Raw genomic sequence first — 40,543 nt, forward strand, 5'->3', positions numbered from 1 at the left:
TGCGGCGAGCCACGGCGATGACGTCGCGACGGAACTCCTCGGGGAACGCTTTGGGCATGGTGACCTTTCCTTCCGGTGAGGACCTAATCCTCACACATCAGGAGTCAACCGAACCTGGGGCAGTCCCAGGAGATGGAAATCGCGCTCGAACAACTGAGCGCCAAGAACGATGAGGCGGTACGCCTTCGCGATGAGGTAGACGAGGAGCACGGCCGGTATCGAGCGCTATTCGAAGATGCTCCCACGTGCTTTCTCGTGACCGATTCCATCGGAGTTATTCGCGAGGCGAATCACCGGGCCGCATTGCTCTTGGGGGCGAAGACGGAGTCGTTGATCGGGGAGACCGTCCTATCCTTTGTTCAACAGGACGATCGCGAGGGGTTGCGGGTTCGCCTTTACGAGATCGCGAAGGAGCAGGTGACGCGGTATTGGGAGGCGACGCTTGGACCGCGTGACGACCACGGTGTGCCTTGTGCCTTCGAAGTAGCCCCGTTCCGTGATCCGCGTAGCCCCGGCCCGGGTCTGCGGTGGGTGATCACCGACATCAGCGCCCAGCAGCAAGCGCGCACGGCGATGCAAAACGCGCTGGACAGGGAGCGGAACGCCGCCCACCGTTTGAAGGAACTCGATGAGTTCAAGAACGCGATGCTCGTGGCGGTGTCTCACGAGCTTCGGACGCCGCTGGCGGCCATCCTCGGCTTCGCGCAGGTACTTGAGCGTTATCGCGATCTGGACTCCGACCAGGCGAGTGAGCTGCTTCACCGGCTGGTCGTCAACGCGCAGAACCTCGACCGGCTGCTGGGGGACCTGCTCGATCTGGAGCGATTGAGGCGGGGAATCATGAAGCCGAGATTCGCCCGGATCGCCCTGAGCATGGTCGTCCGCGATGCCGTTGCGGCAATGGACGTCGCCGGTCGCAGCGTCCAGATCGAGGCGCCGAGCGTGTGGATCGATGCCGACGAGGCGAGGGTGCGGCGCGTCGTCGAGAACCTCGTAGCCAATGCGTTCAAGTACGCGCCCGGCAGCCCGGTATGGATCCGCGTGGTGCCTGAGCAGGGTGGAGCGATCATCTCGGTCGACGATACGGGTCCCGGGGTCGCCGACGATCTGAAGAAGACCATCTTCCTTCCGTTCGAACGCGGCAAGGTGCCCTCTACCGCGCCCGGAACCGGCATCGGGCTCAGCCTCGTGCGCCGTTTCGCGGCGATGCACGGAGGGCGCGCGTGGGTGCAGGATCGCCCGGGAGGGGGGGCGTCGTTCCGCGTGTTCCTGCCCGCGCGCGCGAGTGACCCGGTCGTGGAGACGGCAACCGACGACACCTCCGACGCATGAACGTCTGCGTGCTTGCGATTCGAAGCCGCTCGCGTGGCGCAGGCCGGGGTACGTCTTTAGACTAGGCCGTTCCCACTTCCGACCGAGGAATGCCTGCATGTTCGATGCGTTGAGTGATCGGATCGAGGGCGTATTCAAGCGCCTTCGCGGCCGCGGACTTTTGACCGAGGAACACGTCGATGAGGCCTTGCGTGAAGTGCGCATGGCGCTGCTCGAGGCCGACGTTCACACCGCTGTGGTGCGCGAGTTTCTGGCGCGGGTGCGCGAGCGCGCGGTCGGGGACGAGGTGCGCAAGGCGCTCACCCCAGGACAGCAGGTCGTCAAGATCGTCCACGACGAACTGGTCGCGATCCTGGGCGCGAAGAACGTTCCGCTGAAGATGTCGCCGAAGTCGCCGACGGTGATCATGCTCGCGGGGTTGCAGGGGTCGGGCAAGACGACGGCCGCCGGCAAGCTCGCGCGGATGCTGAAATCCAAGGGCAAACGCCCGCTGCTGGTCGCCTGTGACCTGCGGCGCCCCGCGGCAATCGAACAGCTCAAACTGCTCGGCGACCAAGTCGACGTGCCCGTCTTCGTGCGAACGGGCATTTCGGCACCGGACGTTGCGGCCGCCGGCGTGGAGGAGGCCGTGCGTTTGTCGCGCGACGTGGTCATCGTCGACACCGCGGGACGCCTTGCCGTCGACGAAGAGATGATGGCCGAGGCTGTGCAGATTCGGGACCGCATCCGGCCCTTCGAGACGCTGTTTGTCGTCGACGCCATGACCGGTCAAGACGCGGTCAACACCGCGACCGCGTTCCTCGATCGAGTCGACTACACCGGCATCATCCTGTCCAAGCTCGACGGAGACGCGCGCGGTGGAGCCGCGCTGTCGATCGCGCACGTGTCGGGACGACCGGTGAAGTTCGCCTCGATCGGCGAGCGTCTGGACGCGTTCGAGCCGTTCCACCCCGACCGCATGGCCGGCCGGATCCTCGGGATGGGCGACGTGATGACGCTCATCGAGAAGGCCGAGGAGGCATACGAAGCCGAGGAGACTGCCGTCCTCGAGGAAAAGATGCGCAAGGCCACCTTCGGCCTGGACGACTTCCTGGAACAGATGCGCCAGTTGCGCAAGATGGGCCCGCTCTCGTCGTTGCTTGGGATGATGCCGGGGATGCGCGGGGCCTTGAAGGATGTGAATATCGACGAAGGCGACATGGCCCGGGTAGAGGCGATCATCCACTCGATGACTTTGGGAGAACGGCGCGATCCCTCGGTCATCAACAACTCGCGGCGCCAGAGGATCGCGCGCGGGTGCGGGCGCACCGTTGCCGACGTAAACGGGCTTTTGCGCCAGTTCGACCAGGCCAAGGTCATGATGCGCGCGATGGCCGGCGGCGGGGGACTGCCTTCGATGCCGCACTCGCTGACGCGCGCGGCCGGCGGCGGCTCCGGCGGCGGCAAGCCCAAGGAGCGCGCCCACCGTCCCAAGCAGCACGGCAAGAACAAGAAGCGCAAGCGCAAGTAGCGCGGGTTTACGCCTGCGTTGTCGCGCCGCAGAGAGCCTGCAGGCCCATTCACGTGGACCTGGTCCAGTTGCTCACGCGTTCCGCAGGTAAGGCCCTGGAGTCGCAGTGCAACCGTTGTCTCTGGCCCATTACCGTGGTAATGTGCCGGCATGACGCTCGCGCATTCCAAGGTGACGGCACAGGGGCAGATCTCGGTGCCGGCGTCCGTTCGAAGGAAGCTCGGGATCGGACCAGGGGCGGTTCTCGAGTGGGAAGACCGGGGCGGACAAGTCGTCGTGCGGCGCGCCGGCCGGTTCACGTCCGAGGACGTTCATCGTGCGCTGTTCCTTGGTCGCCCGCCCACGCGGAGAACCGCTGAGGAGATCAGGCAGGGAATTCGCCGCCACGTCAAGGAACGGCATGCGCGCGGTTGACACCAACGTCCTTGTGCGGCTCCTCGCGCGCGACGACCCGACCCAGGTTTCCGCCGCAGAGCATTTCGTGGCGAAGGGGGCGTGGGTTTCCCACCTTGTGCTCGCCGAAACCGTATGGGTACTGGACAGCGTTTACGGACGGGGTCCGGAGAAGATATGCGCCGCGGTGGACATGCTCCTCAATCACAAGGACCTGACGATCCAGGATGCGGACGTCGTCGCGGCGGCCTTGGAGCGGTTTCGCAAGAAGCCGCGCGTCGAGTTCTCCGATTGCCTTGTTCTCGAAACCGCGCGGAAGGCTGGGCACTTGCCGCTTGGGACCTTCGACCGCGAACTCGCGGGGTGCGACGGGGCTCAGAATCTGACAGGGGTCGGTCCGGCCCGCACGCGCGCGCGGCCGGGCCGGAAGGGCTGAAGTGCGTGCCCCTCTGTCTTCGCGCAGGTAGCGCGGTGCGCGGTTCTCCTGTAACCTTGGCCGCCGTGGTACGCATACGACTTCTCAGAGCGGGCAAGCGCAAGCAGCCCCAATACCGTGTTGTGGTGACCGATCAGCGGTCGCCGCGCGACGGGCGTTTTATCGAGATCCTGGGGCGGTATAACCCGTTGCCAAACCCTTCGGAGATCGTCATCGATGAGCCTCGCGCGCTGCACTGGTTGCAGCAGGGCGCGCAGCCTTCGGAGAGCGCGACCGCGCTCCTCAAGCGCACCGGCATATGGCAGAAACACAAGCAGGCGAAGACCGCGAAGTAGTCGGAGGCGATCTCGTCTCCGAGACTCTCGCGTATCTTGCCCGAGCCATCGTCGAGCACGTCGATCAGGTGTCGGTTGAGCAGGGTGAATCCGACCGTGGGCTGGTTTATCGTCTAAGGGTTCACCCCGACGACATGGGCCGCGTGATCGGCCGAAACGGCAGGGTCGCCCGCGCTATTCGACAGGTGGCTCGAGTTGCCGCTGCGCGAGTCGATACGACCGCGGTCATCGAGATCGGCGACTAGTACCGCCATGGAGCCCGAGCGGCTCGTGGTCGGCCGCGTGGTAAAGCCGCATGGGATCCTTGGGGAAGTGTCGATCGAGGTGCTCTCCGATGCCCCCGAGCGCTTCGCTCCGCGTTCTCAGATGCTCGCCGGCGGGCGTGAGGTAGTCGTCGTCGCCTCACGGCCGCACCAAGGCAGGCTGCTTGTTCGATTCGAGGGCGTCGCCGACCGCAACGGGGCCGAAGTGCTGCGTGGCTTGCTTTTGACGATTCCGGCCTCGGAAGCGGCACCTTTGGACGAATGGTCCTTTTACCCGCACGATCTACACGGATGCGCCGTGGTCGCCGAGGATGGATCGAAGATCGGGACCATGTTGCGCGTGGAGGAGAGCCCGGCGAATGATTTATGGGTGGTCGACGCCGGAGGCCGTGAGGTTCTGGTACCGGCGGTGCGCGCGATCGTGATAGCGGTAGATGTTGAGGCGCGGCGCATCACCGTGCGACTTCCGGAGGGGCTGTTGTAGATGCGCCTGGACATCATCACGATCTTCCCGGAGTACTTCGCCGGACCACTTCAGGCAGCGCTGCTCGGCAAGGCGCGCGCGCGCGGCATCTTGGACATTGCGGTGCACGATCTGCGCGACTACGCCCACGACCGTCACCGGACGGTTGACGACGACCCCTTTGGGGGCGGACCGGGAATGGTCATGAAGCCCGAACCTTGGTTCGAGGCGGTGGAGTCGATCCCAGGGTGGGAGGGCGCGCGCCGTATCCTTTTGACCCCGGCGGGGCGCCGGTTGGATCAGCGCGCGGCCGAAGGTTTGAGCAATGCGTCTCACGTCATTTTGATGTGCGGCCGGTACGAAGGCGTGGATGAGCGAGTTGCCCAGGGGTTGGCGACCGACGAGATCTCCATCGGCGATTACGTGCTGGCCGGAGGTGAGGCCGCATCGATGGTCGTCATCGAGGCGGTCACGCGGCTGGTTCCCGGCGTGATCGGGGAACCAGCGTCGCTGGAGCAGGAGTCCTTCACCACGGGCCTTCTGGATTATCCCCATTACACCCGGCCGGCCGAGTTTCGCGGACAGACGGTCCCGCCGGTGCTTTTGTCGGGGAATCACGCCGAAATCGAGCGCTGGCGCGCGGCTGAAGCACTTCGCAGGACGCGCGAGCGGCGACCCGATTTGCCGGGTCTTTCCACTCAGGTTGCCGGGGCCGAGTCACCTGATAACATTACCGCCCGACCCACACCATCCTCGATTCCTGGAGTGCCCGATGAACAAGGTTGATATCGTCGAGCGTCCGCGCCTGCGGAACGACATCCCGCCGTTCCGTCCCGGCGACCAGGTGAAGGTCCACGTGAAGGTCCGTGAGGGCACGCGTGAGCGCGTCCAGATCTTCGAGGGTGTCGTGTTGGCCCGCCGCGGAGGCGGGCTCCGGGAGTCCTTCACCGTGCGGAAGATTTCCTTCGGTGTCGGGGTTGAGCGAACGTTCCCGCTCCACGCGCCGGCTCTCGCCAAGATCGAAGTCGTTCGTTACGGAAAGGTCCGCCGGGCCAAGCTTTACTACTTGCGCGAACTGCAGGGCCGCAAGGCGAAGATCGCTGAGCGTCGTACCCGGATCCCCGGTGCGGTCGCTGTGGCTGAAGTGGCTCCGGAGCCGGTTGCCGAGGTCCTCGAGGTCGAGCAGGCCGAGGTCGAGCAGGCCGAGGTGCTCGAGGTCGAGCAGGCCGAGACTCCCGCCGCCGACGAGCAGTAGCAGCGCCGGCCGGCGCAATGGTCCCGACGCGATTCTCTACTGAAGGGCTCCAAGCCGACTGGCCGACGCAGCCCGCAGGGCCCCCGCCGCCGAGCGCGAGTCGCACTGCCATCTTTCGCGAGTTGCCGTTCTTGGTCTTTGTTGCGTTCGGGGTCGCGTTACTGATCAAGACATTCTTGATTCAGGCTTTCTTCATTCCCTCGGCATCGATGGAGCCGACGCTGCATGGCTGTCCCGGCTGCGCCGGCGACCGTGTTCTGGTGAACAAGCTTGCGTATCGGTTCCGCGAGCCGCAACGCGGCGAAGTGATCGTGTTTATCGCCAAGCACGATTCCGAACCAAAGTCGAGTCTGCGTAAGGTCTACAACCTGTTCTTCGAGGGTCTCGGAGTCACTCGCCCCGCCGAGACCGATTTCGTCAAGCGCATCATCGGCCTTCCCGGTGATCGCATCCAGGTGACGGCCGACGGCGTATACATAAAGCCGCCCAACGCTCCAACGTTCCGCCTTCGCGAGCCGTACATCTTTGACCGGGCCGAGCAGGGTCCGGCACAGGCGAGATACGTGGTGCCTGAAGGGCTGTACTTCGTGATGGGGGATAACCGAGGCAATTCTTCCGACAGCCGAAGTTCGCTCGGTCCGATCAAGCGTGAGGACATCATCGGGAGGGCGTTCGTCAAGGTGTGGCCGGTCCCGCGAATGGGTCTAATCCAACCGCCGTGCTACCCGCAGAAGGACCCCAAGGTCTCCTGTTCCGAAGTGAAGACGACGTCACCGCGCACCGCGGCGGTTCCGCTGGGGGCGGCCATCATCCTGGCGGTACTGCCGGCGGTGTTTCGCCGTAAATCCGGCATCCCGTCCCGCTGAGGCGCTTCGCGCGCGGTACAGTCTCGCCCATGGACGACGCCGAATCACCGATCGGGAACTCGACGAACCCATCCGAGATCTCCGCGGGGGGTTCTTCGGACGCATCGACGCCACCTGCTGCTCCTCGACGTAGTTTCCTGCGCGAGTTGCCGGTCCTGGTGATCATCGCCTTCGTTCTCGCGGTCCTGATTAAGACTTTCCTCGCTCAGGCCTTCTTCATCCCTTCGGAGTCGATGGTCCCGACGCTCGAAGTTGGTGACCGGATTCTGGTGAACAAGCTCGCCTTCCGCTTGCGCGAGCCGCAGCGGGGGGAAATCATCGTGTTCGCCGAACAATATGACGCGGCTCCGCGGTCGTTTCTGTCGCGCGTCAGAAGTGTGCTCTTCGAGGGGCTGGGAGTAACCCGGCCGGCGGAAACGGACTTCATCAAGCGAGTCATCGGACTTCCGGGAGAGACGGTGCGACTTTCGAAGGGAGTCGTGACGATCACCGACACCGCCGGCAAAGAGATCACACTGGACGAGTCCTATGTCACCGGTGAGCCCGATCTGGAGCCGTTCGGGCCGTACACGGTGCCGCCGGGTACGTACTTCGTGATGGGGGATAACCGGCCGAACTCGGCCGACAGTCGGACTCGTCTGGGACCCATCGACCGTGCCGACATCGTCGGGAAGGCGTTCGTGCGAATCTGGCCGGTCTCGCGGTTTACGCTCTTCCACCGGCCGGTCTACGAGGCGTCGCAGCCGGCGAGACCGTGATCGCGTCCGGCGCCCCGCGGGCGACCGTCGGTCCCGACGGGCGCCTCGAGCAGCGCCTTCGCGATGCCGGCTTCCGGCTGATTGCCGGCGTGGACGAGACAGGACGAGGCGCGCTTGCCGGACCGCTGGTCACGTGCGCCGTGATTCTGCCCGAGGATGCCCGGTTGCCGGGGCTGCGAGATTCCAAGCTGCTGTCGCCGGGCGCGCGCGAGACGTTGGACGTCGAGATACGCCGGCAAGCCGTCGCCTTGTCGGTCGTTCGGGTCCCGCCCGCCTCGATCGATCGGCGCGGCCTGCATCGCTCCAACTTGCGCGCGCTGCGGGACGCGGCCGTGCGCTTGCAGCCGGCCCCGGATTACCTACTCGTGGACGGATACCCGATCGCGCGCGCTCCCTTTCCGTCTCTGTCGATCAAGAAGGGTGATCGCGTTTCGGTCGCAGTCGCGGCGGCCTCGGTCGTCGCCAAGGTCGCGCGCGACCGCATCATGGCCGCGCTGGCCGCGCGCTACCCGGAGTACGGGTTCGATTCGAACAAGGGGTACGGTACCCCCGACCACTTGGAAGCGATCCGGCGGGTTGGCCCTTCACCGCAGCACCGGCTGAGCTTTGCCGGCGTAGGGCAGCAGTCGCTGTTTGGGCCGCAGGACGCGATGGGAGAGCCATGAGTGTCGACGACCTTGAGCAGTACGAAGCCGAGATTGAACTGGCGATGTACCGGGAGTACCGCGACGTCTTGCCGATGTTCTCCTACGTCGTCGAAACCGATAAGCGTTTCTACCTCGCCAACGGGGTGGAAGTGCACCGGCACGAGAGCGTCGGAGACACGCACTACGAGTTGGTGCTCACCGATGCTTGGGTGTGGGACATCTATCGGCCGAACCGCTTCGTGGCTAACGTCCGAATCCTGACGTTCTCGGACGTCAACATCGAGGAGTTGAAGCGTCCCGCCGTACCCGACACCCCGGAGGGGTTAACCGGCTCCTAAGCCGCGCGCCGGAGTGTTTCGAACGCGAGGTTCCGCCCGGTTTTCTTCGGACGGATTGCGAACCTCGCGGCGGTCGCGATGATCGTGCCCTCGAAGCGGGCGTGCCGGCGCGGTAGCGTCGGCCCACGATGGATCGAAACGAACTTGGCCGCATGGGAGAGTCGCTCGCCGCGCGATATCTGCAGTCGCACGGCTGGAGCGTGGTCGAACGCAATGTGCGCTACCGCGAAGGTGAACTCGACCTCGTTGCCGAGCGCGCCGGCGTGCTGGCATTCGTGGAGGTGAAGACCCGGAGGTCGCGCGCGTTCGGAACCCCGGCGGAGGCCGTAACGCGCCTTAAGGCAGCACGTATTCGCCGCCTTGCGTCGCGCTACCTGACCGAGCACCGGCCGCGCGCGCGAGACATCCGCTTCGACGTGGTCGACGTGCTGCGGGTCGGAGAGAACTACCGCGTCACGCATCTTGAGGACGCGTTTTGATCGCGCGCGCCGAGTCGGTTGCTCTCGTGGGGATGGACGGCCATCGCATCGACGTTGAGGTGTCACTGGCCCCGGGCCTTCCTGTGTTTACGATCGTCGGTCTCCCGGACCCTTCGATCCAGGAGGCGCGGGAGCGCGTGCGCGCGGCGGTTCAGTCGTCGGGAGAGGACTGGCCGCTCAAGCGTGTGACCGTGAACCTGTCGCCGGCGCACTTGCGCAAGGCCGGCAGCGGTTTCGATCTCGCGATGGCGCTCGGGCTGCTGGCGGCGGCGGGACGGATCGCGCATGAGCGATTGCGCGAGGTCTGCGTGCTGGGTGAGTTGTCGCTGGACGGATCGGTGCGCCGAATTCGCGGCGTGCTGCCGGCGTCGATCGTGGCGTCGCGCGCGGGGGCGCGCGCCGTCATGGTCCCGGTTGCGAACGCGCGCGAGGCCGCTCTCGTGCGAGGTCTGGACGTCTTTGCGGTTGAGCATCTGCAGCAGGCTGTGAGGTTTCTTCGCGGGGAGTGCGAACTCGACGGGGTGCCGCCGGCACCGCCGGGGTCGGGCTCCGCGCTGGATGAACCCGATCTAACCGACGTGCGAGGAAACTCGACGGCGAAGCGGGTTATTGAAATCACCGCTGCCGGCGGGCACAACGTGCTCATGATCGGCGCCCCGGGCGGCGGCAAGACAATGCTCGCTCGTCGTCTTGCCGGGATCCTGCCGCCGATGACCGAGCGCGAGGCGTTTGAAGTTACTCGGATCCACTCGATCGCCGGTTTGCTGTCCGACGACGGCGGCTTGGTCGACCGGCGTCCGTTCCGTGCTCCGCATCACTCGGGGTCAACGACGGGACTGGTCGGCGGCGGCAGCGGAATGCCGCATCCAGGGGAAGCGTCTCTTGCGCATCGCGGGGTCTTGTTCCTGGACGAGTTCGGGGAGTTCCGCCGTGAGGTCTTGCAGGCGCTGCGCCAACCGATGGAGGACGGCGGGATCACGATCGTTCGATCTCGTTGGGCGGTGACGTACCCGGCACGGTTCCAGCTTGTCGCGGCATCGAACCCGTGCGCGTGCGGGCACTTCGGCGACTCGCTCCGCCCGTGCGTGTGCGCGCCGGGAAGGGTGATGGCGTACCAGGAACGCTTAACCGGCCCGATCGTGGACCGGATCGACCTTCAAGTCGAGATTCCGCGCCTGGCGCGCGGCCAGTTGTTCGCGGCGCCCGAGGGGGACTCGTCGGCGACTGTGGCGCAGCGGGTGGCAGGCGCGCGCGAAGTGCAGCGCGCGCGTTTTGGGGAAAGCGGTGCCGCGTCCAACGCTGAAGTGCGCGCGGCCGACATCGAGCGACTGTGCCTGCCGACCGCGGCTGCGCGCGCGGTTCTGGAGCGCGCGATCGAGGGCCTGGCGCTCAGCGCGCGCGGCGCGCACCGCGTGATGCGGGTCGCGCGCACGATCGCCGACCTTGGCGGCGAGGAGCAAACTGGTAGTGACTGCGTTGAGGAAGCGCTTGGCTACCGGGTGCTGGACGCTAGGGAATGAGCGTGGACGGGCGTGCCGACGTTCGGGTCGCGCGACGGCGGGATGCGGAGTTTCTCGACTGTCTGCGCGAGATCGAACCGGTACCGGAAACCCTGTGGGTGCTCGGCAGGGATCTGCGCGCTCTCGGCCCGTGTGTAGCCATTGTAGGCGCGCGCAGCCCTACGCCGTATGGGCTTGAGGTGGCGCGCGGTCTGGCCTCCGACTTGGCGTCGGCCGGCGTTTGTGTCGTAAGTGGAATGGCTCGCGGGATCGACGCTGCCGCTCATGAGGGTGCGCTTGCGGCCCGTGGAGCGACGGTGGCCGTTTTGGGAAGCGGCGTCGACGTTCCCTATCCGGCAATGAACCGCCCGCTGTACGAGCGCATTGCGCGGAACGGCACGATCGTCTCCGAGTTCGCTCCGGGAACCAGGGCGCGCAAGTTCCACTTCCCCAGGCGCAACCGCATCATCGCGGCACTGGCCTCGGCGGTCGTCGTAGTTCAGGCCGCCCGGCGTAGCGGCGCGCTTGGAACCGCGGGGCTCGCTCTGGATGCCGGAAGAGAGGTACTTGCCGTGCCCGGGGATGTGCGTTCGGAGTTGTCGGTCGGGCCGCATGCCTTGTTGCGCGACGGGGCGAAATTGTGCGCGTGCGCCGGAGACGTGCTGGACGGCCTGCACCTGGAGTTGATCCGACCGGCGGGCCAGGATCCGAAACGGTCGTGCCCGCAGGAGGCCGCCGTTGTGCGCGCGCTCGCGGCCGGACCGGCGCGCGCCGACCAGATCGCGGCGCGCGCGGAACTCGATCACCCCGCGGCGATGAGAGCGATTGCGCGGTTGGAGATCGCCGGGATCGTTGCACGCGGCCCGGGAGGCGTATACCGACGCCGAGAGATCGGCGGTGCTTGACCCGTCACCCCCCAGCCCCGATAGTGGGCCGTCCGGGACGTTGGGAAGGGTGGCATGGCGACTCCCGAGCAACGCCGCACCATCGCATCGCAGAGCGCCGAGCTTCTCGACGCGTTTCTGGCGCATATGGACGCAGGTCTCGGGCGGTCGCCGAACACCGTCGCGGCCTACCGGCGAGACCTGAGTCAGTTCTTCGAGTTTTGCGCCCGGCTGGGCGTTTCCTCCTTGGATGCCTCGACCACAGATATCCGACGTTTCCTTGCTCAGCGCGGCACGCTGGGGGATGCACGAAGCACGGTCGCCCGCAAGGCGTCTGCGGTGCGGTCGTTCTACCGGTTTCTTGTTCTGCGCTCAAAGGACCGAGAGGACAACCCCGCGCTGCTCGTCGCGTCCCCAAAGCGGCCGCGACGGCTTCCGCGTGTTGTGAAGGCTTCGCAGGTGAGTGCGCTGCTCGAGCTGCCGCCCGGCGACGACCCGTACGGATGCCGGGACCGTGCCATCCTCGAGCTGTTGTATGGTTCGGGCATGCGGGTAGGTGAACTCGTCGGACTCAACGTGGACAGCGTCGACTTCGGGCGCCGACAGGTTTGCGTTCTCGGCAAAGGGCGCAAAGAGCGGATGGTCCCGCTCGGCGAACCAGCCGCGGACGCTGTGCACGTGTACCTCGACGAGGCGCGTGGGCAGCTCGTGCGGGAACAATCGCCGAATGACGCTTTGTTCTACAACCGGCGCGGCAAAAGGATGGGACAGCGAGACGTCCGGGCGATGGTGACTAAGTACGTGTCGGAAGCCATTCCCGGAGGCAAGGTGTCGCCGCACACATTTCGCCATGCGTTCGCGACGCACTTGCTCGATGGTGGCGCGGATCTGCGCAGTGTCCAAGAGTTGCTCGGTCACGTCGACCTCAAGACGACCCAGATTTATACTCATGTTTCCAGAGAGCGGTTGAGAAAGGTCTATGACGACGCCCACCCCCGAGCCTGACCCGGCAAAGCGCGCCCACGGCGGGGCCTCCCAGCAAAAGCGGCAATCCGACGCTGCGTCCAGGGGGTCGGCTGCGGCCATAACCGCCGTGGCTGAGTTGTGGAGCGAATTCAAGACGACCGGGAGCCGGGAGTCTCGCGATCGTCTTATCCTGAACTACGCCCCGCTGGTGAAGTACGTGGCCGGACGTGTTTCGGTTGGGCTCCCGCAGAACATCGAGCAAGCGGACCTTGTCTCCTACGGGATCTTCGGGTTGATCGATGCCATCGAGAAGTTTGATCCTTCCCGCGACATCAAATTCGAGACTTACGCCATTAGTCGTATTCGCGGTGCGATCATCGACGAGTTGCGAGCGATCGACTGGATTCCGCGTTCGGTGCGGTCCAAGGCCCGCGAGGTCGATCGCGCCACGACGAAACTCGAGAACAAGTTGCACCGACCGCCGACCGACGGCGAGTTGAGCGAGGAACTCGGAATCGGTCTCGACGAGCTGCAGGGCATGCTGAATCAGATCAACCTGGTGTCGGTTGTTGCTCTGGAGGAGTTGATGTCTCCGGGGGGAGACAAGGGCGAGAAGATGTCGCTCGTCGACACGCTCGAAGACGCTGAGGCTCCGGATCCCGTGGCGCTGTTCGAAAGCGCCGAGACGCGGCAGATTCTCGCGAAGTCGGTCAATGTCTTGCCGGAGCGTGAACGGCTGGTCATCACGCTTTATTACTACGAGGGTTTGACGCTGGCGGAGATCGGCGCGGTCCTGGGCGTCACTGAGTCGCGCGTGTGCCAGATGCATACGAAGGCCGTCATGGATCTGCGCAACAAGATGAAGGCGGCCACGCAGTAAGCGACGGTCGCCCCGAGCGAATCCGCCCGTTCCTCCCGTTCGTGCGCTCGCAGCCGTTTGGCGTAGCCTGCCGCGCATGCGGGCCAAGGCAGTCATTGCGGCACTAATCCCGGCGCTGATCGCCGCCGCTCCCGCGCGCGCAGTCGTGGTCGACTTCGTCCGCCCGGTGGTGGGTCCGGTCGCGCGCCACTTCGAGCCTCCGCCGACTCCGTACGCGGCCGGGCACCGCGGGATCGATCTGGAGGTCCCGGCCGGCACTACCGTGGTCGCCGCCGCGGCCGGGACGGTGGCGTTCGCCGGGCAGGTCGGCGGTACCTACGCGGTCTCGATCGACCACGCCGATGGCTTACGCACTACCTACTCGTACCTGTCCGCGGTGCTGGTGCGCGCGGGGGATCCGGTGGCGCAAGGGGCTCCCGTGGCGGTTTCGGGAGTCGGACACGGGGGCGAGGCGCCGCCGGTGCTGCACTTCGGCCTGCGGCGCGGTAGCGAGTACCTGGATCCGGAGCCGATCCTCGTGGAGTCCATGCGGCGAAACCGCTGGCGGGTGATCCGGCTCGCGCCGCCTGCCTGACCAGGGCATTTCCACTTCGTTGTTGGGGTCGTCTCCGGGCTGATAGCATGCGTGGGCCCTGAGAGCCGCTCGGAGAGATTCGCGTCTCCGCCGAGGGGGGATCAGGAAAATTCGCATGTCTGCGGATCGGCGCGGTTCGGTTCTCGTATTGAAAGATGCGGGGCACGGCGTCCGAGTTGAGGCAGACAGAGGGCAAAACCGAGGAGGACGGATGGCTCCGGTCGTCAGCATGAAGCAACTCCTGGAGGCTGGAGTGCACTTCGGCCACCAGACGCGTCGTTGGAACCCCAAGATGAAGCGATTCATCTTCGGCGAGCGCAACGGCATTTACATCATCGACCTTGAGAAGACGGTCGCCGGCATCGAGCGCGCGTTTGCGTTCTTGCGCAACACTGCCGCGTCGGGCGGAACGGTTCTGTTCGTCGGGACCAAGAAGCAGGCGCAGGAACCGGTTGAGCAGGAAGCTAAGCGCGTCGGCATGCCGTACGTGAACAACCGCTGGCTTGGCGGCATGCTCACGAACTTCTCCACGATGTCCAAGCGGCTGGCGAGACTTCGCGAACTGGAGGCCATGGAGGCCACCGGTACGTTCGACCTGCTGCCGAAGAAGGAAGTGCTGAAGCTTCGCAAGGAGAAGGAGACCCTCGAGAAGAACCTCGGCGGAATCCGTGACATGACGAAGCTGCCGGCGGCGATCTGGGTTGTCGACACCAAGAAGGAACACATCGCGGTGCGCGAGGCGCGCAAGGTCGGGATTCCGGTTGTGGCGATCCTGGACACGAACTGCGATCCCGACGAAGTGGACTACGGGATTCCGGGCAACGACGACGCCATCCGCGCCGGTGCGCTCCTGACCCGTATCGTCGCCGACGCGATCGCGGCGGGGTCCGGAGGTCGTCGGACTGCTCCGAAAGAAGGAGAGCCCGCCGAGGCGACGTCGGGGGAGGCCGAGCCTCTCGCGGAGTGGGAAGTCAAGCTCCTCGCCGAAGAGGAAGAGGAGCGCCGTCGTCGCGAGACCGAGGAGGAAGAGCGCAAGAGCATGCGCTAGTCCTGCCGACACGAACGAGGAGATTCAGTGCAGATCAAGTCTGAGGACGTCAAGAAGCTCCGCGACGCTACCGGCGCGGGGATGATGGATTGCAAGAAGGCGCTCACTGAGGCAGAAGGCGACTTCGAGAAGGCGAGAGACCTGCTTCGGGAACGCGGCGTCGCAAGCGCGAAGAAGATGTCCGAACGCGTCGCCGACGAAGGGATTGTCGAGGCGTACTTGCATACGCCCGACCCGGGCGTTCCGGCAAAGGTCGGCGTGTTGATTGAGCTGAATTGCGCGACCGACTTCGTGGCGAAGACCGACGGGTTCAGGCAGGTGGCCCGCGAAATCGCCTTGCACGTTGCCGCCGCGCGCCCGTCGGTGGTCTCGCGCGAGGATCTCCCGGTCGAAGCCGTGGAGCGTGAGCGCGATTTCGTGGCCAAGCAGGCCGAACAAGAAGGCAAGCCGGCTGCGGTGATCGAGAAGATCGTCGAGGGTCGAATGAAGTCCTTCTACGCCGAGCACTGTTTGCTCGATCAGCCGTACGTGCGCGACGATTCCAAGACGATCGCTCAGTTGCTCGACGAGGCGGCGGCGCAGATGAAGGAGCCGGTGCGTGTCCGGCGCTTCGCGCGCTTCCGCGTAGGAGCGGACTAACGCGTGGAATCGGGGCAGCGGTACCGGAGGGTCTTGCTCAAACTGTCGGGCGAGATGCTCGCCGACCCTGCGCGCGGCTACAACATCGACGGCGACGTCGTTCATGGGCTTGCGGCCGAGTTGAAGTCCGCCCGTGATCTGGGGGTGCAGATCGCCGTCGTGGTCGGCGGCGGCAACATCTTCCGAGGCACGTCGCCGCAGGCCCAGGGGATGGACCGGGCGCGCGCCGACTACATGGGGATGCTCGGCACCATGGTGAACTGCTTGGCCCTCGCGGATGCCCTGGAGAAGGCCGATGTGCCAACGCGTGTGCAGTCGGCGATCACTATGACGCAGGTCGCCGAGCCGTACATGCCACGCCGCGCGGTCCGCCACCTAGAGAAGGGCAGGATCGTGATCTTCGGCGCCGGGATGGGGGTGCCGTACTTCTCGACCGATACGACTGCCGCGCAGCGCGCTCTGGAGACCGGGTGTGAGGCGATCTTCAAGGCGACGAAGGTCGACGGGGTGTACGACTCTGATCCGAAGAAGAACGCCGAAGCGCGTCGCTATGACGAACTCACCTACATCCAGGTTCTGAACGACGGGCTGGGCGTGATGGACTCGACGGCGATCTCGCTGTGTATGGACAACAGGCTCCCGATCATGGTGTTCGACATGCAGGTGCACGGCAACATTCGCCGCGCGCTCTCGGGGGAGCCCATCGGTACGCTGGTGCATGAGTGACGAGCGGGAGTGAACGATGATCGAACAGGCGCTGAAGTCCGCTGATGAAAAGATGCACAAGGCCATCGATGTCGCTCGCGATGAGTTCGTCGGTGTTCGCACCGGCCGCGCCTCACCGGCCCTGGTTCAGCGGATCTCGGTCGACTACTACGGGACGTCTACGCCCTTGCAGCAGCTCGCCGGGATCTCTGTCCCGGACCCTCGCAGCTTGCTCATTTCTCCGTACGACCCGTCCGCCATCTCCGCCATCGAGAAGGCGATCTTGGCGAGCGATCTTGGGATCACCCCTTCGAACGACGGGCGTGCGATTCGCCTCGGGTTTCCCTCGCTCACTGAAGAGCGACGCAAGGAGCTGATCCGCCTAGTGCGCGATCGCGCCGAGCACGGCCGTGTGGCCATTCGGAACGTGCGTCGGCACGCGAAGGAGGAGATCGAGCGGGACAACAAGTCCGGCGACGTTTCCGACGACGACATGCATCGCGCCGAGAAGGAGCTTCAGAAGCTGACCGACAAGTTCGTCGCCGAGATCGACGAGATGCTTGGGCGCAAAGAAGCCGAGCTGCTGGAGGTCTAGGATCTCCGCGGCGCCGGATCCGAGCAGTCCCGAACCCGACGACGCAGGCGGCCCCGCCGCCGCGCCGCAGGGCGGCGGGCGAAACCTGACCCTGGCCATCCTCACGGGCCTGGGACTCGTGGGTCTGATCCTCCTCACTCTGTTCACTTCCAAGGTCGCTTTCTTCCTCCTTGTTGTTGCCGCCGTGCTGATGGCGCAGTGGGAGCTGTACCGGGCTCTTGGGTCGCGCGGGTTGCGCGCGGCTGAGCTGTTCGGAGTCGCCGCCGGGTTCCTTGTGCTTCTGGGCGCGCTCGTCGGGGGTCCGGGTGCGGTCGCGTTTGCACTCACGATGTGCGTGATTGCGGTGATGTTGTGGTACCTGGCCGATCCCGAACGGTCGCAAGCGACGCCTGGGATGGCAGTGACGCTGTTCGGCCTTGTCTACGTTCCGTTCTCGGGCGCGCACGTTATTCTGATGCGAAACCTGGAGCACGGGCCCGCTCTAACGATTGCCTACATTGGGCTGGTGGCGCTGTACGACATCGGAGCATTCACGTCCGGCAGCCTGTTCGGCCGTCGTCCAATGGCGCCGTCGATCAGCCCCAAGAAGACGTGGGAAGGGCTTGCGGGAGCCACGCTTTTCGTTGCGCTGATTGCCGCCGTCGCCGGACCGCACATCGGACCCTTCCGACTGGGAACCGCACTGGCCATGGCCGCCGTCGCCGCCGTCGGAGCGCCGCTTGGCGACTTGGCCGAGTCGCTGATGAAGCGGGATCTCGAGATCAAGGACATGGGCAGCATCCTCCCCGGTCACGGAGGGTTCCTGGATCGGATCGATGCGCTGCTGTTCGTCGCACCGCCTGCCTACTGGCTGGCGCGGATGATCGTCGCGTAGTCCGGTTTGGAGCGGTTGAGGTCGCGCGCGGCGCGCGGCGGTCTGGCACGATGAGGGGCGCATGAAGCACATCTCAATTCTGGGCTCAACGGGCAGCATCGGGCGGCAAACCCTTGATGTTGTGCGAAAGTACCCTGATCGATTTCGCGTGCGTGCCCTTGTCGCCGGCACCAACCGCGAACTTCTCGCTGAACAGGTAGATGAGTTTGCGCCCGAAATTGCAGTCCTCGCGTGCGGCACGCCTGGAAACGGTTTCACAACCGGTCGGGACGCGGTGATCCGTGCGGCCACCCTCCCGGAGGCGGAAGTCGTGGTCAACGCGCTTGTAGGCTCGTGTGGGCTTCTTCCGACACTGGCTGCGCTAGACGCAGGAAAAACGGTCGCGCTTGCCAACAAGGAGACTTTGATTGCCGGAGGGGATCTCGTGATGCGCAAGGTGCGCGAGCATCCCGAGCGTCTGCTTCCGGTCGACAGTGAGCACTCGGCGCTGTTTCAGTGTCTGGCCGGGCACCGACTAGCCGACGTGCGCCGGGTGATCATCACGGCTTCGGGTGGTCCGTTCCGGGGGCGATCGGCCGAAGACCTGGAACAAGTGACCATCGAGGAAGCGTTGCGTCATCCAACGTGGAGTATGGGACGCAAGATCACGATCGACTCCGCAACGCTGATGAACAAGGGCTTGGAAGCGATCGAAGCTCACCATCTGTTCGGCATCGGTATTGATGCCGTGGATACCGTGGTGCATCCAAGGTCGATCGTGCACGGCATCGTCGAGTTCTCCGACGGGAGCTGCTTGCTGCAGGCGTCGAGTGCAGACATGCGGCTGCCGATTCAGGTCGCGCTGTCGTGGCCGGAGCGATTGCCCGGCGGTGCCGAGCCGCTGGACTGGCAGCGCATCGGATCGCTGGAGTTCGAGCCGATCGATCACGAAGCATTCCCCAGCGTCGGACTGGCGTTTGCGGCCGCGCGCCGCGGGGGGACGTACCCGTGTGTGCTCAACGCCGCCAACGAGGAGGCAGTGAACGGTTTCTTGCGTGGCCGGATCCGCTTCCACCAGATTCCCGCGGTGGTGGAGGACGCGCTGGCCGCGCACGAAGGGATCCCCGAGATCACGCTTGAGAGCGTCCTTGAGGCAGAGGAGTGGGCGCGCGCACACGCGCGGCGCCGGATGGAGGCGATTGGGTGAGCGCAGTCGGAGTGATCATTTTCATCGGTGCGATCCTGGCATCGATAGGGTTGCACGAGTTCGGACATTTCATTGCCGCGAAGAGGTTCCGGATCAAAGTCGAGCAGTTCTTCATCGGATTCGGACCGCGCGTGTGGTCGGTGCGCCGCGGGGAGACCGAGTACGGGATCAAGGCGCTGCCGCTCGGCGGATACGTTCGCATCGCCGGCATGAACCCGTTTGAGGAGATCGCCCCGGAGGATCGGGACCGCGTTTTCAAGGCGCGCAAGCCCTGGCAGCGCGCGATCGTGCTTGGTGCGGGTTCGTTCACCCATTTCGTGCTCGCCGCAGCCATCATCACTGTGATCTTGTCGATGATCGGCGTTCCCGATTTCGATCGGCCGACGACGACGGTGGAGTCGGTTACGGCCACCGTCAATGGGGATCGATCCCCGGCGGCGCAGGCCGGCATCGTCCGCGGAGACACGATTGTGTCGGTCGCCGGCGCGCGCGTGCGGTCGTGGCAGCATGCCGTCGACCTGATCAAGGCCCGACCCGGCGAGATCACCGAGATCGTGTTCCTCCACGAAGGGCAGACGCGGCGTGCCGAGGTTCGCATCGCGGATCACAAGCCGGACGGCACCAAGGTGGGGTTCCTCGGAGTCGGCCCGCGGTTCGACGTTCTCAAGCGGTCCGTCTTCGGGGCAGCGGGGGAGTCGTTCGTCCAGATCGGCCGCGGTGCCTGGGCAAGTCTGCTGGCCATCAAGGACCTCTTCTCGCCGCATTCGCTGGGGCGGCTGTTCAAGGTGGTCACCGGTACCGAACAGCGGCTTCCCACCGACCCGGCCACGGTCGTGGGTATCGGTCAGCAGGCCGGAGGTCTGGCGCGCACCGGTGATTTCGCCGGTCTCTTCTATCTGATTGCCGGGTTCAACGTCTTCATCGGGGTGGCCAATCTGCTGCCGTTGCCGCCGTTGGACGGCGGGCATCTCGCAGTGCTTGCGTACGAGAAGATCCGCGGGCGCGACGTGGACATGCGACGCCTGCTTCCTGTGACGGCGGCGGTCATCAGTATTTTCGGCAGCCTGTTTCTGCTGTTGCTCTACCTGGACATCGTCAAGCCGCTGCCGGGGATCCCGGGATGACGGACATCGTCCGACGAACGACCCGACAGATCCAGGTCGGTGACGTTGCGATCGGAAGCGGTGCGCCGGTCAGCGTGCAGTCGATGTGCACGACGAAGACGGCCGACACGGATGCGACGTTGCAGCAGATCGCAGCGCTCGCGGCGGCGGGTTGCGACATCGTCCGGGTTGCGGTGCCGGACGCCGACGACGTTGCGGCGCTGCCGGCCATAGCGCGCGCCTCGACGATTCCGGTGATCGCCGATATCCATTTCCAGTGGAAGTACGCGATAGCGGCACTTGAGGCCGGGTGTCACGGGATTCGCATCAACCCCGGGAACATTCGCAAGCACGACAAGGTGGCGCTGATCGGTCGCGAGGCGGCGGCGCGCGGAGTCCCTATCCGTATCGGCGTCAACGCCGGTTCAATCGAGCCGGTGATCCTGGAGCGCCACGGAGGTCCGACGCCCGGCGCCATGGTCGAAAGCGCGCTTGCCGAAGCCGGGTTGCTCGAGGATGTCGGCTTCTGCGACATCAAGATCAGCGTGAAGCACAACGACCCCCTGGTGACCATCCAGGCCTATCGAGCGCTCGCGTCGGCGTGCGACTACCCGCTGCACCTCGGCGTCACGGAGGCGGGAACACCGACGAAGGGCGTTGTGAAGTCGGCGGTCGGTATCGGAACGCTGCTGGCCGAGGGGATCGGCGACACGATCCGGGTGTCGCTGACCGCAGACCCGGTTGAAGAAGTAAAGACCGGCATTGCCATCCTCGAGACGTTGCACTTGCGCGACCGCGGGTTTGACCTGGTTTCATGCCCGAGTTGTGGGCGAGCCGAGGTGGACGTCTTCGCACTTGCGACGGCGGTCGAGCAAAGGCTTGCGGGGATCGACGTACCGATACGCGTGGCGGTGATGGGATGCATCGTCAACGGTCCCGGTGAGGCTCGCGAGGCCGATGTCGGTGTCGCCGCCGGCAAGGGCAAGGGACAGATCTTCGTCGGCGGAGAAGTGGTTCGCACGGTCCCGGAGGAGGCGATCGTCGACGAGGTCGCAGTCGAGGTCGAGCGGCTGGCCGAGGGACTCCGCGCCGCGGGCGCGCGCGGAGTGCCGACGGTCGCCCGCATCGCCCGGCAATCCTCTCCTGGATCTCGTCTTTAGCGGACGCCTTGTTTTGCCCTGCGTTGCGCTTGCGGGGTACGGTCGCCCGTCGCGGGTCACATCGTGGTCGGCTCCGTTCTCGTGCGGCGTCGAATGGTTGGACGAATGTGCCGTCGAGTTCGTGAAGGGGGAGCGGTGAGCCGGTACGACGTTCGAGACAAGACGGTTGCGATCACCGGGGCGGGAAGGGGTCTCGGCGCCGCGCTTGCGCGCGTACTGCACGCGCGCGGCGCGAACCTCGCGCTCCTGGGGCGCGCGCCGGAGCCACCGGCGGCCGTTGCCGACATGATCGGGTCGCGCGCCGCGTGGTGGGAGGCCGACGTCACCGATTCGGGGTCCGTTGCGTCCTCCGTTGCCGCCGCGGCCGAGCATTTTGGCGGTATCGACGTGGTGGTTGCGAACGCCGGGATCAACAATTTCACTGCAGTCGCCGGGCGGGACGCAGATGCCTTCGAGCGCGTGATCGACGTGAATTTGCTGGGTTCCTGGCGCACGGTTCACGCGGCGGTGCCCTATGTTGCCGAGCGGCGTGGATACGTCCTGCTCATCTCGTCGCTGGCCGCTTGCATCCATGCTCCGCTTCAAGGCCACTACGCCGCGAGCAAGGCGGCGATCGCCGCGCTCGCAGACTCGTTGCGTATCGAGATGAAACCTGCCGGCGCGCGCGTCGGGGTCGCGTATCTGACCTTTGTGCGCACCGACATGATGACGCGGGACACGCTCGGCGATCCGGCGGGTCGGCTCGTTTGGGCGGGCAACAAGGGGCCCTTCGGGATGGTGACCCCCGAGGAGACGGTGGCCGCACTAGTGCGCGGGATCGAGCGGCGGTCGCGCAAGATCGTCGTGCCGCGCAGGATGCTGCCGGTTGTTCTGGCCTCAGGCGCGTTTCAGCCTGTGATCGAGCCGTTCTTCCGGCCTCGCCGGATTGCCGAGGCTATCCGGGCATCCGACTCGCGCCGCTGACGGGTCAGTCGCTGCGGCGCACCAAGATGCGCGCCGAGTCGCCGGTGTCCTGGGTCGAAAGGATTTCGTGCCCGAGCATTCGGCAGATCGCCGGGAGATCGGTGCGCGCGCTTGGATCGCGCACGACGACCTCGATCGTTTGTCCTGGTTCGAGGTCGGCGATTCGCTCTTTGAATTCGGAGGCGATGCCGTCCCCGCAGCCCCGGGTTCCAAAGTCGACGATTGAAGAGGGAAGATCGCTCATGCCGCCACTGTACGGCAGTCCCGCGCGCGCAGGCTACCGGTAGACTTGCACCCCATGGCGCTACCGAAGCAATCAGAGGATTTCCCGGCCTGGTACCAGGACGTCGTGAAGCAGGCCGGGATGGCCGAGCCGTCCCTGGCGCGCGGCACCATGGTCATCAAGCCGTACGGTTTCGCGATCTGGGAGCGGATCCAGCGCGCGGTCGACGATCGGATCAAGGCGACGGGGCACGAAAACCTGTATTTCCCGATGCTCATTCCGGCCGGCCTTCTTGAGAAGGAGGCGCGGCACGTCGAGGGTTTTGCCCCGGAAGTGGCTGTCGTCACGCATGCCGGCGGCGAGGCTCTCGAGGAGCCGCTCATCGTGCGGCCGACATCCGAGACGATCATCTGGGCGACGTACGCGAAGTGGGTTCAGAGCTACCGAGACTTGCCGCTGCTGTACAACCAGTGGTGCAACGTCGTGCGCTGGGAATTGCGGCCGCGTGTGTTTCTGCGCACGACCGAGTTCTTGTGGCAGGAGGGGCACACTGCGCACGAGACGGCGGCGGAGGCCGTCGCCGAGCAGCGCAGGATCCTCGACGAGGTCTATGTGGACGTCGCCGAGAACGTGCTGGCGATTCCGGTGCGACCCGGGCGCAAGACCGCCGCCGAGCGATTCGCCGGCGCCGAAGAGACATTCACCATCGAAGCCATGATGCGCGATCGCAAGGCGTTGCAGGCCGGGACGTCGCACTACCTGGGGCAGAACTTCGCAAAGGCCTACGGGGTGACGTTCCAAGATCGCTCCGGCGACCAGCAGTTCGCCTACGCCACGAGCTGGGGCGTGAGCACTCGGCTGGTCGGCGGCTTGATCATGGTGCACGGCGACGACAAGGGATTGCGCTTGCCGCCGGCGTTGGCGCCGCACGAGGTGGTAATCGTTCCGATTTACCGCAGCGACGACGAGCGCGCGCTGGTCGGCGAAGCGTTGGATCGCCTTCGTGCCGCGCTTGCCGGACGCCGCGTGAAAGTGGACGACCGCGACCAGGTTCGCCCGGGGTTCAAGTTCAACGAGTGGGAACTCAAGGGCGTACCTGTCCGTATCGAGATCGGCCCCAAGGACGTTGCCGCCGGCACCGTGACGCTCGCGCGCCGTGACACCGGGGAGAAGGAGACTGTCGCGCAGGCGCAGGTTCCCGCGCGCCTGGATGTGCTGCTCGAGGAGATCCAGAGGAACCTGTTCGTTCAGGCGCGGGACTTCCGCGATGCGCACACCTTCCGGCCCGCCGGCTTCGAGGAGTTCGAGGAGTTGCTGAAGGACCCGGGCGGATTCCTGGAGGCTCCGTGGTGCGGGGACGGTGCGTGCGAAGCTCGGATCAAGGCGAGGACGAAAGCGACGATCCGCTTCCTTCCTCTTGATGCGGTCGGGCCTGAGGGCCGTTGCATTCACTGCGGCAACGACGCAACCGAGCGCGCGACTTGGGCGCTGGCGTACTGAGGCGCGCGCCTCGACGGGGTACCATGACCTCGGCATGACCGTCGCACTCGCTGCAGTCTCCTACGCCGTCACTGCGGGCTTCGTCTGGCTGGGTCTGGCGACGTTCCGCGACTGGGTCGTGCGTCGGGATCGGCTGCACGCGGCGACTGCGACCGGGCTCGGGCTCCTCGGGCTGGTTTCTGTGCTTGGGCACGTGAGTGAGTTGTTTCCGGGCGCGCGCCCGTACGTCTCCACTCTTGCAGTTGTGGCCTTTCTAGGATCCGGCTACGCGTTGCTGCTGCTGCGCGACACGCTGATCCCGCTGCCCGGGAGAGTGAATCTGTGGGCTCCGGCGGTTCTATGCGTGGTGGCTGTGATCGTGGTGTTGTCCGCAACGCCGATCGTGTCCGTTCCGCGCTTGCGCGGGGTGAACTTTGCCGGAAGTCTGCTTGCCGTGCTCGCGTGGGTGGCGTGCGTAGCGGAACCCGCCGTGCGCTTCTGGCTGGCCGCGAGGAGATTGCCGTCGATGCAGCGGGCCCGCCTGCGGGCCTTGAGCACTTCGTACGCGGCGATCGCGGTGGTCTTGATGGTGTCGGTGGCTTCTCAGTACGAGGGCTCGTCTTCGCAAGTTCGACTCGCTACCGGACTTGTGGCGCTGACGCTGGTCCCTACTCTGTACCTCAGTCTGACGCCTCCGACAGCGATTCGTCGGCGCTGGCGCGCGCGCGAAGAGAGAGAACTTCAACGGTCCACATCCGAACTGTTGCTGTTCTCGGCCGATGAGGCCACGGTGGCTGAAGGCGGGCTCGCCTGGGCCCTGCGACTGGTTGGCGCCGACGCGGGCGTTGTCGTCGACCGCGGCGGACGCCTGCTGGCTTCGCGCCAGGGCTCCGAAGGAGAGGTCGACACCTTGCTCGGAGTCCTCAAACACGGTCCGGCTCGGAGGATCACACGCCTTCTTGGGGACCTTCATAACGCGGTCGTGGTTCCACTTCCCAGTGCGTCGGGAGAAGGGGCGATCGCGGTGCTGGCCGGTCCTTTCGCGCCGGTTTTCGCGGATGAGGATCTGGACGTTCTCTCTGCCTTTGCCGTGTCTTTGACCGCGGCGCTTGATCGTGTCCGCCTGTTGGACGACCTCCGCCGCCAGACGAGTCTGTACGAATCTCTGCTCGGCGCCGTCAGTGATGTGGGGGAGGGTTTCGTTATTGTCGAGGCGGGCCGCGTCCTTTACGCCAACGAAGCGTTTTGCCGGATGTCGGGGTACGCCGAGCAGGAGCTGATCGCGTTGCCTTCGGCGATGAACCTTGTGTCGCCGCCCTCACGCGAGGTCTTGGTGGACCGAATGGCGCGGCGCGCGCTCGGCGAGCCGGTCGTCAGCCACTACGACACGATCCTGTTGCGCAAAGACGGTCGTACCGTCGATCTTGAAGTGGCGATACAGAGCTTGCGGGACGGCCCGGGCGAGCCGCGTCAGGTAGTGATCGCGCGCGACGTGACCGAACGCAAGAACGCCGAGGCGGAGTTGCGTCAATCCGAGGAACGGTGGCGCATTCTTGCCGAGAACGTGCCCGACCTCATCGTCTTGTGCGACTCCGACGGCAGGATCGAGTTCGTGAATCGTGTCGCGGGGACCGCCGGTGGTGGAGTCCCCCTGCGCAACGTGATCGATCTCGCCGCCGACGAGCACCGGGAGGAGTTGCGGTCCGCGTTGAGGACCGTCTTCGATGAAGGTCGAGCGATCTCGTTCGAGGTCATGGGTGCGGGACAGGACCACCCTTGGTTCGCGGGGCGAATGACTCCGATCCGGAGGGACGGGACGGTCGTGGGTGCGACGGTGATTGCGCGGGAGGTCACCCAGACGAAACAGATTGAGCATGCTCTGCGGGAATCGCGTGCGAAGTTCTCCGAAGCCTACGAGCGCGAGCGCGCGGCGGCCGAGCACTTGCGCGCGCTCGACGAGATGAAGAACTCCTTCTTGGCCGCGGTCTCTCATGAGTTGCGGACCCCTCTGACGTCGGTGCTCGGCTTCGCGGTCACGTTGGAGCGGGGCAGCGACCGGCTCTCGGCCGACGATCGAGCCGAGATCATCCAGCGGCTGCGCGTGAACGCGGAGAAACTGCACCGCCTCTTGGGGGATCTGCTGGACCTCGATCGCCTCCACCGGGGGATCTTGGAGCCGACCCTGCGACCGACCGATCTCGCGGGTTTGGTCCGGCTGGTGGTGGAGGAGGCGTCCGCATGGACCGACGGAGTCATCTCCACAGACCTTGTCACGGTAGTCGCAGACGTTGACGCGGCGAAGATCGAGCGGATTGCCGAGAACCTGCTGTCCAACGCGATCAGGCACTCTCCGCCGGGAACGCCTGTGTGGGTTCGGCTCTGCGAACAGGACGGGGGGGCGCTCCTGGCAGTCGACGACGCGGGTCCTGGAGTGCCGTCTGAGTTGCGTCAAGCGGTCTTCGAGCCGTTTCAGCAGGGTCCCGAGGTCGCTTCTCACTCTCCGGGGGTGGGGATCGGCCTCTCGCTGGTCGCTCAGTTCGCCCGTCTGCACTGCGGGCGCGTGTGGGTCCAGGAACGGCCGGGGGGTGGGTCTTCCTTCCGCGTCTGGCTGCCGTTGCGCCACTCGCAGCGGCCTTTCGGCGACGTGCCGCCAGGCTCTCAGGGCTAAGTCGGGCTCGTTTCCCACTCCCCCCGGGAGCCCCGATGCTATAATCCTGCGCAACGAGGTCGGACTTGGCGAAGTGGGCGCAGGGCCCACTTCTTTTTTCGGCCGATGACAGGCGCGTCTCAGGAGGGGGGAATGAAGGACCTCGAGGAGCGCGTGCGTTCGCTGGCGGAGCCGCTGTTGGCTCGCCGCGGCGCGGATCTGGTCGAGGTGCAAGTTCGCAGAGGGCGGACTCAACTTGTGCGCGTGGTCGCGGACCGGAGCGGCGGGATCGACATCGACACTTGTGCGCGCGTGAGCGGGGAATTGAGTCGGATGCTCGACGTTGAGGACCTGATTCCGGGGCGGTACACCCTGGAGGTCACGTCGCCGGGACTCGACCGCCCTCTCCGGACGTCGGAGGATTTCGCCAAGAATCGTGGGCGCAAGGTACGGATCGTGCTTGCGATGGCGCAGCACGAGGGAGTGGTTGAGGACGTTGGGGCCGAGTCGGTGACAGTCAGGACGGACCGAGGCGCTGTCGAGGTTGCCCTGGCGGAGGTCGTGAAGGCCACACTGGTTCTTCCCTGGTAGTCGAGAGCTGAAAGAGAAGCCAATGGATATCGTCGAAGTACTGGAAGCCATGCGGACGCTGGAGCGGGAGAAGAACATCCCGTTCGAGTCCTTGCTGGATGGTCTGCAGGAGGCCTTGGCTGCCGCCTACCGGCGGTCGCTCGCGCTTTCCGAGGATCGGGGGATACGCGTCGAGATCGAGCCGCTGAGCGGTGAGATCCGCGTGTTTGAGCACGATCTCGACGAAGAGGGAAGTCCGGTCATCGGCGAGACCGGCAACTACGAGGGCGAGGTCGCAGTCGGCGCCCGACCGTTTGGACGCATCGAGGCGCAGACGGCCAAGCAGGTAGTGCTGCAGAAGATCCGTGAAGCGGAGCGGGAGCAGACCTACGTCGAATACGCGGCTCACGAAGGCGACATCGTGACCGGAATCGTTCAGCAGTCCGACGCCCGGTACACGCTGCTTGACCTGGGCAAGGTCGAGGCGCTCATGCCGCAGGCCGAGCAGATTCCCCACGAGCGCTACGACCACGGGAGCAGGCTTCGTGCCTACGTCGTCGAAGTGCGCCGCAGTCCGCGAGGCCCTTCCATCATCGTCAGCCGCACTCACCCGGGGCTCGTGCGGCAGCTCTTTTCGATGGAAGTGCCCGAGATCGCGGATGGGATCGTCGAGGTCAAGGCGATTGCTCGGGAGGCGGGATACCGAACCAAGATCGCAGTGTGGTCCAACGAGCCGGGCGTGGACCCGGTCGGCGCCTGCGTCGGGGCCAAGGGGTCACGCGTGAGGATGGTCGTCAACGAGTTGCGGGGGGAGAAACTCGACATCGTCCCGTTCAGCGAGGACCAAGCGGCCTTCGTGGCGGCGTCGCTATCCCCTGCAAAGGTCAAGGAAGTCCGGATCAACGAGCGCGAGAAGACTGCGCTGGTGGTCGTGCCCGACTATCAACTCTCACTCGCGATCGGCAAGGAAGGCCAGAACGCCCGTCTCGCCGCGAGGCTGACCGGCTGGCGAGTGGACATCAAGAGCGAGTCTCAGTTGGCGCAGGAACAGGCTCGGCGACAGGCGGCCGTCGATCAATCGGAGGCGGCGCGCGCGCCGGAGGTTGTCGCTGAGGTCCAAGGGGAGAGCGCCGGACCGGAGCCGGCGAGCGAAGGGCAGTAATATGGAGGCTCGCCGCCGCCGGCGCGAGCCTTTGCGCACGTGCGTCGGATGTCGGCGTGTTCGCCCCAAGTCCGAGATGACTCGACTGGTTGCTCGCGACGGGTCGATAGTGGAGGATCCGGAGGGCCGTGCGCCGGGTAGGGGTGCGTATGTGTGCCCGGGCGCGGAGTGCCGCGACCGAGCGCGCGGGAGACTCGTACGGGCTCTTCGTGCGCGGGAAACCGCGGACGAAGGCGCGAGGGAAGAGAAGAAGTTGTCGGCCGAGGAGTGACATGCCCAAGCGCGTTTACGAGCTGGCGAAAGAGCTGAAGTTGTCGAGCCGCGAAGTGATTGCGGCCCTGGCGGGGCTCGGTGTCGTCGCGAAGAGCCACTCCTCGACGGTCGAGGCGGACGTGGTTGCGAAGTTGGTCGAGGGGGCGGAGAAGGGAACGCTGAAGCAACTTGCGGCCACTGCGGTGGTTGTTCGCCCTCAGCGCCCAAAGCGACCGTCTCATCCTCCGGCTGAGCGAACTGCGGAACGCCCGTCGGCCGAGCGGACGGCGACCGGACCGACACCGGCGACGCGTGCGACCGCCGCGAAGAAGCGTCCGGATGTTGCCGTCGAATCCACCGCGAAGTCCGAACCGACCGCGGTGCCGGCCGCCGTCGAATCCCCAGCCGCCGAACTCGCCGCGCCGGATGCGCAGGCTCCGGTGGCGGACAAGATCCTGTCGATTCACCGCGGCATCACGGTGTCGGAACTCGCTTCGATGATTGGGGTGTCGCCCACCGAGATCATCAAGAAGCTCTTCCTGCTGGGGGAGGCCTACACGGTTGCGCAGTCGCTCAGCGACGATGCCGCCGAACTGATGTGCTCGGAGCACGGATTCACGGCGAAGATCGTGTCGCCACTAGAGCAGGTTGAGGCTGAGGATTCATCCGAAGACGAAGATGTATCGATGCTTGTGCCTCGTCCTCCGGTCATTACCGTGATGGGGCACGTCGACCACGGCAAGACGCTGCTGCTCGACCGCATCCGCAAGACCGACGTCGTCGCACAAGAGCACGGTGGAATCACACAGCACATCGGTGCGTACCAGGTGCACAAGAACGACCGCGCCATCACGTTTATCGACACACCCGGACACGAGGCCTTTACGCAGATGCGCGCGCGAGGGGCCAAGGCGACCGACATCGCGGTCCTGGTCGTGGCTGCGGACGACGGCGTCAAGCCGCAAACGGTTGAAGCCCTGGCGCACGCGCGCGCTGCCGAGGTGCCGATCGTCGTGGCAGTCAACAAGATCGACAAGCCCGAGGCTGATCCCGGCCGCGTGCGTCAGCAGTTGACCGAGCACGGCCTGGTGCCCGAGGAGTGGGGCGGCGACACCCCCTTTGTGGACGTCAGCGCAAAGAGCGGAGACAAGATCGAGGATCTTCTCGACGTGTTGCTGCTCGTGGCTGACATCGCAGAACTGAAGGCCAACCCCGATGCCCCCCCGCGCGGCGTTGTGATCGAGGCGCATTTGGACAAGGGACGCGGACCGGTTGCGACCGTGCTGGTGCAGCGCGGGACCTTGCAAGCGGGTGATGTGATCGTGTGCGGTGCGTCTTGGGCGCGAGTTCGGGCGATGCTCGACGATGGCGGAACGCCGGTGAAGGAAGCCGGCCCGGGAACCCCGATCCAGGTCTTGGGATTCAGCACCGTTCCGCAGGCCGGCGACGACTTCCGTTCTGCCGACAGCGAGCGAGCCGCCCGCCAGATCGCCCAGGATCGGGAAACCAAGCGACGGGCTGCCGAGCATGTGGCCGGTCGTCGGCGCGTGACTCTGGAGGATCTCTACGCCGAGGCGCGCGATGGCGAGGCGCTCGAGTTGACGGTCGTCCTCAAGGCGGACGTGCAAGGTTCGCTGGAGGCGGTTACCGACGCACTCGAGAAACTGCAGGTCGAAGACGCCTCGGTTCGCGTTCTGCATAGGGCAGTCGGCGCGATCAGCGAGAACGACATCACGCTGGCGGAGGCGTCGGGAGCCGTTGTCCTCGGCTTCAACGTTCGCCCGGACCCCAAGGCTCGGGCATTGGCCGAACAGGGCGGCGTGGACATCAAGACCTACCAGATCATCTACAAGCTGGTGGAGGAGGTTGAGGCGGCGCTCAAGGGCATGTTGCGCCCGATCTTCGCCGAGGAAGTCATGGGCCGGGCTCAGGTTCGCGAGACCTTCAAGGTCCCCAAGGTTGGGATCATCGCGGGCAGCTACGTCGAAGAAGGGGTCATCAAGCGCGGGGCGAAGGTTCGGTTGCTCCGCGAGGGTGTGATCCTCGCCGACACGACGGTATCGAGTTTGCGTCGCTTCAAGGAAGATGTCCGAGAGGTTGCCGGCGGTTACGAGTGCGGAATCGGCATGGACAACTACCAAGACATCAAAGAAGGCGACGTGTTCGAGTCCTACGAGGTGCGAGAGGTTCCTCGCTAACGTTGACCGGCCATGTTCGTCGGCTTCGCGCGTTTCGACCTTCGGCTAGCCGGGTGCGATTCGCTCAAGGAAAAACGCTCCGTGCTGCGACGTCTTCAGGCGGGATTGTCGAGGAACTTCGCCTGTGCGGTGGCAGAGGTCGAGTATCAGGATCTCCGACAGCGGGCCGCAGTCGGCGTTTCGGTCGTCTCTGGGACGCACTTCCAGGCCCGCAAGATCTTGGCGGAGATCGGCCGACGCGTTCAGGCCGAGCCGGAGGTTGAAATCATCGAGACTTTCATCGACGTGATCCGGCCGGAGGACCGATGACGGCACCGAGGAGCTATCCGCGGGCGGAGCGGGTTCGCGCCGCGATCAAGCAGGTCCTCGCCGTTGAGGTGGAGCGACTACGGGATCCGGGACTCGGGTTCGTCACCATCACCGACGTGACCTTGACGCCCGATCTGCACCTCGCTCGGGCCTACTACACCGTGCTGGGTGAGCCGGAGGTTCTTGCGGCCACTCGCGACGCGCTGGCGCGCGCGTCCGGACATCTTCGGGCGTCCGTCGCGCAGCAGGTCCGGATGCGTTATGTCCCGGCGATAGAATTCATCGAGGATCCGGTTCCGGAGCGCGCCTCGCGAGTGGATATCATCCTTGCGGAGCTTCATCGAGACCAGGAGGACTGACGCCGCGTGACGATCGCGCCGGAAGTGTGGACTGCGACCTTGGCGGCCTTGGACGGGGCGCCGAGGGTGGCGCTGTCATGCCACGAAGGTCCCGACGGCGACGCACTGGGGTCGATGTTGGCTCTCGGCCTGGCGCTTCGAGCGCGCGGCGTCGAGGTTGTTGCGTCGTGGAGCGAGCCGTTCATCTTGCCGCGCCACTACGCGTTTCTCCCGGGACTCGACATGGCTGTTGCACCGTCGCAGTTTCCGGCGGAGCCCGACCTCGCGATAGCGTTCGACGCGGGGTCGTTCAATCGATTCGGATCGCTTGAACCAAACCTGCGGGCGGCTCGGAAGTTGGTCGTCGTCGATCATCATGCGTCGAGTGATCATTGCGGGCACGTCAACGTCATAGACGCCGACACCGCCGCAAGCGCGGTGTTGGTGTACGAGTTGATCCAACGCCTCGGCGTCGAGATCGACCGCGACATCGCGACCTGTCTGTACACGGGAGTCGTGACCGACACCGGTCGATTCCAGTACCGCAACACGACTCCCGATCTCCACCGTATGGTCGCCGACTTGCTGGGGCGAGGAGTAGAGCACGATGCGGTGTCCCGGGCGATCTACGAGACTCATCCTGTTGGGTACCTGAAGCTCGCCGGGGTGGCGCTGGACCGGTTGTCCGTGCGCGGCGACGCGGGACTGGTGTGGACGTGGGTCACGCTGCGCGATCTTGAGGATCATGGGATTCAGATCGAGGACATTGAGGCGCTGATCGACCTCGTTCGCAGCGTGGACGTCGCGGACGTCGCCGTTCTGATGAAGGAACAATCCGACGGACGGTACAAGGTGTCGATGCGGTCCAAGGGCGAATCCAATGTGGGCGCAGTGTGCGAGTCTTTCGGAGGCGGCGGACACCCACTCGCCGCCGGCTTCACCAGCCCCAACGGCGATCGCGCGTCCACCATCGACCGAATCGTCGCCGCCTTGTCGCGGTGAACGGCTTCCTGGTTGTCGACAAGCCGTCGGGCATGACTTCGCACGACGTCGTTGCGCGCGTTCGGCGGGCGCTCGGCGTTCGTCGTGTCGGCCACGCCGGTACGCTCGATCCCCAGGCGACCGGGATCCTCGTGGTGGGCGTCGGACGCGCGACACGTCTGCTTCGGTTTCTGGAGGCCACGTGGAAGGAATACCGCGCCGAGGTCGTCTTCGGAGTGGTGACCACCACGCTCGACTCCGAAGGTGAAGTCGTCAAGCAGTCGGACTCCTCTGGGCTGGATGCGGCCCTGGTTGGTGAGGCGCTGGGAGCGTTCCGCGGAGAGGTCGAACAGATCCCCCCGATGGTGAGTGCCGTGAAGGTGGGGGGAGAGCGTCTTTACCGGAAGGCGCGACGCGGCGAGGAAGTGGATCGGCCTGCGCGCCGCGTAGTCATTGACCGGCTTGAGTTGGAGTCATTCACCCCAGGGAGCAGAGCGCGCGCCGTGCTGTACGTCCGTTGCTCGAAGGGGACCTACGTCCGTTCGCTCGCTGCGGATCTGGGGGCGGCCCTTGGGCCGGGCGCCTCGCTTGCTGCGTTGCGTCGAACACGCGTGGGTTCGTTCGGCCTGGAGGATGCCGTCGAGCTTGGTGCGGTCGACGCTGGGCGGTTGCGTCCGATGGAGGAAGCGGTCGCGGAGTATCCTCGTCGAACTCTCGAATCTGCCGAGGCGACGGCGTTGCTCCACGGGCGTCCGGTTGCTGCGGCGGGCGTGGATGGTCCGTGGGCCGCGTGGGGACCTGCGGGGCTCTTGGCAATGATGCAGGATCGGGGATCGGAAGCGCGTTCGCTGTGTGTGGTGGCGGAGCAATGAAGGTCTTTCGCGGCATCGACGGAATTCCGCCGGGCTTCGGTCCGAGCGCGGTCACCATCGGCGTCTTCGACGGGGTTCACCGCGGGCATCAGGCATTGATGCGCTCTGTCCTGGACAAGGCGCGTTCGTTTGGAGTTGCGCCGGTCGTCGTGACCTTTGATCGCCATCCCCTGGAGGTCATAGCCCCGGGGCGCGCGCCCGCGCTGATCACCACGCTCGACCAGCGCGCGCGCTTGATGTCCGAGATCGGCATCCAGGCAGTCGTCGCGCTCGAGTTCGACGAGGCTTTTCGAGCACTGTCTCCCGACGAGTTCGTGAGGACGGTGCTGGTTGAGAAGTTGTCCTGCGTGCACTGCGTAGTGGGCGCAAACTTCCGATTCGGGCATCAACAGTCGGGCAACATCGAGACGCTCGCGGACTTGGGCGCGCGTTACGGGTTCGACGTGTCGATCTTCGCGATGCAGATGGGTGGTGAGAAAGAGGTGGTGTCGTCGAGTCTCATCCGTCGCCACATTTCCGAGGGGCGGGTTGAGCGCGTCGCCGAGGAGTTGGATCGACCGTTTCGGCTGGAGGGCTACGTCGAGCACGGAGCGAGCCGAGGTCACGGCCTGGGCTTTCCGACGGCGAACCTGCTGGTTCACCCTCGTTTGATCCTGCCGCGCTTGGGTGTGTACGCCGGGTGGATGCACTGGCGCGACGTCAGGTACCCCGTGGTCGTCAATGTTGGGATGAACCCGACGTTCGGTGATCGCGACACGCCGGTGGTGGAGGCGCATGTGATTGGGTTCGATTTGGACTTGTACGGGCAGAATGTCGAGATCGAGTTCCTTCACCGACTGCGCGACGAACGCAAGTTCGAGCACGTCGACGAACTTGTCCGCCAGATGCGTGCCGATGTCGAGCGCGCGCGGGAACTGTTGCGATCAGACTGACGGGATCAGTCGTCGGGGGCTTCTACGGAGTCGTCGGGCTCCTCTCCATCCTCGGTGGGCGATTCGCTCTCATCGGGTGTCGGCGAGTTGCTTTCTTCCTTGTCGGAGGTGTGCTCCGTCTCGTCGGTTTCCGTCTTTGGGCGTTCGGTTGACTCGTCGTCCGGCTTAGTGCCGTCGTCGGATGAATCCTCGGTGCCCTCGTCTTTGACGACCGTTTGTGTGGTCGGGTTGTGCGAACGAACGGCTGGGGTGGACGGTGACGGGGAGGCGACAGCCGGCATTGTCGGCGCCGGTCTTGCTTTCGAGTAGTGGCCGATGGTCGCGAAGACGCCAACCGGAGCAAGGACGATCGCGGCGGCGATCAGCGTGACGATCCCCCTGCGGAGGTGGTGCGGCGTCGAGTGCTGCGCCGCCAGCATGGCCCGCTCGAAGGCGCCGTCGCGGTCGGGTGGTGGGGGCACCTCGCCCGCTTGGTGAATTGCTCGAATGAGTTCGTCGTCGTTCATCGATTCTCACCTTCGTCCATCATCTCACGCAGCCGTGCGAGGGCGCGATGCTGCGCGACTCGGACCGCCCCCGGCGTCTTGCCGACTCGCAGTGCCGTCTGTGCGGCGTCGAGGTCTTCCATGAAGCGCAACTCGAGGATCTCGCGTTCGGCCCAGGGCATGCGGGCGAGGGCTGCGCGCATGTCGATGGCCCCTTCGAGACTCGGGGCTGGAGCGGACTCGGTCTCGAACTGCTTGCATGCCTCACCCACGCGCGCACTGCGCGCCTGCCCGCGCAACTCGTCGGCGATCCTGCGTCGCGCGATGGTGTAGAGCCAGGCTTCGAAAGGAACTCCCGTCCAGCGGAATCGGCGAATGCCTGGGAAGAGCGCGACGAAGGTCTCAGCGGCGACGTCTTGCGCGAGGACCGGATCCCCAAGCCGACGCGCGGCGAACCGGTATACCTCATCGTGGAACCGATCGAAGATCATGGCGAAGGCCTCTTTGTCTCCCGCTTGAGCGCGCGTTACAAGATCGCGCGTGCTTACCTCTCTCATCGTTGGATCACCCTCGGACGTTACGGCGTGTCCGGGGATCAGGGGTAGCCCGCGCGCAGGGGTCATGTCAGTGAGTTCGTCATGTTGGGCGGAATCCTCAAGCACTCCAGAACTTCGCGGCGTTGGGGCAAACGCGGGGGAAGCGCGCGCCGGGCGCGCGCGCTTCCCGGGGAGGGCGGGTGGCGTCAGTCTTCGACCTCCGGGGCGTCCTCAGGGTCCGAGTCGTCGTTGGTCTCGGACAGGTCGCCGTTCTCGTCGTCCGGAGCTTCGGTCTCTTCGATGTCGTCGCTTTCCTCCGAGGTCTCGGCAGCGTCCTCAGAGTCGTCATCCGCGTCGGGCAGGTCCGCTTCTTCTTGGTCGGTTGCGTCATCTTCGGACGCGGAGTCATCACTCGCGACCTCGGAGTCGATGGGCTGTGGGTCGGTGGGTGCGGGAGAGGTGTCCGAGGCGGCCGTGGAGATTGACGAGTCGCTCGCGGCAGCCGTCGGATCCGGCGACGTGACGCCGGGGCTCGGCGCCGGGGCGTCGGAGGGCGCAACTGCGCCGACCAGGGAGCGAAGCCCGATTCCTCCCCCGAAGGCCAGAACGGCCATGAATCCCCAGGTGAAGACCTTTTGGGGGAGAATGTTTCGCTTGTGCATGATGCTCCTTCCCTTCGCTGGTCGTTTGCCGCTTTATCGGGCCTGAGCGTCCCCGCGTTACATCCCGAGCCCGCGAATCTTGTTTGTTCGGAGAACTTCGGCGCTCTTTGCCCTGCTCCCGGGCCTCTGGTAGCCTGCGAGACCTACATGGCCCTTTCCACGCAAGACAAGCAACCAATCATCCAGGACTTCCGCAAGAGCGAGAGCGACACGGGCTCGTCGGAGGTTCAGATCGCGCTACTGACGCGACGGATCAACGACCTTAACCAGCATCTCAAGGCACAGCGCAAGGACCATCATTCGCGCCGGGGCCTGCTGATGATGGTGGGTCGTCGCAAGCGCCTGCTCGGGTACATCAAGCAGCAGGACATCGCGAAGTACCGAGTTCTCACTGAGAAACTCGGGATCCGGCGGTAGTCTTCGAGGGGGCGGGAAACCGCCCTCTCGGTGTATGCGCGAAAGGGGGAACGGACAGATCCCATTTCCCAGCCCGGCTGGAACGGCGAGGGAAGTCAGTTCTCGGTTGTGGGCGGCAAGCGCCGCGGCTCTTGAAGCTCTCAACCGGCAACTGACTCCGAAACCAAACCGCTCCAGGCCGGGCAGCAGGGTGCCTCGCACGAGGTGCCCGAGTGAACCTCAGGAGGTTCGTCTGCCATGGCAATAACTCATCCGTTCACGCTTGAGCGTGACATCGACGGCAAGGTATTTCGGCTGGAGGCCGGCCGTTTCGCAGGTCTTGCGGACGGCGCCGTCCTCATCACCCTCGGGGAGACCCAGGTGCTTTGCACCGTGGTCGCCTCCAAGGCCCCCAAGGAGCACCTCGACTTCTTCCCGTTGACCGTCGACGTCGAAGAGCGCATGTACGCAGCCGGGAAGATCCCCGGCGGATTCTTCCGCCGCGAAGGTCGGCCGTCGGAGACCGCGATTCTCACCGCGCGCCTCATCGACCGTCCGCTGCGCCCGTCGTTCCCTAAGGGATTCCGCAACGAAGTCCACGTGATCGCCACGGTTTTGTCGGTTGACCACGTGAACCCATTCGACGTTGTCGCCATCACGGGCGCTTCAACCGCCGTAATGCTGGGCGGCATGCCTTTCGAAGGCCCCGTCGCCGGATTGCGGTTGGGCTTCAGTTCGGGGCGCTGGATTCCCTTCCCCTCGTTCCAAGAGATCGAGGAGTGCACCTTCGACCTCGTGGTCGCCGGCGGATCCAGTGCCGACGGTGACGTACGCATCATCATGGTCGAGGCCGAGGCGACCGAGCGCGCTTGGAACCTGATCAAGGCCGGACACTCCGCGCCGACCGAGGATGTCGTTGCTGCCGGGCTTGAGGAAGCTAAGCGTTACATCCGCGAGCTGTGCGAGATGCAGAGTGAATTCGCCGCCCTTGCCGCGAAGCCGACGCGTGAGTTCCCGACGTTCCCGGATTACGGCGAGGACGTCGCCGAGCGAGTGCGCGTGATCGCCGAAGCGGATCTTGGAGTCGCGCTGACCATCGCGGACAAGGCCGAGCGTGAAGGTCGCCTGGACGAGATCAAGGCCAAGGTTGTTGAGGAACTCACCGCCGACGAGGCCCTCGCGGAGCGCGCCAAGGAATTCAGCCCCGCAGTCCGGTCGCTGACGAAGAAGCTTGTCCGTCGCAGGATCGTCTCCGACGGGGTGCGAATGGACGGGCGAACCGTCGACCAGATTCGGACGTTGACCGCGGACGTGAATCTGTTGCCGCGCGCACACGGAACCGGCCTGTTCCAGCGGGGTGACACTCAGGTGTTGTCGATCGCGACGCTCGGGATGATGCGGATGACGCAGATGATCGACACCCTCGATCCCGAGGACGAGAAGCGGTACATGCACCACTACAACTTCCCACCCTTCTCGACCGGCGAGACCGGCTTCATGCGCGGTCCTCGTCGCCGTGAGATCGGCCACGGCGCGCTCGCCGAACGGGCACTGCTGCCGGTCGTGCCGCCCGAGGAGGAGTTCCCGTACGCGATCCGAATCGTCTCGGAAGTGCTCGGGTCGAACGGCTCGAGTTCCATGGCGAGCGTGTGCGGTTCGACGCTGGCGCTGATGGACGCAGGAGTCCCCATCTACGACTTGGTCGGCGGGATTGCGATGGGTCTCATCTACGAGGATGGGGAATACGTCACGCTGACCGACATCCTTGGATCTGAAGACGCCTTCGGCGACATGGACTTCAAGGTTGCCGGCACCAAGGACTTCGTCACCGCGTTGCAGTTGGACACGAAGCTCAGCGGCATCCCGGCCGAGGTCCTCGGGCGCGCGCTCGGGAAGGCTCGTACCGCGCGGATGCAGGTCCTTGAGGTGCTTAGCGGCGCGCTCGCGGCGCCGCGTTCCGAACTGTCCGAGTACGCACCGAAGATCATCACGGTGCAGATCCCGATCGACAAGATCGGTGAGGTCATCGGCCCGAAGGGCAAGAAGATCAACGAGATCCAGGCTGAAACCGGTGCCGAGATCGACATCCAAGACGACGGCCGTATCTTCATCGCGTCCAAGGGCGGCGACGGTGGCGAGCGCGCGCGCGCCATGATCGAGTCGATCGCCAACCCGGTGATGCCGGAGGCGGGTCTTCGGTTCGACGGGAAGATCCTCGGAGTGCGTGAGGGACTTGGTCTCTTCGTGGGCGTGCCGGGATCCTCCAAGGACGGTCTCGTGCACATCTCGAAGCTTGGGTTCGGCAAGCGCATCGAGCGGATCGAAGGCGTCTACAACATCGGCGACTCGATCCAGGTCGAGGTGCAGAAGGTGGACATCGCGCTCGGCAAGATCAGCTTGTCGCCGATCAACCCGGAAAACGGCGAGCGTTACGACGGTCCGGAGCGCAAGCCCCGCGAGGGTGGCGACTCGGACCACGATCGTGACCGCAGCCGTCGGCCTCGTGGCCCGAGGCGCGAGCACTAGGAATCACACGGCGTCGATGACGTTTGAGCGAACGGTTCTTCCGTCGGGCGTTCGCGTCGTCACGCAGCCGGTTGCCGGACAGCGTACGGCGTCGATCGGAGTCTGGAGTCCGGTGGGGTCGCGGGGCGAGCCCGCGCCCCTCGCCGGGGTCGGGCATTTCCTCGAGCATCTGGTGTTCAAGGGGACGTCGCGACGTTCGGCTCTGGCGATAGCTCAGCAGTTCGACGCCGTCGGCGGCGATCTCAATGCCTTCACCGGCCGAGATCACACGTGCTTCTATGCACGCGTGCTCGGTGAAGATGCGTCGGAGGCCATCGACACGATTGCCGACATGGTGCGCAATGCGACGTTGGCGAACGACGACGTCGAGGCGGAGCGCGGCGTGGTGTTGGAGGAGATCTCGCTGCACGAGGACACGCCCGACGATCTTGTCTTCGACTTGTTCTCCGAGGCGCTGTGGCCGGAGCATGGGCTTGGGCGACGGGTGGAAGGGTACGCCGAGACGGTGGCGGCGATGACCAGGGACGATCTGCTCTCGACATACCGCTCGCAGTACGGCGAGATCGTTGTTGCCGCGGCAGGGAACGTCGAACACGCACGAGTTGTTGATTGGTGCGAGGATGCCTTTGGCGCCGGGCAGGCTTGGTCCGGACCGACGGGCGACGTCGCCTCGGCCGTCGGCGCGCTGACTGTTCGTCGTCGCGACGTCGAGCAGGCGCACATCGTGTACGGGGTCCCCGGAATCCCACGCAATGACGCGCGCCGGTGGGCGCTGGCTGTGCTGAATGTCGCACTCGGCGGCGGGATGTCGTCGAGGCTATTTCAGGAGATTCGCGAGCGGCAGGGCTTGGCTTACGCCGTTTCGTCGGATCATCAGGGATTCGCCGAGACGGGGCTCTTTACGATCTACGCGGGTTGTTCGCCGAACAACGTCGGGGAGGTCCTTCGAAGGGCGCGGGCGATCGTTGATGAGGTCGCTTCAGAGGGGATCCACGAGTCCGAACTCGAACGCGCCGTTGGGCACTTGCGAGGGTCGATCCTGATGTCGCTGGATGAGCCCGGTGCGTTGATGAGCCACCTCGGCAGGGGTGAACTGCTTTACGGGGAAGTGCTTTCAGGGGCCGACCTGATCGCTCGGCTGACGGCAGTGACGCTCGAGGACGTGCGGGAGGTCGCAGGCGCGCTGTTCTGCGTTCCGTGGTCGTTGGCGGTCCTTGGCCCCAAGATCGACGATGATGGCATGCGGCGGTTCTTGGAGGGGGCAGCATGATTCGGGTTGGTGTGGTGGGCGCTCTCGGCAAGATGGGGCGTGAGGTTTGTCGTGCGCTGGGACAGGATCCCGAAACGGTTCTTGTCGCTGCTGTGGATATCGCGGCAAGCGGTGAGACCGTGCAGATCGGCGGCGACGGCCCGATGCGGGTTTCGGACGAGATCGACCTCCTCAGCCAAGCCGACGCGCATGTGGTTGTCGATTTCACTCACCCGGATGCGGTCATGGACGATATCCGTTGGTGCGTTCGGCACGCGGTCGACATCGTTGTGGGTACGACGGGGTTGTCGGAAGGCGACTTCCAGACGATTCGGCACATGATCGAGGAGGAGGGCAGTGAATCCAACGTGTTCGTTGCTCCAAATTTCGCGATCGGCGCCGTGCTGATGATGCAGTTTGCCGCGCGCGCCTCTCGGTTCCTTCCCAGCATCGAGATCATTGAGATACACCACGACCGAAAGGCGGATGCGCCTTCGGGGACCGCGCTGCGCACCGCGCAGGAGATCGCCGCCGCGCGCGGTCCGGCCCCGGTGCCGCCGGTGCGTTCTTCGGAG

General features: G+C 65.4%; 46 protein-coding genes and 1 pseudogene. 43 read left to right on the plus strand and 4 right to left on the minus strand.

Translation table 11 applies throughout. The annotated features are described in order from the left end of the window. Positions 1-132 precede the first annotated feature (132 nt). The 28 genes and pseudogenes from WDA27_11885 (at position 133) to WDA27_12020 (ending at position 22,151) form a co-directional block, all read left to right on the plus strand. On the plus strand, positions 133-1,332 hold the full coding sequence (locus WDA27_11885) for a PAS domain-containing sensor histidine kinase (protein MFA5891631.1): 1,200 nt from the start codon (positions 133-135) through the stop codon (positions 1,330-1,332). A gap of 97 nt (positions 1,333-1,429) precedes the next feature. Next, complete coding sequence (gene ffh / locus WDA27_11890) at positions 1,430-2,842, plus strand: signal recognition particle protein (protein MFA5891632.1); 1,413 nt, start codon at positions 1,430-1,432, stop codon at positions 2,840-2,842. A gap of 150 nt (positions 2,843-2,992) precedes the next feature. Next, positions 2,993-3,256 carry an AbrB/MazE/SpoVT family DNA-binding domain-containing protein gene (locus WDA27_11895; GenBank protein ID MFA5891633.1) on the plus strand — a complete coding sequence of 88 codons (264 nt, stop codon included), beginning with the start codon at positions 2,993-2,995 and terminating at the stop codon, positions 3,254-3,256. Continuing rightward, on the plus strand, positions 3,243-3,671 hold the full coding sequence (locus tag WDA27_11900; protein ID MFA5891634.1) for a type II toxin-antitoxin system VapC family toxin: 429 nt from the start codon (positions 3,243-3,245) through the stop codon (positions 3,669-3,671). Before WDA27_11895 ends, WDA27_11900 begins: the two co-directional genes overlap by 14 nt. Before the next feature lie 65 nt (positions 3,672-3,736). Continuing rightward, complete coding sequence (gene rpsP / locus WDA27_11905; protein MFA5891635.1) at positions 3,737-4,006, plus strand: 30S ribosomal protein S16; 270 nt, start codon at positions 3,737-3,739, stop codon at positions 4,004-4,006. Beyond that, positions 3,970-4,251 carry a KH domain-containing protein gene (locus WDA27_11910; GenBank protein ID MFA5891636.1) on the plus strand — a complete coding sequence of 94 codons (282 nt, stop codon included), beginning with the start codon at positions 3,970-3,972 and terminating at the stop codon, positions 4,249-4,251. Before rpsP ends, WDA27_11910 begins: the two co-directional genes overlap by 37 nt. A 7-nt stretch (positions 4,252-4,258) precedes the next feature. After that, positions 4,259-4,753, plus strand: a complete 495-nt coding sequence (gene rimM, locus WDA27_11915; protein MFA5891637.1) for a ribosome maturation factor RimM — start codon at positions 4,259-4,261, stop codon at positions 4,751-4,753. Next, positions 4,754-5,518 (plus strand): tRNA (guanosine(37)-N1)-methyltransferase TrmD, encoded by a 765-nt coding sequence (trmD, locus tag WDA27_11920; GenBank protein MFA5891638.1) that lies wholly within the window; start codon positions 4,754-4,756, stop codon positions 5,516-5,518. It abuts the gene before it with no gap. Beyond that, positions 5,505-5,831: pseudogene (gene rplS, locus WDA27_11925) on the plus strand (50S ribosomal protein L19). Before trmD ends, rplS begins: the two are co-directional and overlap by 14 nt. A 173-nt stretch (positions 5,832-6,004) precedes the next feature. Continuing rightward, positions 6,005-6,853 (plus strand): signal peptidase I, encoded by an 849-nt coding sequence (lepB, locus tag WDA27_11930; GenBank protein MFA5891639.1) that lies wholly within the window; start codon positions 6,005-6,007, stop codon positions 6,851-6,853. Between the two features lie 29 nt (positions 6,854-6,882). After that, entirely contained in the window at positions 6,883-7,611 is a 729-nt protein-coding gene (gene lepB, locus WDA27_11935) for a signal peptidase I (protein MFA5891640.1), read from the plus strand. Then, entirely contained in the window at positions 7,608-8,276 is a 669-nt protein-coding gene (locus WDA27_11940; protein MFA5891641.1) for a ribonuclease HII, read from the plus strand. The genes lepB (WDA27_11935) and WDA27_11940 overlap by 4 nt, the downstream gene beginning before the upstream one ends. Further along, positions 8,273-8,596 (plus strand): DUF2469 family protein, encoded by a 324-nt coding sequence (locus WDA27_11945; protein ID MFA5891642.1) that lies wholly within the window; start codon positions 8,273-8,275, stop codon positions 8,594-8,596. Before WDA27_11940 ends, WDA27_11945 begins: the two co-directional genes overlap by 4 nt. 128 nt (positions 8,597-8,724) lie before the next feature. Beyond that, the gene (locus WDA27_11950) at positions 8,725-9,075 is read left to right on the plus strand and encodes a YraN family protein (protein MFA5891643.1); all 351 of its coding nucleotides are present in this window, start codon (positions 8,725-8,727) and stop codon (positions 9,073-9,075) included. Further along, positions 9,072-10,595 carry a YifB family Mg chelatase-like AAA ATPase gene (locus WDA27_11955; protein ID MFA5891644.1) on the plus strand — a complete coding sequence of 508 codons (1,524 nt, stop codon included), beginning with the start codon at positions 9,072-9,074 and terminating at the stop codon, positions 10,593-10,595. Before WDA27_11950 ends, WDA27_11955 begins: the two co-directional genes overlap by 4 nt. After that, positions 10,592-11,479, plus strand: a complete 888-nt coding sequence (gene dprA / locus WDA27_11960) for a DNA-processing protein DprA (protein ID MFA5891645.1) — start codon at positions 10,592-10,594, stop codon at positions 11,477-11,479. Before WDA27_11955 ends, dprA begins: the two co-directional genes overlap by 4 nt. Positions 11,480-11,533: 54 nt before the next feature. Beyond that, positions 11,534-12,463: a tyrosine recombinase gene (locus WDA27_11965; GenBank protein MFA5891646.1), complete on the plus strand. Its 930-nt coding sequence runs from the start codon at positions 11,534-11,536 to the stop codon at positions 12,461-12,463. Next, positions 12,438-13,304: an RNA polymerase sigma factor WhiG gene (gene whiG, locus WDA27_11970; GenBank protein ID MFA5891647.1), complete on the plus strand. Its 867-nt coding sequence runs from the start codon at positions 12,438-12,440 to the stop codon at positions 13,302-13,304. Before WDA27_11965 ends, whiG begins: the two co-directional genes overlap by 26 nt. A 76-nt stretch (positions 13,305-13,380) precedes the next feature. After that, the gene (locus WDA27_11975) at positions 13,381-13,878 is read left to right on the plus strand and encodes a M23 family metallopeptidase (protein MFA5891648.1); all 498 of its coding nucleotides are present in this window, start codon (positions 13,381-13,383) and stop codon (positions 13,876-13,878) included. 211 nt (positions 13,879-14,089) lie between these two features. Beyond that, positions 14,090-14,926 (plus strand): 30S ribosomal protein S2, encoded by an 837-nt coding sequence (rpsB, locus tag WDA27_11980; GenBank protein ID MFA5891649.1) that lies wholly within the window; start codon positions 14,090-14,092, stop codon positions 14,924-14,926. A gap of 27 nt (positions 14,927-14,953) precedes the next feature. After that, positions 14,954-15,565, plus strand: coding sequence for a translation elongation factor Ts (tsf, locus tag WDA27_11985; protein MFA5891650.1), 612 nt, complete (start codon positions 14,954-14,956; stop codon positions 15,563-15,565). Positions 15,566-15,568: 3 nt separating this feature from the next. Then, a complete protein-coding gene (gene pyrH, locus WDA27_11990; protein ID MFA5891651.1) occupies positions 15,569-16,291 on the plus strand; it encodes a UMP kinase in 723 nt (240 codons plus the stop codon). 16 nt (positions 16,292-16,307) lie between these two features. Beyond that, positions 16,308-16,865 (plus strand): ribosome recycling factor, encoded by a 558-nt coding sequence (gene frr, locus WDA27_11995; protein ID MFA5891652.1) that lies wholly within the window; start codon positions 16,308-16,310, stop codon positions 16,863-16,865. Beyond that, positions 16,831-17,739 carry a phosphatidate cytidylyltransferase gene (locus WDA27_12000; GenBank protein MFA5891653.1) on the plus strand — a complete coding sequence of 303 codons (909 nt, stop codon included), beginning with the start codon at positions 16,831-16,833 and terminating at the stop codon, positions 17,737-17,739. Before frr ends, WDA27_12000 begins: the two co-directional genes overlap by 35 nt. 61 nt (positions 17,740-17,800) lie before the next feature. Further along, positions 17,801-18,925 (plus strand): 1-deoxy-D-xylulose-5-phosphate reductoisomerase, encoded by a 1,125-nt coding sequence (dxr, locus tag WDA27_12005; GenBank protein ID MFA5891654.1) that lies wholly within the window; start codon positions 17,801-17,803, stop codon positions 18,923-18,925. Beyond that, entirely contained in the window at positions 18,922-20,049 is a 1,128-nt protein-coding gene (locus WDA27_12010) for a M50 family metallopeptidase (GenBank protein MFA5891655.1), read from the plus strand. Before dxr ends, WDA27_12010 begins: the two co-directional genes overlap by 4 nt. After that, positions 20,046-21,188, plus strand: a complete 1,143-nt coding sequence (gene ispG, locus WDA27_12015) for a flavodoxin-dependent (E)-4-hydroxy-3-methylbut-2-enyl-diphosphate synthase (GenBank protein ID MFA5891656.1) — start codon at positions 20,046-20,048, stop codon at positions 21,186-21,188. Before WDA27_12010 ends, ispG begins: the two co-directional genes overlap by 4 nt. A gap of 135 nt (positions 21,189-21,323) precedes the next feature. Beyond that, positions 21,324-22,151: an SDR family NAD(P)-dependent oxidoreductase gene (locus tag WDA27_12020; GenBank protein MFA5891657.1), complete on the plus strand. Its 828-nt coding sequence runs from the start codon at positions 21,324-21,326 to the stop codon at positions 22,149-22,151. 4 nt (positions 22,152-22,155) lie between these two features. Here WDA27_12020 and WDA27_12025 read toward each other — a convergent pair whose 3' ends face one another. Then, positions 22,156-22,395: a sulfurtransferase TusA family protein gene (locus WDA27_12025; GenBank protein ID MFA5891658.1), complete on the minus strand. Its 240-nt coding sequence runs from the start codon at positions 22,393-22,395 to the stop codon at positions 22,156-22,158. Positions 22,396-22,449: 54 nt separating this feature from the next. On the opposite strand from WDA27_12025, the gene proS reads away from it, so the two are divergent. The 11 genes from proS (at position 22,450) to WDA27_12080 (ending at position 34,114) form a co-directional block, all read left to right on the plus strand. Beyond that, entirely contained in the window at positions 22,450-23,874 is a 1,425-nt protein-coding gene (gene proS, locus WDA27_12030; GenBank protein ID MFA5891659.1) for a proline--tRNA ligase, read from the plus strand. 34 nt (positions 23,875-23,908) lie between these two features. Next, entirely contained in the window at positions 23,909-26,521 is a 2,613-nt protein-coding gene (locus tag WDA27_12035) for a PAS domain-containing sensor histidine kinase (protein ID MFA5891660.1), read from the plus strand. Positions 26,522-26,653: 132 nt separating this feature from the next. Continuing rightward, the gene (rimP, locus tag WDA27_12040) at positions 26,654-27,091 is read left to right on the plus strand and encodes a ribosome maturation factor RimP (protein ID MFA5891661.1); all 438 of its coding nucleotides are present in this window, start codon (positions 26,654-26,656) and stop codon (positions 27,089-27,091) included. Positions 27,092-27,113: 22 nt separating this feature from the next. Continuing rightward, on the plus strand, positions 27,114-28,232 hold the full coding sequence (nusA, locus tag WDA27_12045; GenBank protein ID MFA5891662.1) for a transcription termination factor NusA: 1,119 nt from the start codon (positions 27,114-27,116) through the stop codon (positions 28,230-28,232). Position 28,233: 1 nt separating this feature from the next. After that, positions 28,234-28,503, plus strand: coding sequence for a YlxR family protein (locus WDA27_12050; GenBank protein ID MFA5891663.1), 270 nt, complete (start codon positions 28,234-28,236; stop codon positions 28,501-28,503). 1 nt (position 28,504) lies between these two features. Then, the gene (gene infB / locus WDA27_12055) at positions 28,505-30,682 is read left to right on the plus strand and encodes a translation initiation factor IF-2 (protein MFA5891664.1); all 2,178 of its coding nucleotides are present in this window, start codon (positions 28,505-28,507) and stop codon (positions 30,680-30,682) included. A gap of 12 nt (positions 30,683-30,694) precedes the next feature. Continuing rightward, entirely contained in the window at positions 30,695-30,991 is a 297-nt protein-coding gene (locus tag WDA27_12060; GenBank protein ID MFA5891665.1) for a DUF503 domain-containing protein, read from the plus strand. Beyond that, positions 30,988-31,350 carry a 30S ribosome-binding factor RbfA gene (gene rbfA / locus WDA27_12065; protein MFA5891666.1) on the plus strand — a complete coding sequence of 121 codons (363 nt, stop codon included), beginning with the start codon at positions 30,988-30,990 and terminating at the stop codon, positions 31,348-31,350. The genes WDA27_12060 and rbfA overlap by 4 nt, the downstream gene beginning before the upstream one ends. A gap of 6 nt (positions 31,351-31,356) precedes the next feature. Continuing rightward, a complete protein-coding gene (locus WDA27_12070; protein ID MFA5891667.1) occupies positions 31,357-32,331 on the plus strand; it encodes a bifunctional oligoribonuclease/PAP phosphatase NrnA in 975 nt (324 codons plus the stop codon). A 32-nt stretch (positions 32,332-32,363) separates the two neighbouring features. Continuing rightward, positions 32,364-33,182 carry a tRNA pseudouridine(55) synthase TruB gene (gene truB / locus WDA27_12075; GenBank protein ID MFA5891668.1) on the plus strand — a complete coding sequence of 273 codons (819 nt, stop codon included), beginning with the start codon at positions 32,364-32,366 and terminating at the stop codon, positions 33,180-33,182. Continuing rightward, on the plus strand, positions 33,179-34,114 hold the full coding sequence (locus tag WDA27_12080) for a bifunctional riboflavin kinase/FAD synthetase (GenBank protein ID MFA5891669.1): 936 nt from the start codon (positions 33,179-33,181) through the stop codon (positions 34,112-34,114). The genes truB and WDA27_12080 overlap by 4 nt, the downstream gene beginning before the upstream one ends. A gap of 5 nt (positions 34,115-34,119) precedes the next feature. Here the strand turns inward: WDA27_12080 and WDA27_12085 are convergent, their stop codons facing one another. From WDA27_12085 to WDA27_12095, 3 genes are all read right to left on the minus strand, one after another. Then, positions 34,120-34,620 carry a hypothetical protein gene (locus WDA27_12085; protein MFA5891670.1) on the minus strand — a complete coding sequence of 167 codons (501 nt, stop codon included), beginning with the start codon at positions 34,618-34,620 and terminating at the stop codon, positions 34,120-34,122. Further along, positions 34,617-35,156 carry a sigma-70 family RNA polymerase sigma factor gene (locus WDA27_12090; GenBank protein MFA5891671.1) on the minus strand — a complete coding sequence of 180 codons (540 nt, stop codon included), beginning with the start codon at positions 35,154-35,156 and terminating at the stop codon, positions 34,617-34,619. The genes WDA27_12085 and WDA27_12090 overlap by 4 nt, the downstream gene beginning before the upstream one ends. Before the next feature lie 185 nt (positions 35,157-35,341). Then, on the minus strand, positions 35,342-35,797 hold the full coding sequence (locus tag WDA27_12095; protein MFA5891672.1) for a hypothetical protein: 456 nt from the start codon (positions 35,795-35,797) through the stop codon (positions 35,342-35,344). A 147-nt stretch (positions 35,798-35,944) separates the two neighbouring features. Between WDA27_12095 and rpsO the strand changes: the two genes are divergently transcribed. From rpsO to dapB, 4 genes are all read left to right on the plus strand, one after another. Further along, a complete protein-coding gene (rpsO, locus tag WDA27_12100; protein ID MFA5891673.1) occupies positions 35,945-36,214 on the plus strand; it encodes a 30S ribosomal protein S15 in 270 nt (89 codons plus the stop codon). 237 nt (positions 36,215-36,451) lie between these two features. Further along, the gene (locus WDA27_12105; GenBank protein ID MFA5891674.1) at positions 36,452-38,719 is read left to right on the plus strand and encodes a polyribonucleotide nucleotidyltransferase; all 2,268 of its coding nucleotides are present in this window, start codon (positions 36,452-36,454) and stop codon (positions 38,717-38,719) included. 16 nt (positions 38,720-38,735) lie between these two features. Beyond that, positions 38,736-39,989 carry a pitrilysin family protein gene (locus tag WDA27_12110; protein ID MFA5891675.1) on the plus strand — a complete coding sequence of 418 codons (1,254 nt, stop codon included), beginning with the start codon at positions 38,736-38,738 and terminating at the stop codon, positions 39,987-39,989. Then, positions 39,986-40,543 (plus strand): 4-hydroxy-tetrahydrodipicolinate reductase (gene dapB, locus WDA27_12115; protein MFA5891676.1); only part of this gene is annotated, 558 nt, incomplete at its 3' end. The genes WDA27_12110 and dapB, both read left to right, overlap by 4 nt.

The organism is Actinomycetota bacterium (assembly GCA_041658565.1).
Taxonomy (GTDB): Bacteria; Actinomycetota; AC-67; order AC-67; family AC-67; genus JBAZZY01.

What these genes read in the sequence shown, in the direction of transcription:
- WDA27_11885 (MFA5891631.1), top strand. Translation starts at nt 133, where the DNA reads ATGGAAATCGCGCTCGAACAACTGAGCGCCAAGAACGATGAGGCGGTA.
- ffh (MFA5891632.1), top strand. Translation starts at nt 1,430, where the DNA reads ATGTTCGATGCGTTGAGTGATCGGATCGAGGGCGTATTCAAGCGCCTT.
- WDA27_11895 (MFA5891633.1), top strand. Translation starts at nt 2,993, where the DNA reads ATGACGCTCGCGCATTCCAAGGTGACGGCACAGGGGCAGATCTCGGTG.
- WDA27_11900 (MFA5891634.1), top strand. Translation starts at nt 3,243, where the DNA reads ATGCGCGCGGTTGACACCAACGTCCTTGTGCGGCTCCTCGCGCGCGAC.
- WDA27_11910 (MFA5891636.1), top strand. Translation starts at nt 3,970, where the DNA reads ATGGCAGAAACACAAGCAGGCGAAGACCGCGAAGTAGTCGGAGGCGAT.
- rimM (MFA5891637.1), top strand. Translation starts at nt 4,259, where the DNA reads ATGGAGCCCGAGCGGCTCGTGGTCGGCCGCGTGGTAAAGCCGCATGGG.
- trmD (MFA5891638.1), top strand. Translation starts at nt 4,754, where the DNA reads ATGCGCCTGGACATCATCACGATCTTCCCGGAGTACTTCGCCGGACCA.
- lepB (MFA5891639.1), top strand. Translation starts at nt 6,005, where the DNA reads ATGGTCCCGACGCGATTCTCTACTGAAGGGCTCCAAGCCGACTGGCCG.
- lepB (MFA5891640.1), top strand. Translation starts at nt 6,883, where the DNA reads ATGGACGACGCCGAATCACCGATCGGGAACTCGACGAACCCATCCGAG.
- WDA27_11945 (MFA5891642.1), top strand. Translation starts at nt 8,273, where the DNA reads ATGAGTGTCGACGACCTTGAGCAGTACGAAGCCGAGATTGAACTGGCG.
- WDA27_11950 (MFA5891643.1), top strand. Translation starts at nt 8,725, where the DNA reads ATGGATCGAAACGAACTTGGCCGCATGGGAGAGTCGCTCGCCGCGCGA.
- dprA (MFA5891645.1), top strand. Translation starts at nt 10,592, where the DNA reads ATGAGCGTGGACGGGCGTGCCGACGTTCGGGTCGCGCGACGGCGGGAT.
- WDA27_11965 (MFA5891646.1), top strand. Translation starts at nt 11,534, where the DNA reads ATGGCGACTCCCGAGCAACGCCGCACCATCGCATCGCAGAGCGCCGAG.
- whiG (MFA5891647.1), top strand. Translation starts at nt 12,438, where the DNA reads ATGACGACGCCCACCCCCGAGCCTGACCCGGCAAAGCGCGCCCACGGC.
- WDA27_11975 (MFA5891648.1), top strand. Translation starts at nt 13,381, where the DNA reads ATGCGGGCCAAGGCAGTCATTGCGGCACTAATCCCGGCGCTGATCGCC.
- rpsB (MFA5891649.1), top strand. Translation starts at nt 14,090, where the DNA reads ATGGCTCCGGTCGTCAGCATGAAGCAACTCCTGGAGGCTGGAGTGCAC.
- frr (MFA5891652.1), top strand. Translation starts at nt 16,308, where the DNA reads ATGATCGAACAGGCGCTGAAGTCCGCTGATGAAAAGATGCACAAGGCC.
- dxr (MFA5891654.1), top strand. Translation starts at nt 17,801, where the DNA reads ATGAAGCACATCTCAATTCTGGGCTCAACGGGCAGCATCGGGCGGCAA.
- ispG (MFA5891656.1), top strand. Translation starts at nt 20,046, where the DNA reads ATGACGGACATCGTCCGACGAACGACCCGACAGATCCAGGTCGGTGAC.
- WDA27_12025 (MFA5891658.1), bottom strand. Translation starts at nt 22,395, where the DNA reads ATGAGCGATCTTCCCTCTTCAATCGTCGACTTTGGAACCCGGGGCTGC.
- proS (MFA5891659.1), top strand. Translation starts at nt 22,450, where the DNA reads ATGGCGCTACCGAAGCAATCAGAGGATTTCCCGGCCTGGTACCAGGAC.
- WDA27_12035 (MFA5891660.1), top strand. Translation starts at nt 23,909, where the DNA reads ATGACCGTCGCACTCGCTGCAGTCTCCTACGCCGTCACTGCGGGCTTC.
- rimP (MFA5891661.1), top strand. Translation starts at nt 26,654, where the DNA reads ATGAAGGACCTCGAGGAGCGCGTGCGTTCGCTGGCGGAGCCGCTGTTG.
- nusA (MFA5891662.1), top strand. Translation starts at nt 27,114, where the DNA reads ATGGATATCGTCGAAGTACTGGAAGCCATGCGGACGCTGGAGCGGGAG.
- WDA27_12050 (MFA5891663.1), top strand. Translation starts at nt 28,234, where the DNA reads ATGGAGGCTCGCCGCCGCCGGCGCGAGCCTTTGCGCACGTGCGTCGGA.
- infB (MFA5891664.1), top strand. Translation starts at nt 28,505, where the DNA reads ATGCCCAAGCGCGTTTACGAGCTGGCGAAAGAGCTGAAGTTGTCGAGC.
- WDA27_12060 (MFA5891665.1), top strand. Translation starts at nt 30,695, where the DNA reads ATGTTCGTCGGCTTCGCGCGTTTCGACCTTCGGCTAGCCGGGTGCGAT.
- rbfA (MFA5891666.1), top strand. Translation starts at nt 30,988, where the DNA reads ATGACGGCACCGAGGAGCTATCCGCGGGCGGAGCGGGTTCGCGCCGCG.
- truB (MFA5891668.1), top strand. Translation starts at nt 32,364, where the DNA reads ATGACTTCGCACGACGTCGTTGCGCGCGTTCGGCGGGCGCTCGGCGTT.
- WDA27_12080 (MFA5891669.1), top strand. Translation starts at nt 33,179, where the DNA reads ATGAAGGTCTTTCGCGGCATCGACGGAATTCCGCCGGGCTTCGGTCCG.
- WDA27_12085 (MFA5891670.1), bottom strand. Translation starts at nt 34,620, where the DNA reads ATGAACGACGACGAACTCATTCGAGCAATTCACCAAGCGGGCGAGGTG.
- WDA27_12090 (MFA5891671.1), bottom strand. Translation starts at nt 35,156, where the DNA reads ATGAGAGAGGTAAGCACGCGCGATCTTGTAACGCGCGCTCAAGCGGGA.
- WDA27_12095 (MFA5891672.1), bottom strand. Translation starts at nt 35,797, where the DNA reads ATGCACAAGCGAAACATTCTCCCCCAAAAGGTCTTCACCTGGGGATTC.
- rpsO (MFA5891673.1), top strand. Translation starts at nt 35,945, where the DNA reads ATGGCCCTTTCCACGCAAGACAAGCAACCAATCATCCAGGACTTCCGC.
- WDA27_12105 (MFA5891674.1), top strand. Translation starts at nt 36,452, where the DNA reads ATGGCAATAACTCATCCGTTCACGCTTGAGCGTGACATCGACGGCAAG.
- WDA27_12110 (MFA5891675.1), top strand. Translation starts at nt 38,736, where the DNA reads ATGACGTTTGAGCGAACGGTTCTTCCGTCGGGCGTTCGCGTCGTCACG.